At 34.8% G+C, this 54,585-nt stretch carries 48 protein-coding genes and 1 tRNA gene; 24 read left to right on the forward strand and 25 right to left on the reverse strand.

All coding sequences use genetic code 11. The features are described 5' to 3' along the window. Positions 1-65: 65 nt before the first annotated feature. From A6I66_RS15040 to A6I66_RS15055, 4 genes are all read right to left on the reverse strand, one after another. Positions 66-3,017 (reverse strand): ELWxxDGT repeat protein, encoded by a 2,952-nt coding sequence (locus A6I66_RS15040; protein WP_067151256.1) that lies wholly within the window; start codon positions 3,015-3,017, stop codon positions 66-68. 49 nt (positions 3,018-3,066) lie between these two features. After that, positions 3,067-3,723, reverse strand: a complete 657-nt coding sequence (locus tag A6I66_RS15045) for a porin family protein (protein WP_067151259.1) — start codon at positions 3,721-3,723, stop codon at positions 3,067-3,069. Positions 3,724-3,891: 168 nt separating this feature from the next. Then, the gene (locus tag A6I66_RS15050; protein WP_169815743.1) at positions 3,892-5,082 is read right to left on the reverse strand and encodes a T9SS type A sorting domain-containing protein; all 1,191 of its coding nucleotides are present in this window, start codon (positions 5,080-5,082) and stop codon (positions 3,892-3,894) included. A 199-nt stretch (positions 5,083-5,281) separates the two neighbouring features. After that, on the reverse strand, positions 5,282-6,346 hold the full coding sequence (locus A6I66_RS15055) for a T9SS type A sorting domain-containing protein (protein WP_067151264.1): 1,065 nt from the start codon (positions 6,344-6,346) through the stop codon (positions 5,282-5,284). A 147-nt stretch (positions 6,347-6,493) separates the two neighbouring features. Here A6I66_RS15055 and A6I66_RS15060 point away from each other — a divergent pair, with 147 nt between their 5' ends. The 5 genes from A6I66_RS15060 to A6I66_RS15080 all read left to right on the forward strand — a co-directional run bounded on the left by A6I66_RS15060 (position 6,494) and on the right by A6I66_RS15080 (position 13,854). Continuing rightward, positions 6,494-7,624, forward strand: a complete 1,131-nt coding sequence (locus tag A6I66_RS15060; protein ID WP_067151393.1) for a vWA domain-containing protein — start codon at positions 6,494-6,496, stop codon at positions 7,622-7,624. A gap of 206 nt (positions 7,625-7,830) precedes the next feature. Beyond that, positions 7,831-9,288 carry a MoxR family ATPase gene (locus A6I66_RS15065; protein ID WP_067151267.1) on the forward strand — a complete coding sequence of 486 codons (1,458 nt, stop codon included), beginning with the start codon at positions 7,831-7,833 and terminating at the stop codon, positions 9,286-9,288. Between the two features lie 233 nt (positions 9,289-9,521). After that, positions 9,522-11,609 carry an HAD-IIB family hydrolase gene (locus A6I66_RS15070; RefSeq protein WP_067151270.1) on the forward strand — a complete coding sequence of 696 codons (2,088 nt, stop codon included), beginning with the start codon at positions 9,522-9,524 and terminating at the stop codon, positions 11,607-11,609. A gap of 11 nt (positions 11,610-11,620) precedes the next feature. Continuing rightward, complete coding sequence (locus A6I66_RS15075; RefSeq protein ID WP_067151273.1) at positions 11,621-12,895, forward strand: glycosyltransferase; 1,275 nt, start codon at positions 11,621-11,623, stop codon at positions 12,893-12,895. Between the two features lie 68 nt (positions 12,896-12,963). Next, a complete protein-coding gene (locus A6I66_RS15080; protein ID WP_067151276.1) occupies positions 12,964-13,854 on the forward strand; it encodes a carbohydrate kinase family protein in 891 nt (296 codons plus the stop codon). Between the two features lie 249 nt (positions 13,855-14,103). Here the strand turns inward: A6I66_RS15080 and A6I66_RS15085 are convergent, their stop codons facing one another. Together A6I66_RS15085 and A6I66_RS15090 are read right to left on the reverse strand one after the other, a co-directional pair. Next, positions 14,104-14,532 carry an FKBP-type peptidyl-prolyl cis-trans isomerase gene (locus tag A6I66_RS15085; protein ID WP_067151279.1) on the reverse strand — a complete coding sequence of 143 codons (429 nt, stop codon included), beginning with the start codon at positions 14,530-14,532 and terminating at the stop codon, positions 14,104-14,106. A gap of 415 nt (positions 14,533-14,947) precedes the next feature. Next, positions 14,948-15,451, reverse strand: a complete 504-nt coding sequence (locus A6I66_RS15090; protein ID WP_067151282.1) for a metallophosphoesterase family protein — start codon at positions 15,449-15,451, stop codon at positions 14,948-14,950. Between the two features lie 87 nt (positions 15,452-15,538). Between A6I66_RS15090 and truA the strand changes: the two genes are divergently transcribed. Together truA and A6I66_RS15100 are read left to right on the forward strand one after the other, a co-directional pair. After that, a complete protein-coding gene (gene truA / locus A6I66_RS15095) occupies positions 15,539-16,282 on the forward strand; it encodes a tRNA pseudouridine(38-40) synthase TruA (RefSeq protein ID WP_067151285.1) in 744 nt (247 codons plus the stop codon). Then, positions 16,283-18,052 (forward strand): ABC transporter ATP-binding protein, encoded by a 1,770-nt coding sequence (locus A6I66_RS15100; RefSeq protein WP_067151288.1) that lies wholly within the window; start codon positions 16,283-16,285, stop codon positions 18,050-18,052. A 445-nt stretch (positions 18,053-18,497) separates the two neighbouring features. Here A6I66_RS15100 and A6I66_RS15105 read toward each other — a convergent pair whose 3' ends face one another. The 4 genes from A6I66_RS15105 to folP form a co-directional block, all read right to left on the reverse strand. Then, a complete protein-coding gene (locus A6I66_RS15105) occupies positions 18,498-19,784 on the reverse strand; it encodes a sulfatase-like hydrolase/transferase (RefSeq protein WP_067151292.1) in 1,287 nt (428 codons plus the stop codon). A gap of 112 nt (positions 19,785-19,896) precedes the next feature. Next, positions 19,897-20,682 carry a diadenylate cyclase CdaA gene (cdaA, locus tag A6I66_RS15110; RefSeq protein ID WP_067151295.1) on the reverse strand — a complete coding sequence of 262 codons (786 nt, stop codon included), beginning with the start codon at positions 20,680-20,682 and terminating at the stop codon, positions 19,897-19,899. A 38-nt stretch (positions 20,683-20,720) separates the two neighbouring features. Further along, positions 20,721-21,380, reverse strand: a complete 660-nt coding sequence (locus A6I66_RS15115; RefSeq protein ID WP_157614243.1) for a hypothetical protein — start codon at positions 21,378-21,380, stop codon at positions 20,721-20,723. A gap of 6 nt (positions 21,381-21,386) precedes the next feature. After that, a complete protein-coding gene (gene folP, locus A6I66_RS15120; RefSeq protein ID WP_067151300.1) occupies positions 21,387-22,211 on the reverse strand; it encodes a dihydropteroate synthase in 825 nt (274 codons plus the stop codon). A 104-nt stretch (positions 22,212-22,315) separates the two neighbouring features. On the opposite strand from folP, the gene A6I66_RS15125 reads away from it, so the two are divergent. The 5 genes from A6I66_RS15125 to tpiA all read left to right on the forward strand — a co-directional run bounded on the left by A6I66_RS15125 (position 22,316) and on the right by tpiA (position 26,423). Further along, the gene (locus tag A6I66_RS15125; protein ID WP_067151303.1) at positions 22,316-22,861 is read left to right on the forward strand and encodes a DUF1599 domain-containing protein; all 546 of its coding nucleotides are present in this window, start codon (positions 22,316-22,318) and stop codon (positions 22,859-22,861) included. Beyond that, a complete protein-coding gene (locus A6I66_RS15130) occupies positions 22,862-23,956 on the forward strand; it encodes a BT_3928 family protein (RefSeq protein ID WP_067151306.1) in 1,095 nt (364 codons plus the stop codon). 41 nt (positions 23,957-23,997) lie between these two features. Further along, a complete protein-coding gene (locus tag A6I66_RS15135) occupies positions 23,998-25,074 on the forward strand; it encodes an ABC transporter permease (RefSeq protein ID WP_067151310.1) in 1,077 nt (358 codons plus the stop codon). 73 nt (positions 25,075-25,147) lie between these two features. Beyond that, positions 25,148-25,639, forward strand: a complete 492-nt coding sequence (locus tag A6I66_RS15140; protein WP_067151312.1) for a TlpA family protein disulfide reductase — start codon at positions 25,148-25,150, stop codon at positions 25,637-25,639. 34 nt (positions 25,640-25,673) lie between these two features. Continuing rightward, the gene (gene tpiA, locus A6I66_RS15145; RefSeq protein ID WP_067151315.1) at positions 25,674-26,423 is read left to right on the forward strand and encodes a triose-phosphate isomerase; all 750 of its coding nucleotides are present in this window, start codon (positions 25,674-25,676) and stop codon (positions 26,421-26,423) included. Positions 26,424-26,748: 325 nt separating this feature from the next. Here tpiA and A6I66_RS15150 read toward each other — a convergent pair whose 3' ends face one another. Next, the gene (locus A6I66_RS15150; protein WP_245683466.1) at positions 26,749-27,060 is read right to left on the reverse strand and encodes a HepT-like ribonuclease domain-containing protein; all 312 of its coding nucleotides are present in this window, start codon (positions 27,058-27,060) and stop codon (positions 26,749-26,751) included. Positions 27,061-27,091: 31 nt separating this feature from the next. Further along, positions 27,092-27,391 (reverse strand): nucleotidyltransferase family protein, encoded by a 300-nt coding sequence (locus A6I66_RS15155; protein ID WP_067151321.1) that lies wholly within the window; start codon positions 27,389-27,391, stop codon positions 27,092-27,094. A gap of 165 nt (positions 27,392-27,556) precedes the next feature. On the opposite strand from A6I66_RS15155, the gene prmA reads away from it, so the two are divergent. Then, positions 27,557-28,393, forward strand: a complete 837-nt coding sequence (gene prmA / locus A6I66_RS15160) for a 50S ribosomal protein L11 methyltransferase (RefSeq protein WP_067151323.1) — start codon at positions 27,557-27,559, stop codon at positions 28,391-28,393. Between the two features lie 13 nt (positions 28,394-28,406). Next, complete coding sequence (locus tag A6I66_RS15165; RefSeq protein WP_067151326.1) at positions 28,407-28,682, forward strand: ATP-dependent Clp protease adaptor ClpS; 276 nt, start codon at positions 28,407-28,409, stop codon at positions 28,680-28,682. Positions 28,683-28,809: 127 nt separating this feature from the next. Here the strand turns inward: A6I66_RS15165 and A6I66_RS15170 are convergent, their stop codons facing one another. From A6I66_RS15170 to A6I66_RS15190, 5 genes are all read right to left on the reverse strand, one after another. Then, a complete protein-coding gene (locus A6I66_RS15170) occupies positions 28,810-30,222 on the reverse strand; it encodes an MBL fold metallo-hydrolase (protein WP_067151329.1) in 1,413 nt (470 codons plus the stop codon). An 89-nt stretch (positions 30,223-30,311) separates the two neighbouring features. Beyond that, entirely contained in the window at positions 30,312-31,118 is an 807-nt protein-coding gene (locus A6I66_RS15175; protein ID WP_067151332.1) for a sulfite exporter TauE/SafE family protein, read from the reverse strand. Between the two features lie 2 nt (positions 31,119-31,120). Further along, positions 31,121-31,534 carry a DUF6691 family protein gene (locus A6I66_RS15180; RefSeq protein WP_067151335.1) on the reverse strand — a complete coding sequence of 138 codons (414 nt, stop codon included), beginning with the start codon at positions 31,532-31,534 and terminating at the stop codon, positions 31,121-31,123. 15 nt (positions 31,535-31,549) lie between these two features. Next, positions 31,550-32,107, reverse strand: coding sequence for a YeeE/YedE family protein (locus A6I66_RS15185; RefSeq protein WP_067151339.1), 558 nt, complete (start codon positions 32,105-32,107; stop codon positions 31,550-31,552). 88 nt (positions 32,108-32,195) lie between these two features. Beyond that, on the reverse strand, positions 32,196-32,825 hold the full coding sequence (locus A6I66_RS15190) for a Crp/Fnr family transcriptional regulator (RefSeq protein WP_067151342.1): 630 nt from the start codon (positions 32,823-32,825) through the stop codon (positions 32,196-32,198). Positions 32,826-32,986: 161 nt separating this feature from the next. Here A6I66_RS15190 and A6I66_RS15195 point away from each other — a divergent pair. The 5 genes from A6I66_RS15195 to A6I66_RS15215 all read left to right on the forward strand — a co-directional run bounded on the left by A6I66_RS15195 (position 32,987) and on the right by A6I66_RS15215 (position 40,423). Then, a tRNA-Arg gene (locus A6I66_RS15195) sits at positions 32,987-33,060 on the forward strand. A 224-nt stretch (positions 33,061-33,284) separates the two neighbouring features. Then, positions 33,285-34,562 (forward strand): site-specific integrase, encoded by a 1,278-nt coding sequence (locus A6I66_RS15200; protein ID WP_067151396.1) that lies wholly within the window; start codon positions 33,285-33,287, stop codon positions 34,560-34,562. Between the two features lie 666 nt (positions 34,563-35,228). Further along, entirely contained in the window at positions 35,229-35,960 is a 732-nt protein-coding gene (locus tag A6I66_RS15205) for an SOS response-associated peptidase (RefSeq protein ID WP_067151345.1), read from the forward strand. A gap of 237 nt (positions 35,961-36,197) precedes the next feature. Next, on the forward strand, positions 36,198-37,412 hold the full coding sequence (gene dinB / locus A6I66_RS15210) for a DNA polymerase IV (RefSeq protein WP_067151347.1): 1,215 nt from the start codon (positions 36,198-36,200) through the stop codon (positions 37,410-37,412). Positions 37,413-37,468: 56 nt separating this feature from the next. Continuing rightward, complete coding sequence (locus A6I66_RS15215) at positions 37,469-40,423, forward strand: DNA polymerase III subunit alpha (protein WP_067151350.1); 2,955 nt, start codon at positions 37,469-37,471, stop codon at positions 40,421-40,423. Positions 40,424-40,447: 24 nt separating this feature from the next. On the opposite strand, the gene A6I66_RS15220 is transcribed toward A6I66_RS15215, so the two are convergent. The 8 genes from A6I66_RS15220 to A6I66_RS17040 form a co-directional block, all read right to left on the reverse strand. Continuing rightward, a complete protein-coding gene (locus A6I66_RS15220; RefSeq protein ID WP_067151353.1) occupies positions 40,448-41,188 on the reverse strand; it encodes a Cthe_2314 family HEPN domain-containing protein in 741 nt (246 codons plus the stop codon). Positions 41,189-41,219: 31 nt separating this feature from the next. Continuing rightward, on the reverse strand, positions 41,220-44,228 hold the full coding sequence (locus A6I66_RS15225; protein WP_067151356.1) for a type I restriction endonuclease subunit R: 3,009 nt from the start codon (positions 44,226-44,228) through the stop codon (positions 41,220-41,222). A gap of 10 nt (positions 44,229-44,238) precedes the next feature. Continuing rightward, complete coding sequence (locus A6I66_RS15230) at positions 44,239-45,381, reverse strand: restriction endonuclease subunit S (protein WP_067151360.1); 1,143 nt, start codon at positions 45,379-45,381, stop codon at positions 44,239-44,241. A 4-nt stretch (positions 45,382-45,385) separates the two neighbouring features. Further along, positions 45,386-47,380 carry an AAA family ATPase gene (locus A6I66_RS15235; protein WP_067151363.1) on the reverse strand — a complete coding sequence of 665 codons (1,995 nt, stop codon included), beginning with the start codon at positions 47,378-47,380 and terminating at the stop codon, positions 45,386-45,388. A gap of 1 nt (position 47,381) precedes the next feature. Continuing rightward, on the reverse strand, positions 47,382-48,992 hold the full coding sequence (locus tag A6I66_RS15240; RefSeq protein WP_067151366.1) for a type I restriction-modification system subunit M: 1,611 nt from the start codon (positions 48,990-48,992) through the stop codon (positions 47,382-47,384). 418 nt (positions 48,993-49,410) lie between these two features. Continuing rightward, entirely contained in the window at positions 49,411-49,542 is a 132-nt protein-coding gene (locus tag A6I66_RS17035) for a hypothetical protein (protein WP_262509422.1), read from the reverse strand. Between the two features lie 4 nt (positions 49,543-49,546). Beyond that, positions 49,547-50,038 carry a hypothetical protein gene (locus A6I66_RS15245; RefSeq protein WP_067151369.1) on the reverse strand — a complete coding sequence of 164 codons (492 nt, stop codon included), beginning with the start codon at positions 50,036-50,038 and terminating at the stop codon, positions 49,547-49,549. A 9-nt stretch (positions 50,039-50,047) separates the two neighbouring features. Then, complete coding sequence (locus A6I66_RS17040) at positions 50,048-50,179, reverse strand: hypothetical protein (protein WP_262509423.1); 132 nt, start codon at positions 50,177-50,179, stop codon at positions 50,048-50,050. Positions 50,180-50,458: 279 nt separating this feature from the next. On the opposite strand from A6I66_RS17040, the gene A6I66_RS15255 reads away from it, so the two are divergent. The 5 genes from A6I66_RS15255 to A6I66_RS15280 all read left to right on the forward strand — a co-directional run bounded on the left by A6I66_RS15255 (position 50,459) and on the right by A6I66_RS15280 (position 54,487). Then, the gene (locus A6I66_RS15255; RefSeq protein ID WP_067151375.1) at positions 50,459-50,635 is read left to right on the forward strand and encodes a histone H1; all 177 of its coding nucleotides are present in this window, start codon (positions 50,459-50,461) and stop codon (positions 50,633-50,635) included. A 314-nt stretch (positions 50,636-50,949) separates the two neighbouring features. After that, on the forward strand, positions 50,950-52,305 hold the full coding sequence (locus A6I66_RS15260; RefSeq protein ID WP_067151378.1) for a Kelch repeat-containing protein: 1,356 nt from the start codon (positions 50,950-50,952) through the stop codon (positions 52,303-52,305). 1,122 nt (positions 52,306-53,427) lie between these two features. Next, entirely contained in the window at positions 53,428-53,760 is a 333-nt protein-coding gene (locus tag A6I66_RS15270) for a single-stranded DNA-binding protein (protein WP_067151384.1), read from the forward strand. A 75-nt stretch (positions 53,761-53,835) separates the two neighbouring features. After that, positions 53,836-54,279, forward strand: a complete 444-nt coding sequence (locus tag A6I66_RS15275) for a JAB domain-containing protein (RefSeq protein WP_067151387.1) — start codon at positions 53,836-53,838, stop codon at positions 54,277-54,279. A gap of 10 nt (positions 54,280-54,289) precedes the next feature. Next, complete coding sequence (locus A6I66_RS15280) at positions 54,290-54,487, forward strand: hypothetical protein (RefSeq protein WP_067151390.1); 198 nt, start codon at positions 54,290-54,292, stop codon at positions 54,485-54,487. The last annotated feature ends 98 nt before the right edge of the window (positions 54,488-54,585 follow it).

Raw genomic sequence — 54,585 nt, forward strand, 5'->3', positions numbered from 1 at the left:
TACACTACAAAGGATATTCATATTTCTAAATCTGTTATTAGTTTATTCATTAATTTTAAACATTGTTAAAGATTTACAATTAATTTTAATGTGTTTATAGTGTTGTCTGATAAAAATACTTTCACGAAATAAATTCCATCGCTTAACTTACTCGTGTCATAAACTATGTTAGATAATTTCTTGTCAGACTCTTGATGAAGCATTTTTCCAGACAAATCCCAAATTTCAAATTTTTCTATATTAGAGTTTGTCATTGATTCGATGGTTATAACATTTTCTGATGGATTTGGATAAATTCTAACGGTATTAAAATTGTTGTTTTTAATAGTCTCGTAGTTATTGTTACTTAAAGTTAAGGCATCAATTTCTGTAACATAAAGCTCTGTACCGCTAATATTATTTTTAGCACTAAAATATAAGTGGTTATCAGTAGCAGCCATTTCCTCTATTGCATTTTCATTTTCAAAATTTGGTCCATTTAGAATATTTATATCTAACTGCAATGGTGTATTTAGTTGATCATTAGTTATCCAGATTTTCTGCGGTATTAATTCGGCTAAATAAAGGAGATTATCATTGTAACATGTAAGATTTCTTATAGACAAAAAATCTGTGGTATCTGATCCAGTAATTTTTTCTGTGTTGGAGCCATCGGTTCTCCATAATTCCTGTTGGGAACTAGAGGAGTCATTTAAAAGAAAATAAAAATGGTTTCCGCAAATCAAACCATTAACAATGTCTCCATACCTCATGGTTTCATGAGTGCTAGAATCAAATAACAGCGTAGTGCCTTCTAAAGTTCCATCAGTTTTAACGAGTTTATTTTTGTTATCTGTCACAAAGTACACTTCGTTATTTGAGTTTGATTTAGTGCTTAGGTCAATTCCGTTAATTAAATCGTATAGAAAAATGGTGTTTTCTTGTGTACCATCTGTAGCATATAAATCTTCATTATAATAAATAAGTAATTTGTTGTTGATTCCAGAAAAAATCCCGGCATCGCGTAAAAAGGGGATTTCAATAATACCTTCTCGTGTTCCATCAGTTTTCCATACCCCTCTTTCATTTCCAGTTCCGAAACCACTATAGTAAATGTAACCATCCATAAGTGTAAAATTATCTGGATTGCCATCACTGTTGTAATCTCCAACATATAAATCATGTAATAAGTATGTACCTGTCTCTGTTCCATCACTTCTCCATAACTCAAAGCCGTGCACGCCGTCATCGGCAGAAAAGTATAGTATATCATTGATTACAGTAAACTTCTGAGTGTAGTTAAAGTTCCGCATACTACTTCCTTTACCAGTTCTTATATCTTTAACCATATAAGTTCCGCTTTCTGATCCATCACTTCTCCAAAGTTCGAAGCCATGGGTACTATCATTTGCACTAAAATATAAGACACCGTTTATTTCTCTAATGAATGTTCTGTCATCCATAAAATTATAGCCTGGAATAATGTTATTTATTAATTTCGTGCTATTAATTGTACCATCACTTCTATATAATTCATTACCATTTTTATTACCACGAGCTCTAAAAACTAAAGAGCCATTTAAATTTGAAAATCTAGATGGATTACTGCTATACGAATAATTCAAATCAGCAAAAAGGGAAGTGCCTTCAATTGTGCTGTCTGTTATCCATAATTCGTTGCCGTTAAGTTCATTTTTACCTGTAACTATCGTAGAATTATTGTACGTAATAAAGTTTGGTTCTAAATCAGAATTATTGCTGTCTTCAACGTTTGATAATTGAAATGTGCCACTTGGTGAACCGTCGCTAACCCATAATTTTTTATACGGCGAATTATCGCTGTTTATGAAAAATAGGAGTTTGTTATTTACCTTATCTAAATAAAATTTATTAACCTGTGAAGATAACGGTCCGATATTAATATCTTTGAATAAAACCGTTCCAGCTTCAGTTCCATCTGTTTTCCATATTTCTGTTCCATGAATATCATCATTTGCTAAAAAGTAGACTTCATTGTTAAATGTTATAAATGTGTTGTTGCTGTACGATAAACTAGGATAAATAGAATTATTAATATTTTTGATTAAAGTAGTGCCACTTTCAGTTCCGTCACTTTTCCATATTTCTGTCCCATTTGTTAAGTCGTTTGCTTCAAAAATTATATAATTGTTAGTTGTGCTGCCTTTTAGTGAATATGCGCTTGATCCATAACCTACTGTTATATCTTTTACCATCGTTGTTCCAGCCTCAGTACCATCACTTTTCCATAATTCATATCCATTAATACCATTGTTTGCAAAGAAGTAAAAGAAACCTTTTAAAGTTAAAAACTGATTTCCATTATCTAATCCAGAATAATTTTTATTAATGTTCTTTACTATCGTTGTTCCAGCTTCAGTTCCATCGCTTTTCCATAGTTCAATTCCATTTGTTCCATCATTTGCCGTGAAATAAATGTTATTATTAAAAATGAATAAATCATTTGGACTTCCATTACCGTTTGGGTTAATGTCTTTTATCATTACTGTTCCAGCTTCAGTTCCGTCGCTTTTCCATAATTCGTCGCCGTCAACATCATTAGTAGCAGTAAAAATTAATGTGCCATTATAATTTATTAAATTAGTGAGACCGTTGTAAGAACTGTTGTCTGAACGAATATCTTTTACCATCACAGTTCCTCCTTTAGTTCCGTCACTTTTCCATAATTCTGAACCATGAACTCCATCGTCTGCGGAGAAATAAAGAGTACTACCAATAACGATTAAAGACTTCGGGTTGGATGAGTATTGTCCTTTATTTATATCTTTAAACATCATAGTGCCCTCAGGAGTTCCATTTGAATACCATAATTCTCTTCCAAAGTTTTGAAAAGAGCCATTAGTAGCAGTAAAATAAAAACCATTTTTAAAAGCAACTAAGTTTTGAGGGTCACTATCATCATGAAAATTTAATTCTATTAGTGTAGCATCTATAGTCGTCTGGGCTGTAATAAGTTTTATTGCGAAAAATAGAACTAAAAGAGTAATGCTGTATTTCATATTTAGTTTGTTGTATTTTAATTTGTTGAGATGTTTTCAGCTTGTTTAATTATATTTTGTACTCTAATCCCAAACTAATAACAGATGATTTAATGTTATAGTTTCGTTCAATTAATCCGAAAAAGTATCTTGTGTTTACACTAATTTTTTCTGAAAAATTATAACCAACTCCAAAGGTCAATCCGAAATCAAATTTGTCATAATCAAAATCGGCAGATTCTATTGGTGTTTCAGAATCATCCGGAATTGGGTTTTTGGTAATATGTTCCTTTCTGTTTACGATGTACCCAAATTGCGGACCACCTTCAAGATAAAACTTGTTATTAATAAGGTATTGCGCAACAATAGGGAGGATAATTGTAGATTCATTAATATTTAATTCAAAGTCACCATATGTTGGAGGCGAGTATTCAGACTCCACAAATTCAAGATTTTTATTAGCAAATTTGGCGCCTTGCAAGGCAAAAATTAGTTCAGGTTGCACCCTAAAATCATTAGATATTTCAAAATTCACAAGTCCACCAACATAAAAACCAACTTTCCTGGCGTAATGAATATCTTTAATATAAGGAAATATATATCTGGGTGTGTAAGACGAATAATTAGCTCCGGCTTTAAACCCGATGGTTATTTCGGTGTTTTGCGCTTTTGCATTATAGCTGAAGACTAAAAGAAGACATGTTACTAAGAAGAGGTGTTTGTTCATTGTATTGTTTGTTTATTGGGCACAATTTTATCGGCTATAACTAGTTGCGAGGTGTTGTAGTTCATTTAGTTATTATGTGCAAAATTGAAAATCCTCGAGAAATAGCAGTTTCATATAACCAATTTAAAATTGAAATTTGTTTAATCAATATATGTTCGTTAAAGCGTTTTAATGAGTAATTATTATCTTTTTAGTAATAGATTTTGAATTATTTCTCAGCCTCAAGAGGTATACTCCAGAATTCAGATTTTCTGTTTCGATAATAATATTATGTTGTCCACTAGAATAATATTGATTAGAAATAACTTGAATGAGGTTACCTATAGAATCAAATAGATTTATCATATAATTATCTTGCTCTTTACTATAAAGCCCTATGGTAGCAATTTTATCTGCCGGATTAGGGAAAACTGAAACAGAAAAGTCTGTGTCTTTAATTAATTGGTTTTCTGTACTTAATGTGTTTGAAGCTTCACAAGTGGTTTGGAAGGAGCTAAAGTCAATTAACCCCAGTGAAGAGTCGTCTATCGCATGATAAATACCATCCTCAATTTCGCTTGAAACAGTTGTATGCCAATAATTATTAGTCAAATTCAGTCCAATTTGGTTTTCATGTTTGATATTGTACTGCGTATTATTGTAAATGCAATTGTTGAAAAAGCTATTTACGGGACTACCACTTTCTCCTTTTACTATAAATCCTATATTGTTATTGATTACAATATTATTCTTAACGATACTAGATGTGAATAATTTAATGTCAAGGGCAATGTTGTTATTTTCGAATAAATTTCCATCAATATTCGCACTGAAGCTAAATAGAGCAGTCCCTGTATTGCCTCTAAAAATATTGTTATTAATATATGTGTCAAAAGCATACCCAATTCCAATAGTGTTATTCTCAAAACTACAGTTTAACACTTCAGAATAATTAAGTGAATTAATTGCTGTGTCATTATTTTCGAAAATACAGTTATAAAAATTGTTTTCCTCCGAAGAGTCTACATCAATAGCTATATTGTTTTTATAAAATTTTGAGTTGCTTATGCTCCAAACCGGATCGGAGCCATAAACAATTGTTTCTTTAGTATCTACAGCTATCTTGGCATGTGAAATTTCTATAAATTCAAGTTTAGAGTTATCTAAGCTCGTACGATTAACAAATCTTAAACCTTTCCATATTCCAATAGTCGGATTCTGTGATGAAGATTTAAATATTATTTTATCCTTATTTGTACCAATAGCTTGCAAGTTTCCACCTCTTATTTCTAGTTCTTTTGAGTCATTAAATTCAACTAAAACACCAGGCTCAATAGTTAATTTGATGTTGTCAAAAAGTACTACGTTATCTGTTACCAAGTATGGACTTTTGTCTATAGACCAAGTAGTATCTGTAAAGATTCCTCCACTAACGGAAGTTTGAGCGTATAGTTGGTTAAATAATAAGATTGATAGAATAATTTTAAAAAAAGTCTTTTTTTTCATGTTGATTTTATGCTTTTCGAATATTCAAGCGCAAAGCATATGCGCCTAAACACTAATAGGTTTAAATAAGATTTTATTTAGTAGAAATAGTAATAAGCTTAGATTGATTCCAGTTCTCACCTTGAATTTTTAGAATGTAATTTCCGTTTGAAAGTGAAGAAACATCAAGCTTTATCTCTGAAGCCGTGTTCAAAGATTGCTCCAATACTTTTTTTCCATCCATAGTGAAAATCTGTAGCGTTTGGGCTTTTGGTGAGATTTGTTTTAAAAATAGGGTGTCATTCACCGGATTCGGATATATTATAAACCCATTTTCAGATGCGATATCGGTGTTGGATAGGGTTGAGGTTTCTTCAATACTAAAATTAGCATACAAAAGCGTTTCATCTCTAAGATCCGCTACGCTATTTAAACTTCTATAAATACCCCATTTCGGACGTACAAAAGAGGCTCCAGGTCTCCAGTTATTAATATTGTTATTGGTGTATGAAAATAGAGTGCTGTTATCACTAACTTTTTTAATAATAATATCATAAGTTCCCGCCGTACCGTATTCAATGGTTTCTGTAACCTCTAACCAAGTGCCAACAAGAGGAGATAAAGCTGTTTTCTTTACCGTAGTTTGCGAGTTTGTTTCGGCATAGCGTAACTCCAGTTGATCTGGATTGCCTTTGCGTGTGGTTAAGGTATACATAGGCATACTCTCCAACGAACCACCAACAGATTTTAATTGATGAATATGAGTGAAACTCGATGAAGATTGAAAGCCTTGTTCAAGTTTAAATTTCCATTTATAGATTACGGTTTCGCCTTCAATACCTAATAAATTATCAGGCGATTGGTCGTAAGTTTTAATTTCATTGCGTTGTCTGTCGTAATTGATACAACGGTCATTGTCTTCATTAGCATGAATATGAAAGCGAAACACGTAGCTGTTTAAAGTGTTATCAAAAACTTCATCTATATGATCGCCAAAGCTAGTATGACTGCAATCTGGAGTTTCTATAGGATTGTAGCCAGGAGCTAAAACCGATGTTATAAGGGCGTAGGTGTCTCCTGGGCCATCGGCATCCAGTACGACTTGTGCTTGGCCAAAAAGGGGAAGCATAACTAAGCTTAAAGAAATAAGTAGTTTCATGGTGTCTTTATTTGGTTGGTTTATGGGCGGCTAAAAATAGTTTAAAATATTTTATTCGACGTATTTTCTTATTAATCTTCAGTTAATTTTAATCATAATTTTACCTATTTCTTGTTTCTGTATAAAATGTGTTATTTTTATAGGGCTATGAAAGATAAAAAGACACTAAAAAAGGGTTTCATATTTAAAAGTTATGAAGCACCTTATCAGTCACCTTTTGATAAACTCTTTGAAATTTTCAAGGAGCTTATTACACATACTTCTGGTGATTTTGACGAAGCCATTGATTGGTTGAGGGAGTTAGATGTCGAATACAAACTAACAACACCCGATTATACCATAGATGATTTTATTGAAGACCTTAAAAAGAAAGGCTATATCCGTGAGGAAATTAAATCCGATGGTAAAGGCGGTACAGCCATTACAGCTAAAACCGAACGTGCCATTAGGCAGCAAGCGTTAAATCATATTTTCGGAAAAATAAAGCGTAGCGGACAAGGAAATCATAAAAGTAAAAGTTCGGGCGCTGGCGATGAACATACGGGCGATTTTAGAAACTATCAATTTGGAGATGCTCTAGATAAGGTGTCTATGACTGAAAGTTTGAAAAATGCTCAGATAAGTCATGGCATAGGTGATTTTACCCTGTCGGAAGACGATTTAGTAGTTGAAGAAACCATGCATAAGTCACAAATGAGTACCGTGCTTATGATTGATATAAGCCACAGTATGATTTTGTATGGTGAAGATCGTATTACCCCAGCAAAAAGAGTAGCCATGGCTTTAGCAGAATTAATTACCACACGCTACCCGAAAGACACGCTCGATATTTTGGTTTTTGGAAACGATGCATGGCAAATTGAAATAAAAGACTTGCCGTATCTGAAAGTTGGACCGTACCATACCAACACTGTTGCAGGACTGCAATTGGCTATGGATTTACTCCGCAGAAAGCGAAACACCAACAAGCAAATTTTTATGATAACCGATGGGAAACCCAGTTGCTTAAGACTTCCCGATGGAGAATATTATAAAAACAGTATGGGATTAGATGCGCATATCGTTAATAAATGCTATGCCATGGCACAACAAGCCAGACGTTTGCATATTCCTATAACGACTTTCATGATTGCTAAAGATGCCTATTTAATGCAATTTGTTCGTGAGTTTACTTATGCGAATCAAGGCAAAGCGTTTTACACGGGTATTAAAGGCTTGGGAGAAATGATTTTTGAAGATTACGAAACCAATAGGAAGAAAAGGATTAGGGGGAGTTGAAAAATTAACAATGAAAAATTAAAAGTTAATAATGAAAAGTTGACAACAAACTTTATGCGGTGTGTTATTCAGCTTTGAAACTCTGATACTTTGTTTCTTTGATACTTTACATTTCTGAAACTCTAGCTTTAGATGATATGTCAACTACCAGTTACCAAAAATCAACAACCAGTAATCAATAATAAATAGTCAATTTCAATTTTAGTATGAATATAAAAACACTAGGGGAGCTTAAAGCTTCTGGATATCAAAGTAAATCTATAAAAGACGAATTAAGAACGAATTTAATTCAGAAAATAAAAAATAAAGAAACCACATTTGAAGGAGTTCATGGTTATGAGCATACTGTAATTCCAGAGTTGGAACGTGCTATCTTATCACGTCACAATATTAATTTGTTGGGTTTACGAGGACAAGCAAAAACACGATTGGCGCGTTTGATGCTAAATTTATTGGACGAGTATATACCATACGTTGAAGGTTCTGAGATTAACGACGATCCGTTGCAACCTATTTCGAGATTTGCTGTGGAACTTATTAAAGAAAAAGGAGACGATACGCCAATCGCTTGGTTACATCGAAGCGAACGATTTGCTGAAAAACTAGCAACACCAGATGTTACGGTAGCCGATATTATTGGTGACGTCGATCCTATTAAAGCGGCGAATTTAAAGTTAAGCTACGCCGACGATCGCGTGATTCACTACGGGATGATTCCTAGAGCCAATCGCTGTATTTTTGTAATTAACGAATTGCCCGATTTACAAGCGCGTATCCAAGTAGCACTTTTTAATATTTTGCAAGAGGGCGATATTCAAATTCGAGGTTTTAAATTACGATTACCCTTAGATATTCAGTTTTTGTTTACAGCAAATCCAGAAGATTACACCAATAGAGGTAGTATTGTAACCCCGTTAAAAGATCGAATAGGATCGCAAATTTTAACCCATTATCCAGTAAATATCGAAACGGCTAGGCAAATTACAGAGCAGGAAGCCAAGCTCGTAGAAGCTCAGAAATCTATGGTTTTAGTACCTGATTTGGCAAGAGATTTATTAGAACAAATCGTATTTGAAGCCCGTGAGAACGATTATATCGATGCTAAAAGTGGGGTAAGTGCCCGTTTAAGTATTACCGCTTTAGAAAATTTACTGAGTACGGCCGAGCGTCGAGCCTTATTAGCTGGCGACGACCAAACCATGGTACGCTTATCCGATTTTGTTGGTATCATCCCGTCTATTACAGGGAAAGTGGAGTTGGTTTACGAAGGGGAACAGGAAGGTGCAGCACTTGTAGCTTATAATTTAATAGGAGAGGCCGTTAAAAGTTTGTTTGTCGAGTATTTTCCTAAAATTGAAAAACTTAAAAAGCAAGATGATGAAAGCGATTATGATGATATTGTCTCTTGGTTTTTCAACCAAAAGGAAGGTTTTGAGCTGTTAGACGATGCTAAGGATAAAGAATATCAACGATTACTGGGCGCTATCACACCTTTAGACGATCTGCTAGCAAAGCATCAACCTAATTTAGCACAAGAAGACAGTTATTTTGTAAAGGAGTTTGTACTGTGGGCGCTTGTAGAATTTAAAGAACTAAGTAAACACCGCTTTACGGAAGGGATTCAATTTAAGGATCCTTATGGCAGTTTTATAAGTGGAATCTAAGGTTTTTCTGGGCTATTTTCATATTCATGGAATAAATAGCATATATTTTTAAATATTTATTTTGAGGTATGTAATATTTTTATTTCAGTAAAAATAAAATGGACAGTTCATATCCAATTCGATAAAGGACGGTTTAGTGGCTTTTTTTGCGTAAATTAAGCCAATAACCATGTTTTTTTGCTTGTTTTTAGTAAAATTCAATCGAAAATTCACAAAAACCGTCTTTTTAAAATATGGATACAAACCCTGTTGAAAAGAGCCCCATTAAGCTCTTGTCTTTTGATATTGACAATACGTTAATAGATTTTCATACCTACAAAAGTAACTTTCGTAAAATTTGGAAAAAACACAAGCCCTCTAACGAGGTTTTACTTACCTACAATACCGGTCGCCTTATCGACGATGTTTTAAATCTTATTAAAACTAAGGTTTTACCAGAACCCGATTATATCATTTCTGGCGTTGGAACACACATTTACAACTATAATACAAAAAGTGTCGTTAAAGAATTTAATGATATTCTAGATGATGGCTGGAACTTAGATGCTGTAGAAAAAGTCATAAAAGGGATCACACAGCCCATTAGCGATCAGCCTTCTAAATTTCAACATGCCTATAAACGAAGTTACTTCTTTCACGATGCCACCCCAGCGCTTATAGAAAGTATTGAGCAGGATTTTGTAAATGCGAATATGGATATTAATGTGGTATATTCTGGTGAAAGATATTTAGATATTCTACCAAAATGGGCCAATAAAGGCAATGCCTTGCAATGGTTATTACGAAATTTAAGCATTGACCCGTGCGACGTTATTGTTGCTGGTGATAGTGGTAACGATTCCGCCATGTTCGACTTAAAAGATATTAAAGGAATTGTGGTTGCTAATGCTCATGAAGAGTTATACACGTATACCAAACATCGTAAAGTGTATCATTCCGAAAAGGAACAAGGCGATGGTATTATTGAAGGATTGATCTTTTATGGAGTCCTGCCAGAGAAAGCAAATGCCGATATGAATATTGATCATTCCGATGATTTTTTTATTCAACAGGAGTTAAATCAAATCGCTGCGGAAGATGAAAATGAGAAGATAGCCCTAATCAAAGAAGGCTATGATAAAGCTGTTGAAGCCTTAAAGAAAAACATCACACCTTTAGGTTTTTCTGCTTGCTCGATTGTTGATAATGTTGCCCATGGTACCGACGAGAATTATTATAGTGTTTGGGCTCGTGATGGGGCTATAACCGTGATTGGTTCGCTGCCTTTAATACACGATGAAGAGATCCATAATTGTCAGAGACAAACCCTTCTAACTTTATTTGAACATATTTCTAGAAATGGACAAATTCCTTCCAATGTACGTATCAAAGATAATGTGCCGGATTACTCAGGCGTAGGCGGCATTTGCTCTATCGATTCTGGTATTTGGGTGATTATTGCGTTTTATGAATACGTAAATGTGACTAAGGATATCGAATTTCTTAGAACGCATATTGAAGATATTAAAAGAACCATGATTTGGTTGGGCGCGCATGATAGTAATAATGATGCGCTTCTAGAAATTCCTGAAGCTGGCGACTGGACCGATCTTTTTGGTAGAAGTTATAACATCCTTTACGATGAAATTCTGTGGTATCGTGCCAATGTTTGTTTTGGTCGTATGTTAGAAATGTTAGGTGATTCCGAACAAGCAGGGGAGTACATCCGCTGGTCGCAGGTCATAAAAAAGGAAATCGTTCAAAATTTCTGGCCTTCAACAAAACAGCAAATGTTTAATTCGGTGTCTTTTGCCGAAAAGCAATTTACCCTTGGAGATACCTCTTATCTTATTGCACAAACAACGCCGTTCGATTTTAGCTGGCGCTGTGATACGCTCGGAAATATTTTAGCCTTTTTACACGGTACCGTCGATGCTGAAAAAGCCCATCAAACCTTCCGTTTTATGCTAGGAGTAGGGGTAAACGATCCTTTTCCTGTGGCTAATGTGTATCCCGTTGTGATGCCAGGCGATCCGGATTGGCGTCCTTACTACACTGTTAATTTATTGAATTTACCTAACCATTATCACAATGGTGGTATTTGGCCTTTTGTAGGCGGATTTTGGGTGAAGTTTGTTAATAAACTCGGTCAGCGTGAAGTTGCAATTTCCGAATTGCACAAACTCGCTTTAATCAATAAAGAAGGCATTAATAACGAATGGGAATTTACCGAATGGGCACACGGTACCACAGGGCAACCTATGGGGAAAGCCTATCAAGCTTGGTCGGCAGCGCAGTACATTTCTGCTTGCCATGATTTAAAAATAATATCAAATAACTAAATATAAATACGATGAAGTCAATATTAATGATCTCGCTGCACGGTTATGTAGCAGCAAACCCAGAATTAGGAAAACCAGATACAGGCGGACAAGTAGTTTATGTTTTAGAACTCGCTGATCGTTTTAGTAGACTAGGAAGGACCGTGGATTTAGTTACCCGTCAATTTGAAGACCAACCAGAATACGACCATGTAGATGATAATTTTAGCGTTTGGCGTATCCCTTTCGGTGGAAAAAAATTCATTAGAAAGGAAGATATGCACGATCACCTCAAAAAGTTTGTTACCAATACTTTGGCGGCGATACAAAAGGAACGTAAAAAGTATGATATTGTATACTCACATTATTGGGATGCTGGATGGGCAGGACAAAAAATTGCTGAAGAACTAGGTATTTCACACGTGCACACACCACACTCATTAGGGTGGTGGAAACAACACACTATGGGTAGTGATATGGATGAAAAGGAGATGGAGAAAACCTACCGTTTCAAAGAGCGTATTCGTAAGGAATATTTTGTATATCAAATGTGTAATTATGTGATTGCAACTACCTTACCTCAGGTAGATTTACTAACACAGCAATACGATGTGTTACCTCGAAATTGTGGTATGATTCCTCCTGGTATAGATGAAAATCGTTTTTACCCGGTGCCTACCAAGGAAAATGATAAAATTCGATTAAAATATGATATCCATCCCACGGATATTTTAGCCCTAGGAAGAATGGCACACAATAAAGGGTACGATTTACTTATTCAGGCCTTGCCAACTGTTTTTGAACTCTGTCCGGAAGCCCGATTGGTAGCTGCCGTTGGTGGTGATTCGGAGCAGGATAAGCTAGGTGTTGAAAAACTTCAAAAATTAGCAAATGAGCTAGGGGTTGCCGATAAAATTAAATGGAAAAACTATATCGCCGATGAAGATTTAGCGAATGTATATCGTTCGGCAAATATTTTTGCTATGCCTTCACGATACGAGCCTTTTGGTATGGTGGCTATTGAAGCTATGGCCTGCGGAACGCCAAGTGTTGTAACAGTTCACGGTGGTTTATATGATTTAATCGATTTTGGTAACCAAGCCCTTTTTGCCGATCCGCACCGCCCTATAGAATTTGGAGCCATGTTGTCTATGCCGTTATTGTATCCGAATTTAAGAAACGAGTTGTCGGTAGAAGGTGCACGATTTGCACGTCGTAATTTTGGGTGGACAGGTATTGCCAAGCGTATTTTAGAGATATTTAAAAACTCTATAAATCAGCGTACTATGGAGTCTAATATTTATTAAGATTTTTATAAGTTAGTTTTAGTTTGAAATAAAATAATTCATGAAATTTAATTCTAAAAAAATATAATATGGCTCATATTGTTTGTTTTGGAGAGGTGCTTTGGGATGTTTTTCCTGAGCATAAAAAAATAGGCGGAGCACCTTTAAATGTGGCCTTACGTTTGGCCTCGTTTAATCATGATGTGAATATGATTAGTGCTGTTGGTCAAGACGAATTGGGTGCTTTGATATTGAATTATTTAGAAGAACATCACATCAATAAAAATCATGTACAAGCTCTAGAAGATTATAAAACAGGAGAGGTTCAGGTAGTTTTGAATGCAAAAGGATCGGCGAGTTACACGATTGAACATCCGCGTGCCTGGGATAAAATTAGTTTGACACAAGCGGCTAAATTAGCGGTGCAAGATGCTGATGCTTTTGTGTTTGGTAGTCTGGCCGCTCGCGATGCCGTATCTAAACAAACCCTTTTTAATTTACTTGAAGTAGAAGAGACGTATAAAATATTCGATCTTAATTTAAGACCTCCTTTTTATAACAAAGAGCTCTTAGTTTATTTAATGCATAAAGCCGATTTTATCAAATTTAATGATGATGAGCTTTTTGAAGTGGCTGCTTTTATGGGATCTAAATTCAATGGTTTAGAGCAAAATTTACACTTTATAGCCGAAAACACCAAAACCAAGCATATTTGTGTCACAAAGGGATCTCATGGCGCGGTGTTGCTTTACGATGACGACTTATATTATAATAGTGGTTACCAAATAAAGGTGGCTGATACCGTTGGGGCCGGCGATTCTTTTTTAGCGTCTTTGATAAGTCAGTTATTAAACGGAATAACGCCTCAAATAGCCATTAATTTTGCAAGTGCCGTTGGCGCCTTAGTAGCTCAGCGTGAAGGGGCAAATCCTAAATTATCAACTTTTGACATTGAAACGTTTATAAACCCAAAAGGGTAGCTGAGGTTTTGGTTTAGTTACTTGTATTTGTTAGGTTGAGCCTATCGAAAACCTAATTATAAAAGCTGTTCTCGCATCAACCTGAATTTATTTCAGGTTCTCGTTATCATCATTATAGAGTTTCAAAGTATCGAGATATTTCGACCAGCTCCATACAACATAGATTTTTAAATCACATTATAGCACAAAGTAAAAAGCCCAGAACTAAGTTCTGGGCTTTCAAATATATGTTTAACTCGTTATCGTTAATTACTTGATTTCAACAAGCTCTAAATCGAAAGTTAAATCTTGACCAGCTAATGGGTGATTGGCATCAACAACGATGTAATCATCATGAACTTCGGCAACTCTAAATTGTACTTCGCGTCCTTCAGGATCCTTAGAGGCTAATCCCATACCAACTTCAGGAGCCATTTCTGGTGGTAATTGCTCTTTTTTAACATCGTAAAACAACTCTTGTCTCACCTCACCATAAGCTTCAGCAACAGGAATATTAATTGTTTTTTTCTCGTTTACTTTCATGTCAATCATACCTTTTTCAAAACCAGGAATAAGCATCCCTTGACCTAGAGTAATTTCTAGAGGCTCTCTTTCTAAAGAACTGTCAAAAACTTGACCATTTCCTAATTTTCCTGTGTAATGAACTTTTACGGTATCATTTTCTTTTACTTGACTCATAAATATTAATGTTTACTGTTTTAATAAATCGAAAGGCAAAACTACAATTTATGAATTTAAACTTATGGTTTTATACGTTAAATACTGTTAATTTAGAGAGGTTTCAAAGTTGCAGAGTTATAAAGTTAGAAGTTAGAAAGTAAAAAAGTCACATAAAGGCATAGTTCCAAAGACGGAGTTACCTGTAGCTTACAGCTTATTGCTTAAGGTTTTAGAGTTTCAAAGCTCCAAAGTTTCAAAGATGGAATTACGTATAGCCAAGTGTCTATTTCTTCTGTGTGTATTCTATTGGAGTTTAGTTGTTAGGATGGTTTGTTGTGTAATACGATTCGTGATTATTTGAGCAATCTGTATCTTTTTTATGATTTTTATTTCCAGTTTCAAGACGAAGTACAACTTACCAAAAACCATAAACCTACCTCGGATGACGCACCGGAAATTCAATCACTTCAAGATTTTCAATTTTTCTTCCATCAATAGTAAATCGTAACATGGTTCGAACTTTGTGAAAACCGTGTTTCCCAACGGCACCAGGATTCATATGAATTAAATGACGTTTTTTGTCAGGCATCACTTTTAAAATATGCGAATGCCCGCAGATGAAAATTCGTGGCGGATTTTCATTAATACCATCAATAACACGGCTATTGTATTTGGGAGGGTAGCCTCCAATATGGGTGATCCAGACATCCACATCTTCACACATAAAACGGTTGTGTTCTGGGAATTCCACACGTACTTCGGCATCGTCAATATTACCATAAACCCCGCGTAAAGGCTTAATCTTTTTTATAGCATCGGTTACTTTTAAACTGCCTATGTCACCCGCATGCCAGACTTCATCAACTTGTTTTACATATTTTAAAATATCATCGTCAATGTAGCCATGGGTATCGGAAAGCAGTAGGATTTTAGTCATGAAAATCTTTTAATGTAGAATTAGGACGCATACTTCTTAAGAAGCATAAAACTGCCTATCTTTGTTGTTTGAACAAATGTATTAAAATTGAGATATTTTTTAGAACTTTCTTATAACGGAAAACCTTATCATGGTTGGCAAAATCAGCCCAATGCGATTTCAGTGCAAGAGGTTATAGAAAAGGCCTTAACAACCATTTTGGGAGAGAAAGTCTCCATTATGGGCGCCGGACGTACCGATGCTGGGGTACATGCCTCACAGATGTTTGCGCATTTTGATTCCCAAATGGCTTTCGAAAAAGGAAAGTTTCTTTATAAACTCAATTCTTATTTGCCATTGGATATCGCTATTCATGATATTTTTAGAGTTCATGATGAAGCGCACACACGTTTTGATGCGCTAAGCAGACAGTATTTATACCGTATTACGACCAAAAAAAATGTGTTTCAATTTGAGCAGAGTTATTTTGTAAAAAAACCTCTAGATGTAGATAAAATGAATGCCGCTTCAAGGATATTGTTCGACTATGAAGATTTTCAATGTTTTTCAAAAAGCAACACCGATGTGAAAACCTATAATTGTGAGATTATGAAAGCAGAGTGGTTTTACAAAGATGATGAACTTCATTTTGTTATTAAAGCGAATAGGTTTTTAAGAAATATGGTACGCGCTATTGTTGGAACCATGGTGAATATCGGTTTAGGGAAAATAGCGGTGGAAGAGATGCATAGCATCATCCAATCGAAAAGCAGGAGTGAAGCTGGATTCTCTGTGCCTGCCCATGCTTTATTTTTAACACATATTGAGTATCCTGAAGATATAAAGAAATAAATGAGTAAACCAAAAGAAAATATTTTCGACTTCGCACTTTTTAAGCGGCTTTTTGATTATATAAAGCCTTATAAATTGGTGTTTTATAGTCTTGTTGTTTTAGTGATTTTATTGGCTGCTTTTAGTGCTGCTACGCCATATTTAACCAAATACGCTATAGATAATAGCATCACCACTAGAGAGGAAAAGGACTTTCTGTTCTATATCGTGATTATGCTTGGTATTCTTGTGGTGTCTACGGTTTTTCAGTTGCTTTTTATTTATTATGCGACTTGGTTGGGACAAAATTTGGTGGTCGATGTGCGTATTAAGTTGTTCAATCACTTGCTGCGTTTTAAAATGAAGTATTACGATAATTCTTCGGTAGGGGTTTTAATTACAAGAGCTGTAACCGATATGGAACGTATTGCCGATATATTTGGTCAAGGGCTTTTTATGATTGTTCGCGACCTCCTTACCATGGCCGTGGTTTTTGGTGTCATGGTCTATTTGAATTTAAAATTGAGTTTGATTGTTTTTGCGATGCTACCGCTTTTACTATATGCAACCCGCCTTTTTCAGAAATACATGAAAAAAGCTTTCGAAGAGGTGCGTACCGAAGTGTCGAACCTAAATTCTTTTGTTCAGGAGCGTTTAACAGGGATGAAAATTCTTCAATTATTCACCAGAGAAAATATTGAATACGATAATTTTAAAGCCATTAATGAGCGTCATAAAAAGGGATGGCTTAAAACCGTTTGGTATAACTCCATTTTCTTTCCGATTGCAGATTTGTCTGCTTCGATAACCATTGGTTTAGTCGCTTGGTATGGCGGTTTAAATGTGGTTTTAAATGAAGGCGGTGTTTCTCAAGGTGATCTGGTAGCTTTTATCATGTTTATCCCGATGCTTTTTAGACCCTTGCGTCAGATTGCAGATAAGTTTAACACCCTGCAAATGGGAATGGTTGCTGCAAATAGAGTGTTTAAAGTGATAGATACCACGTCTCAAATTGATGACCATGGTACTTACATTGCTGAAAATTTTGAAGGAGCCATTTCTTTTGATAAGGTTTACTTTAATTATGTTGAGGATGAAACCGTTTTAAAAGGCATTTCCTTTGATGTTGAAGCAGGGGAAACCATAGCCATTGTTGGTGCTACCGGAGCAGGGAAATCTACCATTATAAATTTACTAAGTCGTTTTTATGAAATTAAGTCAGGTAAGATTACGGTAGACGGCATTGATATTAAAGATGTGACTTTAGCCTCTTTACGTACCCAAATAGCGGTGGTTTTACAAGATGTGTTTTTGTTTGCCGATACGATCATGAATAACATCACACTAAATCATCCTGAGATTACCGAAGCGCAAGTCTATCAGGCAGCTAAAGATATAGGGATTCACGATTTTATTATGTCCTTGCCAAACGGCTACCAATATAATGTGAAAGAAAGAGGAGTGATGCTTTCTTCCGGACAACGGCAATTAATTTCATTTTTAAGAGCTTACGTTACGAACCCGAGTATTTTGGTTCTGGATGAAGCAACTTCTTCGGTAGATTCTTATTCAGAACAACTTATTCAAAATGCCACTGATAAAATTACCAAAGGGCGTACGTCTATTGTGATTGCACACCGATTAGCAACCATTCAAAAGGCCGATCAGATTATTGTGATGGACGCTGGCGAAATTGTAGAAAAAGGCACACACGACGAACTTCTTAAAAAGGAAAATGGCTACTATAAAAACTTGTATGAAGTACAATTTTTAAAGGAGCATGTGGCTTAGAGGTGTCGATGAGACTTGGGATTCAGCAGACAAGTACTTGTAGTTGAAAAAATATGTCCTTGCTTTTACTTCTCCTCCAATTTTAATTTCAATTCTTGAATTTCAGCATCTTTGTCTTTAACAGACATTTGAAAATATTTTAAACTGGTAATTAAATAAACAAGGACTAATAAGTTCCTGATTTCAGGGGATTGATACGCTGTTAAGAAATCGAATTGGCTTGCTAATCATAAAAATCCAAATAATAAGATTGAAACAGTAGAGGTGATTTTAAGTGCTTTTTTCATTTTTAGGGGTTTTTGGTATATTTTACAATGGTTTTTTGTTTGACTTGTGGGTTGGTTTCTGGTCTAAAGTTAACAAATAAATCACAGGTTGAAAGTCCGTGAGGACTTACACAATTAGGCTATAACGAGCAATGAATTATTTACCATGTTGTCAATAGTTATTTTCTTATCCTTGCCAATTCGATTTCTAATGCTTCTTTATATTTTTTTTCAGTAGTGCTTAGTGTCGAATTCAGTATATTGTTTTTTTCGTATGGATCATTAATTAAGTTGTACATTTCCTCCTTTTCATTAGTAAACACTAATAATTTGTATGTACCATTGCTAATTGTCCAAGCATCATTTTTTTCATTCTTCATTTCAGAATACTGATACTTTCTTATTAATTTATTTTCGGACAAAAGTGACTTAAAGCTTTTACTATCATTTATTTCATCAATTTCTACACCTGCTATTTCGGCTATTGTTGCAAATAGATCGGTACTGGTTATTAAATTGTTGTCTATCCCTTTTCTTTCAACTCCCTTACCAGATACAAATAAAGGCATATTAATTCCGCCTTGATATATACTTCTTTTTACTTGATTTTTATTGTATGGATCCTGAGTCACTATTGGTTCTGTGCCGTTATCACCCATAAAAATAATAATAGTATTTTCCCTGTCTTCTTTTGACAGGACATTTAAAAGTTTTCCTATTTGAAAATCCATTGCTTCAATAGACGCCATAAAATAAGGGGTTGGATCTACATCTTTCGTATAAGCCGGTAAATTTCCCTGACTGTGCATTTTTAAAGGAGGAGTATGAAAAGGAGTATGTGGAGCATTATATGCTAACCACATAAACCAAGGTTTTTCTTGTTTTTTAATCCAATTGAACGCTAAATCTGTAAATTTTTTGGTAGTATATTCTGTGGATATTGTTGGTTTTCCTTTTTCTGATAATGGCCAATTATAATAATCTTTTACAGAACCTTTAAATATTCCTGCATAATAGTCAATGCCAAAGGTTTCAGGATTAATAGTTGTATCGTAACCCGATAAATGCCATTTGCCAACTACAGCGGTGGCATATGAATTATTAGTGTTTTTGTTAATGTATTTTTGTAATAAAATTTCATTTTCACTCAATTTTTGATTCGCCCATCTTACGTTTGTTCGATAGCCATATTTACCCGTAATCATTGATGCTCTTGTAGGTGAGCAAGTTGGATATGTCCAGAAATTATTAAAACTTAAACCAGCTTTTCTAATAGCATCTAAATTTGGTGTATGAGGTTTTATAGTTCCTTCCGTATATCCAGATAATGCGTCTTTCCCCATATCATCTGCTATTATAAATAATATGTTTGGTGCTTTATCAGGTGTTTTTTTATGATTTATTTTACAACTAAAGAATAAAATGGATAATAAAATGGATAATAAAATGTAGAATGTTTTTTGCATTAATGTATGGGGTGAATTAGAATTTTTGCCAACGTTCTCTGGATCAACAATTAAAACAGGTGTAACTTGTTGTTTTGTAGGTGTTTATTGTTTTGGGGTCCCAAAATCGTTTCTAAACCAAATCACTTTTAATAATTTGTTTTAGTTCATTCAGATCACTGTAAACCACAAATTCTCCATCTTTAAAACAAGAGATGTGTCCGGTTTCTTCACTAACAACAAGGGCTAGAGCGTCGGTTTTTTCAGAAACTCCGATACCAGCTCTGTGACGTAAACCAAAACGTTTCGGGATGTTTTTTTCGTTATTTACAGGAAGGATAACACGGGTGGCTTTTACCGTGTTGTGGTTTATGATTATCGCGCCATCGTGCAGGGGACTATTCTTAAAGAAAATACTTTCTATAATGGGTTGAGTGACTTTAATATTCATTTCGTCACCCGATTCCGATAAAAAATCTAGGTTGTTGTTACGTTCAAAAACAATTAAAGCACCGGTTTTAGATTGTGCCATTTTATTACATGCCGAAATGATGGCATCCACATCGGTTTCGTTGCTATTTTCTGTTTTAAGAAAATTGAGTTGCTTAAATAATTTACCACGGCGACCAAAATTGGTTGAGCCGACCATGAGTAGGAACTTCCTAATTTCAGGTTGAAAAACAACAATTAATGCAATAATACCCACCTTCATAAAACCTCCAAAAATGCTAGAAAGGAGTTCCATGTTTAGGAAATCGGTTAATCGCCACGCCCCATAAATAATAATAATTCCAATGAAAATATTAATGGCTACGGTACCTTTTACTAAACGGTATAAGTAGTAAAGGAGTAAAGCCACAAGAATAACATCGATAATATCAACTACCGTAAAATTTAAAATGTCTTTAAAAATTTCCAATGATTGTTGGGGTTTTTGGTAAATGTAATGAAATATGATTAATTGTAAAGAAACTCTTTTTTCGAGAATTTTAGAGGTGTAGTTTTTTTGTTTTGAAACAAGGTTTTGTAATCAATATAGTCCTGAAAACTTAAATCTTCATGAAAACCTAAGGTTATGGTGCTGCCGGTCGTATAAATTTTATTCAAGTCCGAAAATAGGTTGTCTGCATTAGTATTGATAGTTGGAACGTCTTTGTCTTTTTGATCAAGCGTTATTTTGTCGTTGTTGTCAAACCGCACTATAATTGGATGCTTTGTAGTATTTGAAATGCTATCTTCATTTGTATAAACCACGTCTGTAAAGTCGATAAATCCTAAGTTTTTTCTACTTAAATCATGACAAGTATAATAGTTTCTGGCGTTTTCGTTTTTATGACTAGAATTGTTTTTTTTATCCTGAAGGAATTTAATCTTCGGAATAACCTGTTTTAAGCTTAATCGTTTGTCGACATTAATAAGCCAGTTGGTTGATACAATTAAGTTTTTTCTATTTAGTTCTATACTATCCGTTTGGGTTTCATCGTAAAACAAATAGCCGGGTGATACATCATTAATTTCAGAAATTTCAGAATGATTTATCTCTGGTAATTCTAGTACTTTTTCATTTCCGCAGGAACATAAAACCAACAGACAAAGGAATACAAAATTCAGTTTCATGGTTTATTATGAATTTAGGGCATCAACCAATGTTATACATTCTACAGCTTCTCTAACATCGTGAACTCTTAAAATAGAAGCACCTTTTTGTAAGGCTATTGTGTTTAATACCGAAGTGCCGTTTAGAGCATTTTGGGCATCAGTTTGAAGTTTTTTGTAAATCATGGATTTTCTTGAGAGTCCGATAAGCATCGGTTTATCAGTCATTTTTAGAAGTTCCAGTTTGTTGAGAAGTTCATAATTCTGCTCTAAATTTTTAGCAAATCCGAAGCCAGGATCTACAATCACATCAATAATCCCAAGCGCTTTAGCAGCGGCTAAACGTTCTGAAAAATAGAATAAAACATCTTTTGTAATATCGTTATAATCGGTTTGCTGTTGCATGGTTTTTGGTGTGCCTCGCATATGCATCATAATGTAGGGTACTTTTAATTTAGCAACAGTATCTAACATATTACTATCTAATTTTCCAGCTGAAATATCGTTAATCAGGGCAGCTCCAGCGTGTGTACATTGCTTAGCAACCTCACTTCTAAAGGTATCTATGGAAAGTAGTATATCAGGAAAGTTTTTTACAAGCGATTTTACAATTGGGACAATACGATTCAATTCTTCAGTTTCGCTCACATCATCAGCGTTGGGGCGGGAGCTATAAGCACCAACATCGATAAAAGTAGCACCTTCTTTCAGCATTTTGTCTACGGCTAAAAGTACTTCTTTTTCATTTTTATGAGCACCACCATCATAAAATGAGTCTGGTGTTACATTCAATATCCCCATGACTTTTGGGGTAGATAAATCGATGAGTTGTCCTTTGCAATTTATAGTCATTGATGTGGTTTTGTGAGGTCTAGGAATATAAATCGAAGATTAAGCCTTAAACCTTTGAACATTCTAATAATTTATGCGAAATTTACGCAAAATTCAATTTATTTATGCAAGATACTTCAAAACAATACGACGCTGTCATAGATATCTGTAAAAGTTTATTCACAAAGAAAATGAGCGATTATGGCTGTGCCTGGAGAATCTTGAGACTACCATCATTAACCGATCAAATTTTTATTAAAGCCCAACGTATTCGTGGCTTACAAGAAAATGACGTTCAAAAAGTAAATGAGGGTCAAGAAAGTGAGTTTATAGGGATTATAAACTATAGTATTATGGCATTAATTCAGATAGAAAAGGGCGTTGTAGAACAACCCGATTTGTCGCATGATGAAGCTATAGATCTATACACAAAAATGGCCGCTGCAACTAAAAAACTGATGGAGGACAAAAATCACGATTATGGCGAAGCTTGGCGTGATATGCGGGTGAGTAGCTTAACCGATTTAATATTGCAAAAGTTACTACGCGTGAAACAAATTGAAGATAATCAAGGAAAAACTATTGTAAGTGAAGGTATTGATGCGAATTATCAAGATATGATTAATTACGCGATTTTCGCTATGATTCACTTAAATGCAGGTAAAAAATAGATGAGAGTATTAGTAGCCATTTCTAGAATTTTTGTAGGTGTATTATTTATAATTTCAGGTTTAATTAAGCTGAACGACCCCTTAGGATTTTCTTATAAATTACAAGAATATTTTAGTGCCGATGTACTAAATATGGAATTTCTAATCCCATATGCTTTAGGGATTTCTGTGCTAGTAGTGGTTTTCGAAGTTGTATTGGGCGTATTCTTATTAATAGGGTATAAGCCTAAATTTACGGTTTGGAGCTTGCTGTTAATGATTGTGTTTTTTACTTTTTTAACTTTCTATTCGGCTTATTTCGATAAAGTAAAGGATTGTGGCTGCTTCGGCGATGCCCTTAAACTAACCCCATGGGAAAGCTTCACCAAGGATGTTATACTTCTGGTTTTTATATTAATATTATTTGTAGGCGTAAAATACATTCACCCTGTTTTTGGAAAACTACAAACCACCATTTTCGCTTTATTGAGTTTTATTTTAAGCTTATGGTTTGGTTTTCATGTTTTAGAACATTTACCTGCCGTCGATTTTAGAGCCTATAAAATTGGAGCCAATATTTCAGAAGGGATGTCTGTTCCAGAAGACGCACCTAAACCAATACAAGAATACAGCTGGACCTTTAATGTAAATGGCGAGGAAAAAACGATAAAAACAAATGGTTCTTATCCGTCGGTAGATGGCGATTTTGTTGGTGTTGAAACTAAGGTGATTCAGGAAGGATACCAACCACCCATTTACGATTTCTCTATCGAAAGTGAGGAAGAAGATCTCACAGCACAATTTTTAGCTGAGGAAAAACTCATTGTAGTAGTTTCTTATAGCTTGGAGAATATTGAAAAAAATGGAGCATTGAAGTTAAAAGGTCTTCAAGATGAAGCCCGAAAAAAAGGCTATAAAATTATTGGGTTAACCGCTTCTGGAGAAGACGCTAAACAACGCATTAAAGAAACATATAATATCGATTTTGAGTTTTATTTATGTGATGAAAAAGCTTTAAAAACGGTGGTTCGTTCTAATCCAGGGGTGTTAGAACTCGATAAGGGTACCGTGATGCAAAAAGTACATTGGAATGACATCGAAGAATTAAAGCTTTAAATCTGAAGAGATGATCATTAAAAAAATAAATTGATAACTGCTTGATAGGATATTTGTTAAATAAAATAGGATATGCTTTACTCACACTCTTTGGGGTGGTTACGGTCATATTCTTTTTATTTAATGTGCTTCCTGGTGATCCTGCTCAAATGATGTTGGGGCAAAATGAAGACAGCGAGCAACTCCAATTAATAAAGCAGAAATATGGCTTCGATAAATCGACCACAACACAATACCTATATTATTTAAACGATTTATCTCCCATTTCCATACACTCCAATTCGGAGGACGATTACACCTATTTAAAGCCAGGGAAATATCATGAAAACCGTTTGTTTTCTTTAGGAAACAAAACCGTTGTTTTAAAACTACCCTATTTACGAGAGTCTTTTACCAAACAAGGGAAATTGGTGAGTCAGGTGCTAAGCGAAACTTTACCTAATACCTTCGTTTTAGCCATTACGGCTATTGTTATTGCCATGCTTTTAGGGGTGTTTTTAGGCGTTGTTTCTGCTTTAAACAAAGATACTTGGCTCGACAAATGCATTCAAATTATAAGTACTTTTGGGATGAGTGTCCCTTCATTTTTTAGCGCCATTTTGTTTGCTTGGTTATTCGGATTTGTATTACATGAGTATACCCATTTAGAAATGACGGGGAGCTTGTACGAGTTAGACGATTTTGGCGAAGGCATGCATATCAGATGGAAAAACTTAATTCTTCCAGCCATCGTTTTAGGGATAAGACCTTTGGCAGTGGTTATTCAGCTTATGCGTAATTCCTTATTGGAAGTTTTTAATCAGGATTATATCAGAACCGCGAGAGCGAAAGGTTTAAGTGAGTTTCAAATTATAAGAAAACATGCCATAAAAAACGCTTTAAATCCTGTAGTTACTGCCATTTCGGGATGGTTTGCTTCCATGCTGGCAGGAGCGGTTTTTGTAGAATACATTTTTGGTTGGAACGGCTTAGGGAAAGAAATCGTGAATGCCTTAAATACTTTAGATTTACCCGTTATCATGGGGGCGGTACTTATCATTGCTTTACTTTTTATCATTATTAATATTTTTGTAGATCTTATTTATGTTTGGTTAGATCCTAAAGTAAAGCTAGAATAATAAAGCGCATTCTTAATGTTAGGTTGATGCCAAAAGCGAGACCGATTCATTTAACAAATAACATACTTCAATAATGAAAAAAATAATCACTTTACTTGTCGTTTTAATCAGTATAACCTCTTGCAACTCACAAACCCCAACAAAATTTTCAGAAGACGCCTTAAATGATGTATTTTTAGGCTTGAATGGCGAGAAAACGGTTTTTAAAGACATATTAAGTGCTCATAAAGGCAAAGATATCGTTATAGACGTTTGGGCATCATGGTGTAGCGATTGTATTAAAGGCATGCCTAAAGTGAAAGCATTGCAGGAAAACCACCCCGATGTGGCCTATGTATTTTTATCTTTAGATAGGAAGATTGATGCATGGAAACATGGCATTAAAAAATATGAAGTCGAGGGGGAGCACTACTACCTGGAAAATGGAAAGAAAAGTCCGTTTGGAGATTTTGTAAATATCGATTGGATACCACGATATATGGTGGTTGATGCCGAAGGAAATATTAAGTTATTCAAGGCAGTTGAAGCCGACGATAAAAGGATTGAACACATATTAAATAACTAAATAAAAACCTTGAAAAAACAAGGGACATACTACCATGAGAAAACAAATTGTAGCAGGAAACTGGAAAATGAACAACGATTTAGCGCAAACCGAAACGCTAATAACAAGCTTATCTAAACAGGCGAAAACTACCGATGCCGAAGTTATGATTGCACCAGCAGCAACCAATTTATGGCATGCTTATAACAGTACTAAAGGTACAGGTATAGAAGTTGTAGCTCAAAACATGCATTTCGCTGAAAACGGTGCCTATACAGGCGAAGTTAGTGCAAGCATGCTAAAAAGTATCGGCATCAATACCGTGATATTAGGCCATAGTGAGCGTCGTGAGTACTTTAATGAAACCGATGAAACCTTAGCCAAAAAGGTAGATATGGCCCTTTCTAAAGGTATGCGTATCATTTTTTGTTTCGGTGAAGAGTTAGCTGATAGAAAAGCAGGAAAAGAAGAGGCCGTAGTTGGCAGTCAAATTAAGAATGCTTTATTCCACCTTACTGCAGCCGATTTTCAGAATATTGTTTTAGCCTATGAGCCAGTTTGGGCCATAGGAACAGGAGAAACGGCTACTGCCGAACAAGCACAAGACATGCATGCCTTCATAAGAAAAACATTATCGGATCAATATGGGAATGATGTTGCAGAAATGGTTTCCATACTTTATGGTGGTAGTGTAAAACCAAACAACGCTGAGGAGATTTTCTCTAAGCCAGATGTAGATGGTGGTTTAATTGGGGGTGCTTCACTTAATGCCGAAGATTTTTTCGCCATCGTTAATGCGTTTTAATTCCTAACAACTTAGATCATTTTCGTTAATTCGGAAATAGCTTTTAATATTTTGGGCGTTACCCCGATGAAAAATCGGGGTCGCGCTTTACGTTATATCTTTTTTTCCTAAGGTCAAAAAAGGATGCCACTTCAATCGCTAACGCAGTACCACGTGTATTTCGTCATTCTGAACTTGATTCAGAATCTCATCTTAGATATAACTTGTGGAAAAATGTTGCAAGACTGAGTAATGTGAATGGAACGGCTAATAAAATTAAGTAACGTAGTTGGTATCGAGTGTAGACGTGAACCAGAATTTACTTATGGGTATTACTGGCGTTTCGTTATTTATTATCCGTAATAAGTTTATCTATATCAGATTTTAATTTTGGAAGGTGATTTATAAGAATGGACCAAATATTTTCATCAGATATGTTGTCGTAGGCGTGAATCACTTGGTTTCTTAATCCAATAATAGCTTTAGCATTGGAGATGGTATTTATAAAGGAAGCATCTCTTTTAATAATCCGGTTAACAGCTTCTCCTATAATCTCTAAATCACGCTCAACAGCTCTTTTAAGCATGGTGTTCTTTCGGTATTCATCGAAATCTTTATCTGTCTTTTCGAAATAAAGGTCAATCTCTTCGATTGCCATTTTTATATCAAAAAGCCATTTTAAAACCCTTTCATCCATATACTAATTCTTTGTTTTTTTCTATGGATTTTATAAGGATAGGGTTTTTAAGAGTCTGTTCTTCAATGAGGTCAACTTCTCTTTGGAAAATTTTTTTAAGTTTTTCTTTTAGTGATAGATAGTTATCAAAATATTTTTCTAAATCGATTTTTTGAAACTTTACTAAAAAATCTATGTCACTATTTTTTGAGAAATGATTTCCAGTAGCTGAACCAAATAAATAAAGCTTTTCTACGAGATGCGCTTCGCAGATTGAATTTATTAAATTCTTATTTTGTTCAGTTATAATCATATCTCAAATTTAAGCCATTTAATTTTAAGTTCACAATTTTTGTCAATATGAAAGTCATCGAAACAATATCAAATTAAACTTCCGTTAAGTTTAAGAACTCTTTATGAGAACAATTCGTATAATTTCGACATTTACTTCTATCTTTGTAGTCCGAAAAAAATAACTATGTCGAATATCATTTATATCGGGTACGAATTTAAGGTAACCCCTTTACAACCAGGTGTTGAGATTTTAATTGCAGAATTGGGCTATGCTGGTTTTGAAAGTTTTGTAGAAACCGAGCAAGGGACTACAGCCTACATTCAAAAGGAAGAATGGCATGCCAATATTTTAGATGATATTCAGATTTTGAAATCCGATGAATTTGAAATTTCATACGAATTCAACGAAATAGAGCAAACCAATTGGAATGCCGAATGGGAAAAGAATTTCAATCCTATTGTAGTTGATGATGTTTGTGCGGTACGAGCGCCTTTTCATGAGAAATTCGATACCGAATACGATATTGTTATCGAACCTAAAATGAGTTTCGGAACCGGACATCATGAAACGACCCACATGATGATTCAGCATATTTTAAAAAATGATTTTTCAGGTAAATCGGTTTTAGATATGGGCTGCGGAACTGGAGTTTTGGCAATTCTCGCCGAGATGAAAGGGGCTCAACCTATTGATGCTGTCGATTATGACAACTGGTGTTATTTGAATAGTTTGGAGAATGTAGAGCGTAATAATTGCGAACATATCACCGTTATTGAAGGAGATGCTTCCGTGCTTGAGGGAAAAAATTACGACGTTATTATTGCCAACATCAACCGAAATATCTTATTACAAGACATGAAAACCTATGTGTCTTGCCTAAATGTTAACGGTACCTTGTTTTTAAGCGGTTTCTATAATGATGATATTCCGGTTATTCAAGAAGCTTGTGAAGCCCTTCAGTTAAAATTTCAAGAGAAATTAGAGAGAAACAATTGGGTCGCTTTAAAATTTATAAATTAGTAATAAAAAAAAGATGAGTATTAAAGAAAAAACATCCGAAGAGGTACTGCTCGAGGAAGCGGTTTCAACTCAAAATGAAATAGTAGTGTATAATGATGATGTAAATACCTTCGATCATGTTATAGAAACGCTAATCTACGCCTGTGATCATACGGCAGAGCAAGCAGAACAATGTTCCTTAATAGTGCATTATAACGGAAAATGTACCGTAAAAACAGGTGATTACGACGATTTAAAACCTCGCTGTACCATGCTTTTAGAAGCTGGTTTAAGTGCTGAAATCGTGTAGTTTTCAGTAACACGAATTAAAATTTATTCAGTAGGATATCTCTGAGAAATAGAATGAAATAAAAAAGCCAAGATTTGACAACGGTTAAATCTTGGCTTTTTTTATTTAAAGTATCGTGTTATTCACATTATAAAGTTGACGGACAAACAAAATTAGTTGTTGGTAAATCGGAGTTTTTGATGGCTCCAAAACCACCAGCAATATCAATTAATTTGTTAAAACCTCTAGCTTTTAAAATAGATGCTGCGATTACCGAGCGGTAACCACCGGCACAATGCACGTAGTATTCTTGGTTTTTATCAATAGCCGACATATTATCATTAATATAATCTAAAGGAAAATGTTTAATATTATTACCTTCTAAGTGTTGCGATTTATATTCACCATCTTTACGAACATCTAAAACCTGAATAGAGTCACTTTTAAATCGACTCGAAAATTCATCCACGTTTATTGATGTGATCGATTCAACATCTTTTCCTGCTTGTTTCCAAGCTTCAATGCCGCCTTCTAAATACCCTAAAGTATGGTCGTAACCAACGCGCGATAAACGCGTCACGGTTTCTTCTTCTTTACCTTCTGGGGTAATTAATAAAATAGGTTGCTTTAAATCGGTTATCAAAGCGCCAACCCAAGGGGCAAATCCGCCATGAATACCAATAAATATAGAATTCGGAATGTGTGCCTTTACAAATTCAGTTTCATGCCTTACATCTAAAACCAAAGCGCCTTCTTCGTTTGCTAAATGTTCAAATGCTTCTGGTGTTAAAGGGGTGTTTCCTCTTTCTAAAACCGTTTCAAATTCATGGTATCCCGATTTATTCATCATGGCATTTTTTGCAAAATACTGTGGTGGCGGAGCAATCCCGTCTAACACTTCTTTTACAAATTCAGCTTTAGTCATATCGGCTCTTAAGGCATAGTTTGTCTTTTTTTGTTCGCCTAAAACACCTACGGTTTCTTTACTTAGATTTTTTCCACATGCCGAACCAGCGCCATGAGCAGGGTAAACAATGGTGTCATCTGGTAATGTCATAATTTTGTTTCTTAAAGAATCAAAAAGCATCCCAGCTAAATCTTCTTTAGTTAAATCCGATTTAATCGCTAAATCAGGTCGGCCTACATCACCCAAAAATAAGGTGTCTCCCGAGAAAATAGCGTGTTCTTTACCGTTTTCATCTAATAGTAAAAAGGTTGAAGACTCTAAGGTGTGTCCCGGGGTGTGTAGTACTTTTATGGAAATATTTCCAAGCTTAAAAACTTCATTGTCTTTTGCTGCATAGATGTCGTAATCGGTTTTAGCACCAGGACCAAAAACGATGGTTGCGCCTGTTTTTTTAGCCAAATCGATATGTCCGGATACAAAATCGGCGTGAAAATGCGTTTCAAAAATATACTTAATGGTGGCATTTTCGGCTTCAGCTTTATCCACATACTGCTGGGTTTCACGTAGCGGATCGATTATGGCTACTTCACCTTCAGATTCGATATAATACGCGCCTTGCGCTAAACAACCGGTATATATTTGTTCAATTTTCATAATCTTATATTTTTTTATTTCCTTGAAAAAGGAAACCTTATTGTTTTATTTATTCAAAAGTATAAACCCCTTGACGATTACTTTGTAACTTATATAACATGAAGTTCCAATAGTTCTCTATATATAATAAATGTTGCCATAATCAATACAAAAACACCAAAGCTTTGTTTTAACTTTTTAGCGCTTACGTATTTTGAAAAAGCTCCACCTACTAAAATACCTAACACAGAAATGGCTGTAAAGGTTAAAAGGAAAACCCATTCAATGTCTAATGTTTGAATATCTCCTAAAAAACCTATTAATGAATTAATCGTTACAATAATTAATGAGGTGCCTACGGCTTTTTTCATAGGAATATTGGCCCAAAGTACTAAAGCGGGAACGTATAAAAATCCGCCACCAGCACCAATTAAGCCTGTAATCACGCCTATAGTGATGCCCTGAATAAAGGTTTTGTAATAGGCTTGCTTTCCTGTTGTAGGTGTTACATTCTTCTTCTTTTTTATCATGGAAATTGCGGCAAAAAGCATGATGAAAGCGAAAAAGACCATGATGGTTATGTCTTTAGTAAGCTGCAAACTACCAACGGTTAAAAGGATGTCTGGAATGCTAGGAACTAAAAAGCGTCTAGAGAGATAAACCGCCATAAATGATGGAAATGAAAAGGCTAAACCTATTTCAAAATCTACCAATCCTTTTTTGTATTTATGATAGGTACCAACTAACGATGAAATTCCAACAACAAAAAGCGAATAGGCCGTAGCCACAACCGGGTTATACCCAAGAAGGTAAACAAGTAATGGTACCGTAAGTATGGAACCTCCACCACCAATTAAACCCAAAACAAGACCTACAATTAGAGCGCCAAAATAACCTATAATGTGGATGCTGTCCATATTTAATGCGGCAGTTTATTTTTTAATAAACCATAGATGAATGTCCCTAAAAGAGCGGCTGCAATAACAATAAGCATACTCCAAACCCCCGTACCTAAAAGAATGTACATCGGACCAGGACAAGCACCTATAAGGGCCCAGCCAAGTCCGAAAATAGTACCGCCGATGATGTATCGGGCAAAACCATTTTCCTTTTTTGGAACATATAAGTCGGCCCCTTGCATGGTTTTAATATGGCCACGTTTTGATATTTGTAAAAACAATACACCAACAGCAATAGCTGTTCCTATAATGCCATACATGTGAAAGGATTGAAAACGGAACATTTCGTAAATGCGGTACCAAGAAACTGCTTCCGATTTAACTAAAACAATACCAAAGAAGATACCTACGAGTAAGAATTTTATAAATTTCATGTGTTTCGTTTAATTTTAAAATAAGAGTGGTAAAATGAGATTAGCCATAATAAGGCCACCGATAAAGAAACCAATCACAGCAATTAGTGAAGGCTTTTGTAAGCTACTTAAGCCTGTAATAGCATGGCCAGAAGTACAACCACCGGCATAGCGTGTTCCAAAACCTACTAAAAGGCCACCAACAATTAAAAGAATAATGTTTTTTGGAGTAGCCAGAGCCTCTAAACTAAATATTTCATTAGGTACTAATGTGTTTCCAGGAGTTTCAAAACCCATATGTTGAAGTTCTACAACTGTAGTGGGATTTAATGCTGTTCCGCTATCATTAGATAAATAAGTAACGGCGATGTAGCCACCAATTATGGCACCAAGTACAACCGTGAGGTTCCACAGTTGGTCTTTCCATTTAAAATTGAAAAAATCTGAGAATTTACCTGCTCCACCAATGGCACACATGGTTCTTAAGTTCGAAGACATACCAAATGTTTTACCGAAGTAGAGTAGTAGCGCCATAACGATGGCGATAAGTGGGCCAGAAATATACCAAGGCCACGGGTTTAAAATATGTTCCATGCTATTAATTTTACCACAAAAGTATGGTGCAGATCATACAAACTTTGTGATAAATGTTACCTAAGCAGGGACGGGGGCCTATGAAAAATTATAGGATTTCAATTTTGTTTCGGCTTAGTACAATTTTGTTTTCGTTTTCTAATTGTTTTAAAAGCCTCGAAACCACCACACGCGAGGTGTGTAAATCTTCTGCGATATCTTGATGTTTAATAATGATATTTTTCGATTCATGGAGCACGGTTTTATTAACGAGATATTTATATAAACGCTCGTCCATTTTCATAAAGGCTAGATTGTCAATAGCTTCTAACATTTCATCAAAACGATTTTGATAACTTTCTAAAATAAAGTTGCGCCAGCTTTCATTATTCTGAAACCACTTTTGCATGTATGAAACAGGAATCATGATAAGGCTAGAGTCGCTTTCGGCAACGGCGCGTATTTTACTTTTTGCGGTGCCAATACAGCAGGTTAACGACATGGTGCAAGTTTCCCCAGCTTCTAAGAAATAAATAAGTAATTCGTTGCCATCTTGATCTTCTCTCAAAATTTTAATATTTCCACTTAATAAAAGAGGGATAAATTTGAGCGTTTGATTTACATCAATGATAATTTCATCCTTTTTAAAAGTTTTATTTATACCTATCTCAAAAATTTCGTCAATAAGTGCTTGGTCTAAGATATTATGGTATAGTTTTCTTAAAAGATTCTCTTTCATGAGGTTATATTTGTTTTTGTGTGATTTAGTCACATCTAAATCAATTAAATTACAAAATTAAATGGATGCTCAGATATTTTTTCAAAAGTAATGATTAGAAAATTGATAAAAATGTTTGCATATGTTTTAAATAAAAATGTATATTTGCACCCACAAAATAAGGCCGCGTGGCGCAACTGAATAGCGCACTTGATTACGGCTCAAGAGGTTCCAGGTTTGAATCCTGGCGCGGTCACTAATAGAAGTATTAGATAAGTATAAATCCTTGCAAATCATATGATTAGCAGGGATTTGTTGTTTTTGGGAATTCATATAATTTGAACTAATTTGAATTAAAATGTTCGCTATTCGGTTAGCTGTTTTTGGCTATCGGTTAGTGTTAATCTTTTAAGTAGGAATTGAACTATAATTGATTTGGCCTTCGTCTTACGGAATGTTTAACTATTAAAGATGACAATTATGAGTGCAAAATCCACGTTTTCAATTTTGTTTTGGATTTACAACAAAGATGAGGTAAATAATCAAGGGATTGTTTATGCCAGAATTACCGTAGACGGTAAACGTTCTAATATTAGCCTGAAACGAAAGGTTGATATTTTAAGATGGGATAAAAAATTACAAAGACTAAATGGAACTACAGAAGAGGTAAAATCTTTTAACCAGTTTTTGAGCAGTATTTATACCCAAATATTTCAAATTTATCAGGACTTAAGATTAAAAGGAGAATTAATTACTACAGAACTTATTAAAGCTCATTATTTAGGTGAAACTGATGAACAGAAAACACTTCGAGGTCTATTAAATTATCATAATGCCAAAATTGAGGTTACTCTGAGCAAGGGTACGATTAAAAATTTCCATGTAACGGAGAAATATATTGGATATTATTTAAGAGATATTCATAAGACTTCAGATGTCTATTTGAAACAGTTAAATTATAGGTTCCTTATGGAATTTGAACAATATTTACATAATTTCTGGCCTAAAGGACATCCTAAATCTATGTCTCATAACACCGTTATGAAACATATTCAAAGGTTTAGAAAGATTGCAACATTGGGATATCATATGGAATGGATGAGTAAGGATCCATTTATTAGGTGGAAACCCAAATGGGAGAGACGTGAACGAGAATTTTTGTCCCCAGATGAATTGGCTAGACTAGAAAGTAAGAAGCTTTATTTAGAACGTTTGGATAGAGTTCGTGACTTATTTGTCTTTAGTTGCTACACAGGAATTAGTTATGTGGATGTTATGCAACTGAATTCAAAGAGTATTGGTAAGGGTGTAGATAATGAGGATTGGATACTAATTAAAAGACAGAAAACAGATATCCCTGTTAAAGTGCCGTTGTTAGATAAGGCTCTTGAGATTATTAAAAAGTACAGAGGACATCCAATAATACAGGTGTCTGGAACACTTCTCCCCGTCATCACAAATGAGAAGTTAAATTTGTATCTCAAGGAGGTCGCTGAGCTTTGTGAAATTGATAAAAATTTGACATTCCACATGGCAAGGCATACGTTTGCAACTACCGTGACTTTAAGTAATGGTGTTCCAATAGAGACTGTTTCGAAACTACTGGGGCATAACAAAATTTCAACAACACAGATTTATTCAAGAGTAGTGGAAACTAAAATTAGTCAAGATATGGATGAATTGAAGAATGTTTTGAACATTAAGGCTAACCAAAAAGCTCATAAAAATAGTCGAGAATTCGGTATGCGAATAGTTTAATAACATAAGAGAAATGAAATATTATTTCTGTTAGTCTTATAAGCAGACGTTCATAGTTTCGAACCCTGTCATCTCGACAAAATTGAAATATTGAAAATCAAATAAATGTTAAATAAATTATTTTCAGTGTTTAGGTGTTTTTTTGTTTTGTTTGAATTCGTTTGAAATCGATTATGAGGGTGTCCTATTTTAATAGAAAATATAAATATGATATATTTTCCTATTTCAATCCATTATAGGTTTTAAAAAAGAATATTTGGTGGTCTAAACGGATTATTACCAATAAGAAAATTTCCCCAACTCACATAAGGTTGTAAAAGAATTTAAGGAAAACAGTTTGAATTAGGATTGAATTATTTGAAATTTTCGTATAAAAATCTCAGTAAGTCTTAAGGGTTTTATATTTGTTTCCAAAGTACGTTCCTCAGGAATATGTGTCTTTTATAATGGCAAAAGGAATATTTGAGAATAACTGCACTTATTTGAACAATGATAGCTTTAATAGCCATTATAATGTAAATTTGGGCAACAAGCTTTTAGGATGCATTGATGCATTATTGTTTAAAAGAGATACTGTCTATAGGTCTTGTTAACTATGGTTTAATAGGTTCTAAAATGTTTGCTGTTCAACAATTTCATTATCTTTAAACAAGCAAACAATTCAGCATGTGTTTTCATACATCGACCATTACAAAAACAAAAAAGCTAGAACAGCATTTTAAAGTGAGATTAAGTAGCGAAGACATTCGCACCATTTTCGACAAACCACAATATCACTTAAACGGATTTTCACATCCTAACATGCTCGTAATTCCGCAGCAAAAGAGTGAAGTTTTAGCACCAGGAATTTGGGGCATTGTGCCAGATCATAAAACCCCCGAACACATTTTGTCCTACTACAAAGAAGCGGTGAAATATGGCGGCGGACTCAATGCGCGCTCTGAAAAGTTGTTTGATCATTTCATATACAAAAAAGCGATACACGAACAGCGGTGTATCATTCCTGTATCAGGTTTTTACGAACCGCACGAACATCAAAAAAAGAAATACCCGTTTTTTATTCAAAATAAAGAGCAGAAACCCTTGGCTCTAGCAGGTATTTATTCTGTAATAGGAAGTTATATTACGTTTTCTATTATTACTAAAAACGCTTCGCCATTTTTCGCTAAAGTACATAATGTTAAAAAACGACAGCCTTTAATTTTAGATGCAGAGCATGCAAAATCTTGGCTAGCTCCAAATCTTACCACAACACAAATTACCGATATCACAAACTTCTTTTATCCAGAAAGTCATTTACAAACGCACACGGTTAGTAAAGATCTTTTTTCTCCAAAGACGGATAGTAACATAGCGCGTATTTTAGATCCCGTAGAATATGATGGTGTAAAAATTTAAAGCGGTTAATTTAGGCATATCTACATTGTGTTCTTCGGTGAAGTCGTTCCGCAAAAAAATAATATTCATCAGCACTTTAAAATAAATCTATACCGTGATTAAAACGTGATGGTAGGTAACGAGGGTCCTTCCTCATAACAAATCGTTTATCTCAATATGAAACGTTTTGGATGTTAAAAAACTGCATTACTACAAATGTTAGCAATAAAAGATTGTAAATGTAGCTAATTTTGCAGTATGAATAAAAATATACTCCATATGGATCTCGACACTTTTTTTGTGTCCTGCGAACGCCTTATAGATAGCCGTTTACAAAAGCGCCCTATTCTTGTTGGTGGTACAGGCGATCGTGGTGTGGTGTCTGCCTGTAGTTACGAGACCAGAAAATTTGGAGTGCATTCGGGCATGTCCATGAAAGTCGCTAGACGCCTTTGTCCCGAAGCGGTAGTGATTCGTGGCAATGCTTCGGTATATTCTAAATACTCACATCAGGTAACCGATATTATTAAAGAAAAAGTACCTGTATTTGAAAAGGCTAGCATCGATGAGTTTTATGCCGATTTAACCGGTATGGACCATTTTTTTGGTTCCTATAAATACGCATCAGAATTACGAACCACCATTATTAAGGAAACAGGTTTACCCATTTCATTCGGACTATCAGCAAATAAAATAGTATCTAAAGTGGCTACTGGCGAAGCCAAACCCAATAACAAATTACGTATTGACCAAGGTTTTGAAAAGGCCTTTTTAGCACCGCTATCCATTAAAAAGATTCCGTCTGTAGGTAATAAAACGTATCAGATCTTGCGCAACCTAGGTATCGATAAAATTAGTGTTATTCAGCAAATGCCTGTTGAAATGCTCACCAGTGTGTTAGGTGTTAACGGACGCACCATTTGGAAACGCGCTTTGGGGATTGATAATCCGCCACTCATTCCGTTTCACGAACGCAAATCCATTTCTATGGAACGCACTTTTGGGAAAGACACGATTGATATGCATAAGCTCCGAACCACCATTTTTGCTATGGCAGAAAGTTTGACGTATCAACTCCGAAAGGGTAATAAATTAGCGGCCTGTGTGAGCGTTAAAATTCGTTATTCCGATTTCAATACCTATTCCAAACAGATACAAATCCCGTATTCCAGTGCCGACCATGTGATTATCCCTAGAGTATTGGAGCTATTCGAAAAACTCTACCAACGCCGCTTGTTAATCCGTTTGGTAGGGGTAAAGCTGAGTAACCTGATAACCGGAAACTACCAAATTAATTTGTTCGACGATACCGAAGAGATGCTTAGTCTTTACAATGCCATGGATAAAATTAAAAATCGTTTTGGTGAACACAGCATCCAAAAAGCATCAGCCTTAGGCGCAAAAACTATTGGAGGCACTCAGAATCCGTTTAATGGCGAACCGCCAATTGTTTTGGCGCATCGTACGCAGTAAATCAGTGATATTTTTCGCCACCCTTGAATTAAAAATTCAAAATAAACCCAACAGCAATGTACCTCAATTGCCACACATACTATTCGCTTCGCTTCGGAACCTTTTCTGAAATAGAACTTTTAGAGCTTGCCCAAATGCATGGTGTGCCATCTTTGGTATTAACCGATATCAATAATACTTCAGCTTGTTTGAATTTCATCAGAAAAGCTTCAGATTATAATATCAAACCCATTGTTGGTATCGATTTTAGAAATGGTGCCACCCAGCAGTTTGTGGGGATTGCCAAAAATAATTCGGGGTTTCAGGAATTGAATTTGGTATTATCAAGCTTCAGTCATAACAAACAAGTCATTCCAAACGAAGCCCCAGAGTTAAAGAACGCTTATGTTATTTACCCTTTTGAAGCCGTTTTAGAACAGGATAAAACCGATTTTAAAGCCTATGAGTTTATAGGTGTTTCGGTAGCAGAACTTCGGAAACTCCCGTTTTCTAAATACGTTCAGTATACCCATAAATTAGTCATTCAGCAGCAAGTAACTGTTCGCAATAAACGTGATTTTAATGCGCATCGTTTGCTCAGGGCTATCGATAATAATACCCTGTTAAGCAAGCTTCAGAAAATTGAAGAATGTCATCCAGACGATAGCATGTTGCCGCTTTCCGAATTAGAACAAGCATTTGAAATGTTTCCTTTCATTATCGAAAATACCAAACAACTTCTGGAGCAATGCCACATCCATTTTACTTTTGGAGCAAATCGTATTTCCCAAAATCAGCAAACCTATTTAGAGTCAAATGCTGCCGATTACGAATATCTAGAAAAACTCTGTTACGAGAAGCTTTCCAAACGCTACAGCCAACCTAGCACCAAAGTGAAATCCCGATTACAAACCGAACTTCAAACCATAAAGGCCATGGATTTTGTATCGTATTTTCTTATTAATTACGACATCATCAGCTATGCTAAATCCCAAGGTTATATTCATGTAGGGCGGGGGAGCGGCGCCAATAGTATTGTGGCTTATATTATTGGCATAACTGATGTAGATCCTATCGAACTCGATTTGTACTTCGAACGTTTTATCAATCCCTATCGGGCATCGCCACCAGATTTTGATATCGATTTTTCGTGGAAAGATCGCGAAGATATTACCCAGTATATTTTCAAACGTTTCAAGAATGTGGCTTTATTAGCCACTTACAACACTTTTAAATATCGGGCTGTCGTACGTGAATTGGGTAAAGTATTCGGTTTGCCCAAAGAGGAAATCGATAAACTGGCAGCCGATAAACACCAAACACAAGCTTTGGACGAAATGTCTAGTTTGGTGATAAAATACAGCAAACTCATTCAAGGATTTCCCAATCATTTAAGTGTACATTCCTGTGGTATCCTCATTTTACAAGAGCCCATTCATTATTATTCGGCAACCGATTTACCACCGAAAGGCTTCCCAACGGTACAATTTGATATGATTATTGCTGAAGATACTGGCATCTTTAAATTCGATATTCTCGGACAACGTGGCCTTGCGAAAATCAAGGAAGCCATTGAAATTATTCAGTACAATCGCCCTGAAGCACCGCCTATTGATATTACCCAAGTAGAACAATTTAAAAAAGACCCCAATATCAATGAGCTCTTAAAAAGCGGACGAGCCATTGGAGCGTATTATGTCGAATCGCCTGCCATGCGCGGCCTCATGCAAAAACTGCAAACGCAGGATTATATCGGACTTGTAGCAGCGAGTTCCATTATACGTCCTGGGGTTTCCAGTTCGGGGATGAAACAGGAATACATTAAACGCCAGCGTTATCCCGAAACCCGAAAACAAGCCAATCCGAAACTGTTGGAAATTATGCCAGAAACCTATGGTATTATGGTCTATCAGGAAGATGTGCTCAAAGTTGCTAACCAGTTTGCCGACTTAACTTTGGGTGAAGCCGATGTGCTCCGCCGTGGTATGAGTGGTAAGTTTCGCTCCCGAGCCGAGTTTGCCGCTGTAGAAGAAAAATTTATCAATAATTGCAAAGCTAAAGGCTATCCAGATGATCTCACCATCACGGTTTGGAACCAGATTAAAAGCTTTGCGGGCTATGCCTTTGCCAAAGGGCATTCGGCATCCTATGCAGTGGAGAGTTACCAAAGCCTGTATTTAAAATGTTACTATCCTTTAGAGTTTATGGTAGCGGTACTCAATAACGGTGGCGGGTTTTACAGTGCCGAGCATTATATTCATGAAGCTAAAATGTGGGGCGCTGAGGTACAAGCACCTTGCATTAATACTAGCGAACATTACAACATCATTAAAGGAAAAACCATTTACTTGGGTTTAGGCTACCTGAAAAGTTTGGAAACCTTGGAGGTAAAACGCCTGCTTACCGAACGGAATTTTAATGGGCCATTCACATCTTTAGCCGATGTGATAGATCGTGTTACTATTAGTATCGAACAACTCACTATTCTTATCCGCATCGATGCCTTAAGGTTTACAGGACAACCCAAAACCGAACTACTTTGGCAGGCCATTTTTAAGTGTAATGCCAACAAATCAAAAACAGCACAGGGCAAATTGTTTAAACCGCAACAGAAGACGTTTGTGTTGCCTAGCTTACAGACTTCGGCTATTGAGGATGCTTACGACCAAATGGAACTGCTGGGTTTTCCTCTGTGTTCATATTTCAACCTCATTAATGAAAACTTGCAACCTCATATTAAGGCTAAAAACCTAAAACACCACATCAATAAACGTGTATTGTTATATGGGCTGTTGGTTAATACCCGATTTCATAAAACAGCACAGGGCAAACGCATCCGTTTTTGCACCTTTACCGATCAGGAAGGGCATTATTTTGATACGGTACATTTCACCAAAGTTGTAAACCAATATCCAATCCATGGTATTGGCGTGTATGCTTGTTACGGTACGGTAACTGCCGATTTTGATTTTTGTAGTCTAGATATTATTTGGAGTAGGAAACTGGAAGTGATTACAGATCCTAGGGGGTAGTGCGTTAAATTAAATTTTATTGCACTATACAATTTTTAATTCTTTAATATGGTCATCAAATTCCAGTTTCAATTTATCGAGTAAGATTTTAAGGGATTTAGAGGAACCTTCTATGTTTTTTAAAAACTCTTCGTTTTTTACACGATTTCCCATGCTAATATGAATCATGTTCCTTCCATCAGAATGACTTAAATTTGTGCGTGAATCATTCTCATTCTTAGGGAATTTGTGTGTGAAATGGTTCCTGTATTCTCTAGTGTTTTTAATACTGGAATTAAATTCATTTAGAAGATCTTTTATGTCGTCATTATGTATTTTATTAAGTAACTCTTCTTTAAAACCTATTTTATGTTCTTTAAATTTTAAATTATAAAAACAATTTAAAATATGTGCTAAAATATCCAGACAAGAAAAGTAAAAATAGTAATAGATTTCAACAAAATATTGAAATTGAATCCCGTCTACTAATTCCTTTTCGTTACTTTTTATAATATTATCCTGAATTCCTCTTTCAAAATGTACTCTTAAAAATAATTCGGTTTCATGTAATTTAAATAGTTTGTTTGTTAATACACGATTCCAATTGTCAAGGTTGTTTCTTCGATTTACTTCATCGGTTTCCAAGTCACCGTTTAAAACACTGGTAATACTATTAATTCTTTTAAACAGAAAACACTCATAGTTTGGTATGAATTTGGTCTGATTTAGACCTTCTTCTAAGCTTGGATATTTGTAAAATTTATTTTTAATTGTTTTAGAACTCATTTTTAAGATTTATCCTGCAAGTTTAACATGGTTACGCACTCCAGTCACTAAATTGACCTTCTGCTTGTTGCATAATTTCCTGAAGGATTTCATTTAGTTTAGTAATAGATACCTTGCCACGAAGTTCTTTTTTTACGGCCAACCGTATTGCGGCTTTTGCATTTTCTTTTTTTGTCCAGTCTAATTGTAAATTAGCTTTTACAGCTTTTACTACGGCATGGACGATATCTTGAATGGGACCTTCCTCTTTAATTATTTCCTTTTTAGCAGCAAGAATATCATAAAAAGCTAATTCTTCTTCGCTTAATCCTAACTCGTCTGTACGTTTAGCTTCATCCTGCAAAGATTTAGCACGGTCTATAAGCTCTACAATTGTTGCGTAGCTATCAAGAGCATTATTATGATATTTATCTATAACCTTTTCTAACTCTTCTTTTAGAGAAGTGTATTTTTTTATGTTTTTGTGAAGGCGAAGTTTAATTTCGTCTTTTAAAATATTCTTTATCAACTCAATCTTCAAGGCATTGCCATCCTTTTGTTTTTTTGCACCCAGTAAAAACGTTTCATCCAGAATGGAAATATCTGGTTTTTCAATACCCGACATAGCAAATACATCTACGATGTCTTCGGAGTCTATACTTTGACTAATGAGTTCTTTAACTTTTTCCTTTTGTTCGCTTCTAGTTGATTTTACAGACTTGGCATTTCGAATAGCCTTAGATACATGCTGTATAAAAAGCACATCGACTATTGCCTCTTGAATGGCTGGCTGACTTTTAACGATAGACAATAAGCCAGAAAGCTTTTTTTCTCCAAGCATAAAGTCGTTAGCTTCTTCATCGTATTTTATGATGTGGTTTACTGCTCGTTTTACTAGCAGAACTTTATCAGCATCTCTGAGTCTTTTCCATTCGTAGTATTCAATATTCTCAGGTATAAAGCTTTTACAAATTTCTATCTGATTAAAGAACAGTTCCAAAGCCTGCTCCATGTCCAGAGTAGGTTTGCCTTTTCCACCACCTTTCGTGTATTTATCTGTAGCAGATTTTAAATTATCACCAATACCAATATAATCGACAATAACACCGTTTCGTTTGTCTTTAAACACCCTGTTGGTTCGGGTAATGGCCTGCATTAAATTGTGACCTTTCATTATTTTATCTACATACATGGTATGTACACAAGGGGCATCAAAACCAGTTAACCACATATCGCGAACAATAACAATTTTTAAAGGGTCGTTGTTTTTTCTAAAACGCTTTTTCAGCGCTTCGGTAGCATCTTTGGTTCTAATATGTTTATTCCACTCAACGGGGTCTTTAGAAATGTTTCCTGTCATAACAACAGCAATTTCAGGGCAATCTTCGAGTGACGTTAATGCATTATACATTTTTACACAATTTCTGCGACTCATACATACAATCATCGCTTTACCATCCAGAGAAGAAATTCTATTGGTAAAGTGATTCAGGATGTCATTAGCAATTTTAGTTACCCGATCTTCACTACCCGCAGCATCTTCAACAGCAGCCCATTTTAAATTGCTGTTATCTTCAATGTCCTGAGTGATTTCGTCTACCTCATTATCAATGCTTTCATTCCAGAGATGTAATTTGGCTAATCGTGGTTCGTAGAAAATATTAACTGTGGCATTATCGTCTACTGCCTGTTTAATATCGTAAGTATGTATCACCTCCCCAAAAACTTCTTCGGTATCTGCATCTTTACTGTCAACAGGTGTTCCTGTGAATCCAATAAACGAAGCCTTAGGTAAGGCTTTACGAAGGTTAGATGCAAAGCCATCCAGAAGCCCATATTGTGTGCGATGCGCTTCATCGGCCATGACAATAATGTTTTCTCGTTCGGATAATACAGGGTGTTCCAGTTCACCTAAAACCTCATCGGAACCTGATTTCAAGCGAAACTTTTCTATGGTTGTAAAAATGACACCTCCTGCGCCTGCACTTAAAAGCTTTCGTAAATCTTCAGTCGAATCGGCATGTTGCACATCTCCAACCAAATCTTTTGCCAGTACAAAGTTTTCATATAACTGCATGTCCAGATCACTACGGTCTACCTGAACAACAATAGTTGGGTTTTTCAATTCTGGGAGACTTCTTAAAACTCCCGTATAAATGGCCATGGAAATGCTTTTACCTGAACCCTGGGTATGCCAGATTACTCCAATACGTCCGTCACCAAATGGACGAACCGATTTTTTAGCGGCTTCTACGGCAAAATTAACGCCGAAAAACTGATGATACTTGGCACCCTTTTTAATTAGGGAACCGTTATGGTCTTCGTGAAATATGAAGTTCTTGATATAGTTTAGTAAGCGCTCTTTAGGAAATAAGCCAAAGAGCAAGGTGTGCATCTGGAAATCATCTTCCGTTACCGTGTCTTTACCGTTAATGCTTTTCCAGGGCGCAAACCATTCCATGTCTGAAGAAAACATGCCGTGCTGCGCTTCGTTACCGTCGCTGATAATGGTTAATGCATTGTATTCAAACAATACAGGAATATCCTTTTTATAATGCTGTATCTGATTGTGAGCTTCTTTTATGTTGGTGTTTTCGTCGTACCAGTTCTTCAGTTCGAATACGATTAAAGGCAGACCATTAATGTAAATGATGATATCTGGCCGACGCTTATTTTTACCTGTTATACTAAACTGATTAACTACCAGAAAGGAATTGTTGTCTTTGCCTGACACTGTAAAATCAATAGGGTAGATGTGCACCGCTTTCTCGTTACCCTGAGCATCTTCGTAATTAAAATCGATGCCCTTGGTACATTTTAAATGAAAGTTCCGGTTACGGTGTTCCAAATCGGCACCCACATTATTTGTGAATTCGGCAACAGCCAATAGCTGAACCTCATTCGGAAGCTGCGGGTATTGTTTTTTTATAAAAGCCAATAACTGATCTTTTAATACAACTTCTTTATTATTCTGGGGCAGTTCGGTTCCCAGGGTATAATTGTATTTGAGATCTTTTAACCAGTCTATGGTGGCGTTTTCTATATTGGCTTCTGTGGTCATAGGCTTTTACTTAGAGAGCATTTTCGACTTGTTGTCTAAATGCTTTTAATTGAATATCTCCACTTATTAATTTTGGTAATAAGGTGTCTCGTAATTGAATAAGGGTTTGGTTTTCCAATTCATTTGATATTACCATCATTGAGTAAGAATGAAATTTATCCAACAACTCGTCAATAAGTGAAACATTTTTTGGAAATGGTATGCCAATTGAAAGAAGGTTCTGCTTATTTAGTTTTGGTTGAACCGCACCAGTTAGAAATTGGTTCATATCTAATTGGGCAATATGAGATATTATCAGTTTGTTGATACCTCTCATCTTTCCCTGTACAATATGAGCGTGATTATTAACCCAAAATTTTCCAAATGCATTAAAAGCAATTGGTGTTTTTCTTGAACGCAGATTTTCACCATCTTCAGAAATAATCACGTATTCACCCTCAAATAAGTAATCATCAATAAAATCAATTATTCCCGAAGCTCCATAGTATGGAAACTTACCTTTCCTAGTACTACGCTCCCTTGAACTTAATGGAATTCTTTTTGAATTTAAAATATTAGCTAAATCATCTAACCGTTTAACCTCCCAACCTTTAGGAATCTGTCCAAGTTCGCTTTCTACAAACTCACCATTCTGAAATGGGCCAAAATCTACAAACCAATGTTTGTATAAGGCCATGGCCATGTCTTCTAAGGTTTTGTTAATAGCTAGGTTGTTCTCTATTTTGTCGTCTATAGCAGAGAGGATGGATGCTATGGCTTTTTGTTCAGAGAGGGGTGGGATTGTTACGTCTATTTTATGAACATCATTCCTATTTAAAGTAGGAACACTAGTACCAGAATTGAATTCCTCAAATTTTAATGTTTTTAAAAAATAATAGATGAATTTTGGTTCATTTCCATGAAAATCCTTTACCCAAAGTGAGGTGTTAAGAGGCCAAAAGTCGTTTTTTTCATAATAAACTTGACCAAGAGTTCCTGAACGACCAGTTGTAACTCCTGGTCCTTTTACTTTGAATTCATTATGCCATGAACTAAATCCTGAAGCCGCAATGACCGGATATGACCCCATTTTTCTTTTTGAATTAGGTAGGTCATAGCCTCTTTGAAGCGTTACAACTTTACCAAGTTTGTATGTTTTCCAGTTGTGTGGCATTTAGTTAATTATAAAATTGAATAATATCTTGTATCCAAAGAGGACTTGATTCCGGATCTAACTTTAAATATTCTTGACAAATTTCATCTTTTTTTGAATCGAAAAACTCATGTATAGATTCAGTATCCCGATTGAAATTTCTATTAAGACTAGCTAGCTTCAATATTGAATTGGTACCACGGATAAAACTAAAGATTGATTCTTCTTCATAAGCATAATTAGAAAATATTTGTTGCACTGTTTCAGAAGAATTATTTGAAGAAATTACGGTTGGGTTATTATTTATTACAATTTCTAACGCAGAATAAAATCTTCTTGGGTTTAAAACTTCTTCAAATTCTGTTTCTGTGTTCAAAGTATCTCCAATTCTAACTAGTTTAATACTATTTGTATCATGATCGAGTTGTATCCTTCTAAAGCAGAGTTTTTTATTTTTTGTTTCCGAATTTACTTCTAGTTTAATTCCTCTTCGGTCTGTATCTATTAAACAATATATCTTTCCTTGTAAATCTTTAGCTTCTTCATTTGCTTGAATTGGTAAATAAAGATATTCGTATATTTTTTTTACTATAGTACAACCACCGACAGGTAATATTTTAACATCTAGATTGTCAGGTAAATAATGACTTAAATAATCTTTGTCTGTTTTTCCTTCTACGATTAACCAATTTGTAGATTTACTTCTTACTGCACTAATTATAGAAGATGTTAAATCGTAAAAGCTTTTTAGATTTACATCATTTGGATGAGTCCCTCTTTCTTCAAAATAATTTGCCAATTCAAAAACTTCAATGTTCACATTTGTAGTAGGAGATTTTTGAACATGATAAAGACGCCCTTTATTTAATACCGGTAATCCTCCATACCAATGAGTAGTGACAAATAACTGGGTGTTAAATTTGTTAGCTATTTCTTCTATCCGTTCATATTGTTCATAGCACATTGAAATATGTAAAGAGGTTTCAGGTTCATCTATGCCGATAATCACCTCATGGTCCGTCTCGTGTTCTTGAGAAATAAAAGCATAGGTAATATCAATTAATGCCTTTTTACGTTCTCCAGCACTTAAGTCTTGTATGTCTTTTTCATCCTTTTGAAGTCTCCTTTTTGAGAAATAAACATCTATAATTACCTCTGTAAAGTCTTTAACATTTACTTTTTTGGTTCTTTGTTCTCTATTAAAATGATAACTTGAGTCAATGGTTTGAACTGCTGCCTCAACTTCTTCTACGTATTCCTGAATTTTTTCGTTGATATAGTTAATGATAGCGACATTTCTAGTAGTTCTTCTTTGCGCACCTAAACCTGGTAATTCCAGAGTTTTATTAAGAGTACTTTTAATATCATCCTTAAGTTCTTTATTGGTTAAAGACTGAATGCCATTTTCTTCAATTCTCAAGAAATCGCTAATCGACATATCAACGGGGATATAAATAAAACGATAGTAATCTTTTATTTGTCCACATAAGGAATTGTGTTTTGATATAAAAGCACTTTCATCTATGGCTAATTCAGTTGTTATATGATTTTGAATTTTAGATTTAATCGTTCCTTGAACCGTTTCTTTATTATTAGGATTACTACTAAAAACAAATAAAAAATATTCATCTGATGAAAAATTGTTTTTCAAATTTTCTCTAAGAGAAATAAATTTTTCAAGCTCTGGGGTGCTTGCATAGAGTGAGGTAAAGTCTAAATTCCAAATTGCTAAACTCAAACTGTTTGCAAATTCAAATTTATCACCAGTAAACTCTGTAAATAGTTTTGATTTTTTAATCAAAAAAACAGGAGCAACACTAGAGTCTCTAATCCTTGCCCCCGAATGTATAATGAAATCTCTATCATTAAAAAATGAATCTAGCCCTTCTAAAATAGAACTTTTACCTGAGCCGTTATTGCCTATAAATAAGTTTAGTTTGTTGTCTTCTTTTTCTAAAAAGGGTATAAAATTAATACCATTATAAATTTTAAAATTCCTAAGAAATAATCCTGCTACCATTTTAAAATTTTTTAAAATTCTCTAAAATTTGTACTTGTAACTTATTGCCATTTTCAAACTGCCCTTGCAACTGAGTTTTTAAGGCTTCCATTTTTTCTTCAAAGGGGATACCGTTGTCTTCAATGGCTTCACTACCAACGTAAATACCAGGAGTCAGTTTGTAATCTTGTTTTTTAACTTCATCCAAAGTACCTGCATAGCAGTAGCCATCTATGTTTTCATAGCTAACAGATTGCGCTGTCTCCTTAGAAGGAACATTGCGCCAAGCATGATAGGTTTCGGCAACTTTGTTAACATCTTCATCGGTTAATACGCGCAGCTTACGGCTTTCCATGGTGCCCATCTTAGAAGTATCTATAAACAGAATTTCATTGCTACGCTCTCTGTGTATGCCATCTTTACCATCTCTGTTTTTACTTAAAATAAAAATACAGGCTGGAATACCAGTTGTTAAGAACAACTTGTCTGGGAGGCGCACTATACAATCTACCATGCTGTTGTCTACCATATATTGGCGTACATTTTTTTCGCCTTTATTGTTCGATGTCATGGCACCATTTGCCATAACCACACTTGCTGTACCTTTGTCGCTTAAATGGCTCCAAAACGTTTGCATCCACATATAATTGGCATTACCATCGGTAGTGAACTCTTCTCTAGGACCAAATAATCGTGGGTCATTTTCAGGTAAATCTTCGGGATGCCACTGGCTTACATTAAACGGCGGATTCACTATAATGAAATCAGCTTTTAGGTCCGGGAACTTATCTTGCAGTAAAGAGTCTCCCAAACGGACATCGAAAGATAAATCACGTAAAGCAAGATTCATTTTACATAAACGAAGTGTACCATCATAGCGTTCCTGTCCGTAGATTGAAATATTCTTTTTGTCTCCATTATGAGCCTTCAGGAATTTTAAGGACTGAACAAACATTCCTCCCGAACCACAGGCGGCATCAAATATTTTGCCTTCGTAAGGCTCTATCATTTCGACTAACAAGCGTACTATACTCCCTGGAGTAAAGAATTGCCCCGCACCAGAACCCTCGGCGATGGCAAACTTACCAATGTAGTATTCGTACACCCGACCTAAAATATCACTGTCTGGGTTTTCCTTTTCTGAAAGTTTGGGATTAGCCAATAAGTTTATTAAACCAGCAACCTGCTTCGCTGTTAGCTGGCTTTTAACAAATATTCTTGGGAGAATCCCTTTTAAGTCTGGCCTGTATGTTGCTAGAGTATCATCTAATAATTGGAAGGCATCGTCAACCAGAACTTTAATATTGTCCTGCTCAGCATTATCCTGTAGAAATTGCCAGGTTGCTTTTTTAGGAATGATGTAGGTGTTCTTAGAAAGGTATTCGTCTGAGTCTTCTAAAACATAGCGTTGTTCGTCAGTATCTTGAGTGTAGTAATCCGATTTAGGATCATTAAGCATCAAAGTTAACGTGTCACGTCTTAATTCATAGCGCTCAGAGATATGCTTTAGGAATATAAGTGGTAAAATGAAATCTTTGTACTGGTTTTCAGCAACGGCTCCGCGTAGTTCATTTGCAGCCTTCCATAATTCCTGTTCGAAATTTATATCGGCTTTCGTTGTTTTTTTAGTCATTTTGAGGTAATGTCTGTTTCTTCCCAATAAGGGGGTATTTTAGTTTTCTGAAAACTTTAGTGGCTTAATCTTAAAGAAAGCTTAAAATTAAAAAAGTAAATGAAAGTAGTACTACAATGAATAGTAATTCTTATGATGAAAATTTGAATATGGCTTTATTCCTTTAAGTTTATCTGTTTTTGAAAATCTATAATTCAAAATACCTTTTAGCCATCCATCCAGAACATAGGAATAACATTAAACTCAAGAAATGGCAATTTCCTATATATGTTTTTTCTACTTTGTTAGATAAAATGGGGATAAAGCAAATTTTGAACGAAAACTTAGGTATGTCATAAGTCTTCCAAAAATATACTTTTTGGGATATAGAAGTAAAAATTTTAAGGAAGTATGTATTGTTGGAGAAAATTAACCTTAATCATTCTTTTTTAGGAGGAGGATCTGGTGGAGACTGATAGCGTGGCATACTATTATTACTTTTGGGATTGGGAGTGCTGTTCGGATTGTTTGTTGGTTTTCCTTGAGGTGTATTATTTGATTGTTTAGCCATAATTTTAGATGTTAAATACTTGTTCAAAGTATTCGTCTGTATTTTTTTTACATTTTTTTACAATTCTTTTGGGTTTACTTCTGATTGTTTCTGCTATAATGGGATTAATATTGGTTTCAAGTTTTTTTAGTTTAAAGAAAATGTTTGTTGCTTGCTCCTCTGTTACTCTATTTGATTCGAAGTCATACCATAATTTTTCAATTTTGTTGTAATATTCGGTATAAAATTTATGAATGTCGTCTAAGTTTTTTAATTGTTTTTCATTCATAATTAAATGAGGTTGTAATAACCTTAATAATGAGACTCCGGTAATTAAAATACAAGCAATTAAAGGTAGGTTTTCCCATATTTTCCACCCCATTATTCCTGCTGATGAAAAAGCAAGAATTCCAATATTGAAAATCCTTAAAATAAACCTTTGTCGGTCAGAATATTTAGAAGCAAATTCTATATTATGTTTAGATTGAGTTAATTCTGCCCAAATTCTGTTTCTCATCTTTTCTGGTTAGTCTCCCTTTTTATGTTTATGTGGTTTCAAGGACGGTGTATTACCAGGAGTGTTTTTATTATCTCTTTGACGTCTGTCTGGTTTTCCTGTTGATTTTGCTGTTCTTTTTGGTCCAGGTTTTATTCCCATATTTTTAATATTTTGGTGGTTATAAAAATGATTTATTGCAATTTCGTTAATTTTGGTGATATTTAGGTTTAAACTTTTTAACATATTGATTTGTAGATATTAATAAGTTTTATTGACTTTGGTCTAATATCAAATAGTCGATATTCTATTATGTTGGCTAGCCTAAATATAGATTTTAAGACAAAGGATGGATTTTGAGATTACATGTACATATTAGATTATTATGTTTGTTTTATTATATTTTAGCGACTTTTTATTAATTAAAACCATGAATTTATTATGAAAGAACTTGTAGAACAAATCAATGCCCAATTCGAGGCATTCGCTAAAGACGCTAATGCTCAGTTAGAAAGTGGAAATAAAGCTGCGGGAACCAGAGCTCGTAAAGCCACTTTAGAAATGACTAAGCTTATGAAAGAATTTCGTAAGGTATCTTTAGAGGAGTCCAAAAAATAAGGATTTTGTATATTAAAGAATTATAGCATCCCTTCAAGTTATTGAGGGGATTTTTATTTGGGAGTGACGCCACTTGCATTTTTGTTGGGGTAGCAAGAATATTAATTTTTTAAACAAAAGAAATAATTGGTAAGAATAACTTGAGTAAATTTAGAACAAAACTAGACATAATTTATTCTTTGAAGTAAAAAGAGAATTGTTAAAAATTTAGAATTGAGAATTTGAGTAATATAGTTAATTGTTTTTTTCTCAATATTGACGGCTTGGAAATTTGGCGCTCTGGGTATGTATGGTAATAACTGAATTAATTTTTTATGAAAATAGTTTTATTTCTTGTTTGTCTTACAAGTTGGAGCCAACTTTTTTCTCAAACTGTAAGTGGGAAAATAGTTGATCAAAACAATGAACCTTTAGAGAATGTAAATGTTTATTTTAAAAAATATCATACCGGTACGGTTTCAGATAGGAATGGTTTTTTTTCCTTAAAAACACATGAATTATTAAAGGAGAATGATACAATCCATTTTTCATTATTAGGATATTCTACAACAAGTATTGCTTTGTTAGATTTTAATTTTAGAGAAAATTTCGTTGTCCTTACCGAAAAAACAGAAGCGTTAAATGAAGTTATAATAGAGCGATACGGTAAATTAAAAGACAAATTAAAATTCACAAAACTTACAAGTATGCACCATGCTGTTTTTGGATTTGGGTCTATTATTAAAAATAACAAAGTTTATATTCTGGGAGGGAATGAATTAGTTCAAACAGATGTAGGGAAAAAAGCAGTTATAATGTCCAATGGTTTAATAAGCGGTTTGCAAGATTTCGCAAAATTAACAAAAAGATATGCTGAAAAATCAACCCATGGATTTAGTGATAAATTGCAAGTTTATGATTTTAAAACTGAAAGATGGTTAGAAAATAAGATAGAATTGAATAATCGTGCTTATCATAATTTGAATTATTATGACGGGAGTTTATATGCCATAGGAGGTAAACAAATGTCAACCAATGGTATATTTGAGTCTCTTAATAATAAGGTTGAATCTATAAATATAGATTCTTTGGTTGTTAGAATCGATAAAACAAACCCACATCAATCAGTAAATTTTACTTCAGCTGTGTATAATAATTATCTAATTGTGTTAGGTGGTTCTTATAAAAAGAATGCTACTGCTCCTATTAGCTATATAGATAAAGTTCATATTTATAATTTTAAAACAGGACTTTGGTATGAATTAACAGAAATGCTTAACCCAAAAGAGGTTAGTGGGACTCTGTTAGGAGATAAAATTTACTTATTTGGAGGATATAAAGACAAAGTACTTTCAGATATTGAAGTATTCAATTTGATTGATGGCTCATGGAAAACTATAGGCAATTTACCAATACCCATGAAACGACCAGCACTTGCGGTAAAAGGAAATGACGTCTACATTTATGAGAGAGGTAATATGTTAGTTTTTGATACTAGAACAAAAGATATATCTAAATTTCATATCAATTTACAGCTAAAAGAGGCCAGTTTGCATTTTTATAATGATGCACTTTATATCGTAGGTGGTTATGAAGAAACCATTTATTCAAAAAAAGCATCCCCCAATATTTATGAAATAAAGTTGAGTGATTTTTTTAAAACAAAGTATACAGTTCAAAAGTTGGATTAATAACCTTGTGATTTTTTTAAAGATTTTATGCAAAAGCCTTTTACTTAGTGTATAAAATCATAATAGTAATTTTGAATAGGGTGTATCATTCTAGTGCTATATTATTTTTAGAAGGAGTATTTTTTAAGAAAGATAAGGCTTTTCATAAAGTAAATCTTATGGGGTTTAAATGGCTATTAAGTGAAGTATTAGTTTGAATTATTTATGCATAGGAGAACGCTTAGGTTTGTTAAGTAAAATTTGTCGTTATTAAAAATGAGTCATGAATAATTATTATATAGAGCATTTGTTACATTTGGGCATGACACCACTTACATTTTTAAATGTAAAATGTAAGTGGGTCGGGTCATCCACTATATCTTATGTGATTTTTATGAATCACAAAAGGATGCCGCTGCTACCCCTTATGCAAGGTATTATTAATAGTTCATTTCAGGACATTTCCCTGCATTTCGACAAGCTCCATTTCGGAAAAAGCACTTCAAGATACCCTCTTGGACACAGACTTAAAACCAAAAAAGCGATAATATTCCTAAGTTTTTTTGATTTTAAACCAGAGTCCGCTGCCACTACATCATCCACTTTAAAACTCACAAAAGAAGAAGATATTATATTTTGATTTTATCTAATAAGAAAGCCAGAAATACTATTTTCTTAACGGTCATTTCGGCAAAGTCTTCTCGGGACTTTGCACGCTCCGTCCTAAAAATACCATCTCTGTCAAGCATTTTAAGGGGTTTATAATGTTTGAGGCCTTTATTGGTTTTTGGTACAGCAAAAACCAGGCATAGCCAAAGGCACTTCTAATATGAATTCCCATAACACTGCAGGTTTAACTTCCTGTACACCTACGCCGTTATGGTTTTCATAAGAAGGCCTAAGGCTATAGTGGAACTTGTAAAGACCAAGTAAATTTTATCAAAACTTAAGGTTTCTACTTCCTTGAAAATCCAAGGATTTTACCACGTCGCAGACACTCCTGAACTTTTGATAAAAGTCTTTACAAAACCCACCTCAAACATGGTACTCTTTTAGAGAGAAGTATACAAAGCACCCCTTAAAATTCAAGTTTAATTAAAGCCAAAATAAGGGGCATTTATTAACCTTTTAAATTTTTTAATCATGAGTACAATTAAAAACAAAGTACAGTTAATTGGTAACGTAGGGCAAGAGCCAACGATGACCATTTTAGAAGACGGAAAAAAGTTAGCCCGTATTTCATTGGCTACGAATGAGTATTACAACAATGCCCAAGGCGAAAAACAAAACAATACCAGTTGGCACAATTTAGTAGCCTGGGGTAAAAAGGCGGATATCGTAGAAAAGTACGTGACTAAAGGCAAAGAAATTGCCATCGAAGGAAAACTAACCTCAAGAAGTTATGAGGATAAAGGCGGCGTTAAACGCTATATGACCGAAATTACAATTAGTGAAATTTTGCTACTTAGTAAATAGATGTAAAAAATAAGAGGGTGCTCCCTTTTAACTCAGCACCCTCTATTTATTTTAAAACTTCAAAAATTGAAGCTTATGAAAAGCAAAGTTAATGAAATACAGATATCTTATAAGGAGCAATTAAAAACTTCGGTGGTCATAACCAGTTCAAAAATGGCAAATGAGGTGATTTACGAACATTGGGATAAGAATACGATTGCCGTTTATGAGTCTTTTAAAGTCGTGTTACTGAATAATGCCAATAAGGTTAAAGGTATTTATCAACTGTCTACAGGTGGTATGACTGGAACTTTAGTTGATATTCGATTGTTGTTCGCCATTGCATTAAAAACACTTGCAACCGGCTTGATTTTATGTCATAATCACCCGAGTTCAAAGCTTAAACCCAGTGAAATGGATAAACAAATTACTGAGAAGATTATAAAAGCTTCAAAGTTATTAGATATTAAGGTGCTGGATCACCTCATTATTACGCCAGATGGTGACTTTTTTAGTTTCGCGGACAATGGACTAATTTAAATTTAAAGTGATGATTTATTTGAATTATTCCAATTTAGATGCTGAAACCCAAGAACGATTGCTGAAAACCTCAAAAGTAGATGTTGAGCGCCAATTTGGAAACTCCTTAAAAGCTTATGCACTAAAACACCATTTGAATTATCAAACTGTTTTAGAAGAAGAAGCCATCCGACACCTTAATAGTTATACCTATGTGTTTAATATTTGATTATTAATTTTTAATACCATGCAGAAAGACCTCAAATTTGGGGTCTTTTTTCTTTTCAATGGTTGAAGGTGGTTTTAGGAAAATTGATGTTCTAAATT

The sequence above is a fragment of the Pseudotamlana agarivorans genome, assembly GCF_001642835.1.
Lineage (GTDB): Bacteria > Bacteroidota > Bacteroidia > Flavobacteriales > Flavobacteriaceae > Pseudotamlana > Pseudotamlana agarivorans.

Coding starts and splice junctions, on each gene's coding strand:
- A6I66_RS15140 (WP_067151312.1), top strand. CDS start 25,148: ATGAAAAAAATAATCACTTTACTTGTCGTTTTAATCAGTATAACCTCT.
- A6I66_RS15225 (WP_067151356.1), bottom strand. CDS start 44,228: ATGACCACAGAAGCCAATATAGAAAACGCCACCATAGACTGGTTAAAA.
- A6I66_RS15115 (WP_157614243.1), bottom strand. CDS start 21,380: ATGAAACTGAATTTTGTATTCCTTTGTCTGTTGGTTTTATGTTCCTGC.
- A6I66_RS15220 (WP_067151353.1), bottom strand. CDS start 41,188: ATGAGTTCTAAAACAATTAAAAATAAATTTTACAAATATCCAAGCTTA.
- A6I66_RS15150 (WP_245683466.1), bottom strand. CDS start 27,060: ATGGCAATCGAAGAGATTGACCTTTATTTCGAAAAGACAGATAAAGAT.
- A6I66_RS15060 (WP_067151393.1), top strand. CDS start 6,494: ATGAAAGATAAAAAGACACTAAAAAAGGGTTTCATATTTAAAAGTTAT.
- A6I66_RS15215 (WP_067151350.1), top strand. CDS start 37,469: ATGTACCTCAATTGCCACACATACTATTCGCTTCGCTTCGGAACCTTT.
- A6I66_RS15075 (WP_067151273.1), top strand. CDS start 11,621: ATGAAGTCAATATTAATGATCTCGCTGCACGGTTATGTAGCAGCAAAC.
- tpiA (WP_067151315.1), top strand. CDS start 25,674: ATGAGAAAACAAATTGTAGCAGGAAACTGGAAAATGAACAACGATTTA.
- folP (WP_067151300.1), bottom strand. CDS start 22,211: ATGACTATAAATTGCAAAGGACAACTCATCGATTTATCTACCCCAAAA.
- prmA (WP_067151323.1), top strand. CDS start 27,557: ATGTCGAATATCATTTATATCGGGTACGAATTTAAGGTAACCCCTTTA.
- A6I66_RS15055 (WP_067151264.1), bottom strand. CDS start 6,346: ATGAAACTACTTATTTCTTTAAGCTTAGTTATGCTTCCCCTTTTTGGC.
- A6I66_RS15180 (WP_067151335.1), bottom strand. CDS start 31,534: ATGAAATTTATAAAATTCTTACTCGTAGGTATCTTCTTTGGTATTGTT.
- A6I66_RS17040 (WP_262509423.1), bottom strand. CDS start 50,179: ATGGGAATAAAACCTGGACCAAAAAGAACAGCAAAATCAACAGGAAAA.
- A6I66_RS15130 (WP_067151306.1), top strand. CDS start 22,862: ATGAGAGTATTAGTAGCCATTTCTAGAATTTTTGTAGGTGTATTATTT.
- A6I66_RS15230 (WP_067151360.1), bottom strand. CDS start 45,381: ATGCCACACAACTGGAAAACATACAAACTTGGTAAAGTTGTAACGCTT.
- A6I66_RS15105 (WP_067151292.1), bottom strand. CDS start 19,784: ATGCAAAAAACATTCTACATTTTATTATCCATTTTATTATCCATTTTA.
- A6I66_RS15125 (WP_067151303.1), top strand. CDS start 22,316: ATGCAAGATACTTCAAAACAATACGACGCTGTCATAGATATCTGTAAA.
- A6I66_RS15155 (WP_067151321.1), bottom strand. CDS start 27,391: ATGATTATAACTGAACAAAATAAGAATTTAATAAATTCAATCTGCGAA.
- A6I66_RS15185 (WP_067151339.1), bottom strand. CDS start 32,107: ATGGAACATATTTTAAACCCGTGGCCTTGGTATATTTCTGGCCCACTT.
- A6I66_RS15240 (WP_067151366.1), bottom strand. CDS start 48,992: ATGACTAAAAAAACAACGAAAGCCGATATAAATTTCGAACAGGAATTA.
- dinB (WP_067151347.1), top strand. CDS start 36,198: ATGAATAAAAATATACTCCATATGGATCTCGACACTTTTTTTGTGTCC.
- A6I66_RS15245 (WP_067151369.1), bottom strand. CDS start 50,038: ATGAGAAACAGAATTTGGGCAGAATTAACTCAATCTAAACATAATATA.
- A6I66_RS15190 (WP_067151342.1), bottom strand. CDS start 32,825: ATGAAAGAGAATCTTTTAAGAAAACTATACCATAATATCTTAGACCAA.
- A6I66_RS15175 (WP_067151332.1), bottom strand. CDS start 31,118: ATGGACAGCATCCACATTATAGGTTATTTTGGCGCTCTAATTGTAGGT.
- A6I66_RS15100 (WP_067151288.1), top strand. CDS start 16,283: ATGAGTAAACCAAAAGAAAATATTTTCGACTTCGCACTTTTTAAGCGG.
- A6I66_RS15085 (WP_067151279.1), bottom strand. CDS start 14,532: ATGAGTCAAGTAAAAGAAAATGATACCGTAAAAGTTCATTACACAGGA.
- A6I66_RS15260 (WP_067151378.1), top strand. CDS start 50,950: ATGAAAATAGTTTTATTTCTTGTTTGTCTTACAAGTTGGAGCCAACTT.
- A6I66_RS15170 (WP_067151329.1), bottom strand. CDS start 30,222: ATGAAAATTGAACAAATATATACCGGTTGTTTAGCGCAAGGCGCGTAT.
- A6I66_RS15045 (WP_067151259.1), bottom strand. CDS start 3,723: ATGAACAAACACCTCTTCTTAGTAACATGTCTTCTTTTAGTCTTCAGC.
- A6I66_RS15200 (WP_067151396.1), top strand. CDS start 33,285: ATGAGTGCAAAATCCACGTTTTCAATTTTGTTTTGGATTTACAACAAA.
- A6I66_RS15070 (WP_067151270.1), top strand. CDS start 9,522: ATGGATACAAACCCTGTTGAAAAGAGCCCCATTAAGCTCTTGTCTTTT.
- A6I66_RS15065 (WP_067151267.1), top strand. CDS start 7,831: ATGAATATAAAAACACTAGGGGAGCTTAAAGCTTCTGGATATCAAAGT.
- A6I66_RS17035 (WP_262509422.1), bottom strand. CDS start 49,542: ATGGCTAAACAATCAAATAATACACCTCAAGGAAAACCAACAAACAAT.
- A6I66_RS15255 (WP_067151375.1), top strand. CDS start 50,459: ATGAAAGAACTTGTAGAACAAATCAATGCCCAATTCGAGGCATTCGCT.
- A6I66_RS15275 (WP_067151387.1), top strand. CDS start 53,836: ATGAAAAGCAAAGTTAATGAAATACAGATATCTTATAAGGAGCAATTA.
- A6I66_RS15090 (WP_067151282.1), bottom strand. CDS start 15,451: ATGACTAAAATCCTACTGCTTTCCGATACCCATGGCTACATTGACGAT.
- A6I66_RS15080 (WP_067151276.1), top strand. CDS start 12,964: ATGGCTCATATTGTTTGTTTTGGAGAGGTGCTTTGGGATGTTTTTCCT.
- A6I66_RS15205 (WP_067151345.1), top strand. CDS start 35,229: ATGTGTTTTCATACATCGACCATTACAAAAACAAAAAAGCTAGAACAG.
- A6I66_RS15280 (WP_067151390.1), top strand. CDS start 54,290: ATGATTTATTTGAATTATTCCAATTTAGATGCTGAAACCCAAGAACGA.
- A6I66_RS15165 (WP_067151326.1), top strand. CDS start 28,407: ATGAGTATTAAAGAAAAAACATCCGAAGAGGTACTGCTCGAGGAAGCG.
- A6I66_RS15040 (WP_067151256.1), bottom strand. CDS start 3,017: ATGAAATACAGCATTACTCTTTTAGTTCTATTTTTCGCAATAAAACTT.
- A6I66_RS15235 (WP_067151363.1), bottom strand. CDS start 47,380: ATGGTAGCAGGATTATTTCTTAGGAATTTTAAAATTTATAATGGTATT.
- A6I66_RS15270 (WP_067151384.1), top strand. CDS start 53,428: ATGAGTACAATTAAAAACAAAGTACAGTTAATTGGTAACGTAGGGCAA.